This window comes from Ruegeria aquimaris, assembly GCF_025751555.1.
Taxonomy (GTDB): domain Bacteria; phylum Pseudomonadota; class Alphaproteobacteria; order Rhodobacterales; family Rhodobacteraceae; genus Ruegeria_B; species Ruegeria_B aquimaris.
Genome location: NZ_JAOWLB010000013.1, coordinates 56193 through 111557, shown reverse-complemented (window position 1 = coordinate 111557; position 55365 = coordinate 56193). Strand labels below are relative to the sequence as shown.

Annotated in this window: 57 protein-coding genes and 1 tRNA gene (1 of these 58 cut by a window edge); 27 read left to right on the top strand and 31 right to left on the bottom strand. The window is 63.1% G+C overall.

All coding sequences use genetic code 11. The annotated features are described in order from the left end of the window. Positions 1-103: 103 nt before the first annotated feature. From OE747_RS16815 to OE747_RS16800, 4 genes are all read right to left on the bottom strand, one after another. Positions 104-859, bottom strand: coding sequence for a LuxR family transcriptional regulator (locus OE747_RS16815; RefSeq protein ID WP_263829712.1), 756 nt, complete (start codon positions 857-859; stop codon positions 104-106). Beyond that, positions 856-1305, bottom strand: a complete 450-nt coding sequence (gene aroQ / locus OE747_RS16810; RefSeq protein ID WP_263829711.1) for a type II 3-dehydroquinate dehydratase — start codon at positions 1303-1305, stop codon at positions 856-858. Before aroQ ends, OE747_RS16815 begins: the two co-directional genes overlap by 4 nt. 117 nt (positions 1306-1422) lie before the next feature. Then, entirely contained in the window at positions 1423-1893 is a 471-nt protein-coding gene (locus OE747_RS16805) for a MaoC family dehydratase (protein ID WP_263829710.1), read from the bottom strand. Between the two features lie 10 nt (positions 1894-1903). Further along, the gene (locus OE747_RS16800) at positions 1904-2728 is read right to left on the bottom strand and encodes an enoyl-CoA hydratase-related protein (RefSeq protein ID WP_263829709.1); all 825 of its coding nucleotides are present in this window, start codon (positions 2726-2728) and stop codon (positions 1904-1906) included. A 56-nt stretch (positions 2729-2784) separates the two neighbouring features. Here OE747_RS16800 and OE747_RS16795 point away from each other — a divergent pair, with 56 nt between their 5' ends. Continuing rightward, positions 2785-3441 (top strand): histidine phosphatase family protein, encoded by a 657-nt coding sequence (locus OE747_RS16795; RefSeq protein ID WP_263829708.1) that lies wholly within the window; start codon positions 2785-2787, stop codon positions 3439-3441. Positions 3442-3446: 5 nt separating this feature from the next. On the opposite strand, the gene OE747_RS16790 is transcribed toward OE747_RS16795, so the two are convergent. Continuing rightward, positions 3447-4442 carry an NADPH:quinone oxidoreductase family protein gene (locus OE747_RS16790; protein ID WP_263829707.1) on the bottom strand — a complete coding sequence of 332 codons (996 nt, stop codon included), beginning with the start codon at positions 4440-4442 and terminating at the stop codon, positions 3447-3449. A gap of 138 nt (positions 4443-4580) precedes the next feature. On the opposite strand from OE747_RS16790, the gene OE747_RS16785 reads away from it, so the two are divergent. The 8 genes from OE747_RS16785 to OE747_RS16750 are packed head-to-tail and all read left to right on the top strand — an operon-like array spanning position 4581 to position 12135. Beyond that, on the top strand, positions 4581-5738 hold the full coding sequence (locus tag OE747_RS16785) for an acyl-CoA dehydrogenase family protein (protein WP_263829706.1): 1158 nt from the start codon (positions 4581-4583) through the stop codon (positions 5736-5738). 5 nt (positions 5739-5743) lie between these two features. Beyond that, the gene (locus OE747_RS16780; RefSeq protein ID WP_263829705.1) at positions 5744-6859 is read left to right on the top strand and encodes an acyl-CoA dehydrogenase family protein; all 1116 of its coding nucleotides are present in this window, start codon (positions 5744-5746) and stop codon (positions 6857-6859) included. Between the two features lie 9 nt (positions 6860-6868). Next, positions 6869-7687: an SDR family NAD(P)-dependent oxidoreductase gene (locus OE747_RS16775; RefSeq protein ID WP_263829704.1), complete on the top strand. Its 819-nt coding sequence runs from the start codon at positions 6869-6871 to the stop codon at positions 7685-7687. 10 nt (positions 7688-7697) lie between these two features. Continuing rightward, the gene (locus tag OE747_RS16770; protein WP_263829703.1) at positions 7698-8627 is read left to right on the top strand and encodes an SDR family NAD(P)-dependent oxidoreductase; all 930 of its coding nucleotides are present in this window, start codon (positions 7698-7700) and stop codon (positions 8625-8627) included. A 13-nt stretch (positions 8628-8640) separates the two neighbouring features. Beyond that, complete coding sequence (locus OE747_RS16765; protein WP_263829702.1) at positions 8641-9642, top strand: NAD(P)H-dependent flavin oxidoreductase; 1002 nt, start codon at positions 8641-8643, stop codon at positions 9640-9642. A 3-nt stretch (positions 9643-9645) separates the two neighbouring features. Beyond that, the gene (locus OE747_RS16760; protein WP_263829701.1) at positions 9646-10296 is read left to right on the top strand and encodes a histidine phosphatase family protein; all 651 of its coding nucleotides are present in this window, start codon (positions 9646-9648) and stop codon (positions 10294-10296) included. A gap of 10 nt (positions 10297-10306) precedes the next feature. Next, positions 10307-11335 carry a phosphotransferase gene (locus OE747_RS16755; RefSeq protein ID WP_263829700.1) on the top strand — a complete coding sequence of 343 codons (1029 nt, stop codon included), beginning with the start codon at positions 10307-10309 and terminating at the stop codon, positions 11333-11335. 17 nt (positions 11336-11352) lie between these two features. Further along, entirely contained in the window at positions 11353-12135 is a 783-nt protein-coding gene (locus tag OE747_RS16750; RefSeq protein WP_263829727.1) for an IclR family transcriptional regulator, read from the top strand. Here OE747_RS16750 and OE747_RS16745 read toward each other — a convergent pair. Genes OE747_RS16745 through OE747_RS16735 form a run of 3 tightly spaced genes read right to left on the bottom strand, consistent with a single transcriptional unit; the run spans position 12122 to position 14066 of the window. Beyond that, positions 12122-12736: a 2-hydroxychromene-2-carboxylate isomerase gene (locus tag OE747_RS16745; protein WP_263829699.1), complete on the bottom strand. Its 615-nt coding sequence runs from the start codon at positions 12734-12736 to the stop codon at positions 12122-12124. The genes OE747_RS16750 and OE747_RS16745 overlap by 14 nt on opposite strands. Then, on the bottom strand, positions 12730-13464 hold the full coding sequence (locus OE747_RS16740) for an SDR family NAD(P)-dependent oxidoreductase (RefSeq protein WP_263829698.1): 735 nt from the start codon (positions 13462-13464) through the stop codon (positions 12730-12732). The genes OE747_RS16745 and OE747_RS16740 overlap by 7 nt, the downstream gene beginning before the upstream one ends. Then, the gene (locus OE747_RS16735) at positions 13461-14066 is read right to left on the bottom strand and encodes a glutathione S-transferase family protein (protein ID WP_263829697.1); all 606 of its coding nucleotides are present in this window, start codon (positions 14064-14066) and stop codon (positions 13461-13463) included. The genes OE747_RS16740 and OE747_RS16735 overlap by 4 nt, the downstream gene beginning before the upstream one ends. Before the next feature lie 162 nt (positions 14067-14228). Here OE747_RS16735 and OE747_RS16730 point away from each other — a divergent pair, with 162 nt between their 5' ends. From OE747_RS16730 to OE747_RS16715, 4 genes are all read left to right on the top strand, one after another. Further along, the gene (locus OE747_RS16730; protein ID WP_263829696.1) at positions 14229-14969 is read left to right on the top strand and encodes an enoyl-CoA hydratase/isomerase family protein; all 741 of its coding nucleotides are present in this window, start codon (positions 14229-14231) and stop codon (positions 14967-14969) included. A gap of 79 nt (positions 14970-15048) precedes the next feature. Further along, on the top strand, positions 15049-16281 hold the full coding sequence (locus OE747_RS16725) for a serine hydrolase domain-containing protein (RefSeq protein WP_263829695.1): 1233 nt from the start codon (positions 15049-15051) through the stop codon (positions 16279-16281). Next, a complete protein-coding gene (locus tag OE747_RS16720) occupies positions 16281-18236 on the top strand; it encodes an acetoacetate--CoA ligase (protein WP_263829694.1) in 1956 nt (651 codons plus the stop codon). Before OE747_RS16725 ends, OE747_RS16720 begins: the two co-directional genes overlap by 1 nt. A 15-nt stretch (positions 18237-18251) precedes the next feature. Then, entirely contained in the window at positions 18252-19121 is an 870-nt protein-coding gene (locus OE747_RS16715) for an acyl-CoA thioesterase (RefSeq protein WP_263829693.1), read from the top strand. On the opposite strand, the gene OE747_RS16710 is transcribed toward OE747_RS16715, so the two are convergent. The 3 genes from OE747_RS16710 to OE747_RS16700 all read right to left on the bottom strand — a co-directional run bounded on the left by OE747_RS16710 (position 19118) and on the right by OE747_RS16700 (position 23149). Further along, positions 19118-19888, bottom strand: coding sequence for an SDR family oxidoreductase (locus OE747_RS16710; protein WP_263829692.1), 771 nt, complete (start codon positions 19886-19888; stop codon positions 19118-19120). The two genes, OE747_RS16715 and OE747_RS16710, sit on opposite strands and share 4 nt — an antisense overlap. A gap of 136 nt (positions 19889-20024) precedes the next feature. Further along, positions 20025-21776, bottom strand: coding sequence for a SulP family inorganic anion transporter (locus OE747_RS16705; RefSeq protein WP_263829691.1), 1752 nt, complete (start codon positions 21774-21776; stop codon positions 20025-20027). A gap of 146 nt (positions 21777-21922) precedes the next feature. Further along, the gene (locus OE747_RS16700; protein WP_263829690.1) at positions 21923-23149 is read right to left on the bottom strand and encodes an acyl-CoA dehydrogenase; all 1227 of its coding nucleotides are present in this window, start codon (positions 23147-23149) and stop codon (positions 21923-21925) included. Positions 23150-23246: 97 nt separating this feature from the next. Here OE747_RS16700 and OE747_RS16695 point away from each other — a divergent pair, with 97 nt between their 5' ends. Beyond that, on the top strand, positions 23247-24158 hold the full coding sequence (locus tag OE747_RS16695; RefSeq protein WP_263829689.1) for a LysR substrate-binding domain-containing protein: 912 nt from the start codon (positions 23247-23249) through the stop codon (positions 24156-24158). Positions 24159-24163: 5 nt separating this feature from the next. On the opposite strand, the gene phoB is transcribed toward OE747_RS16695, so the two are convergent. The 10 genes from phoB to OE747_RS16645 all read right to left on the bottom strand — a co-directional run bounded on the left by phoB (position 24164) and on the right by OE747_RS16645 (position 33688). After that, positions 24164-24853 (bottom strand): phosphate regulon transcriptional regulator PhoB, encoded by a 690-nt coding sequence (gene phoB / locus OE747_RS16690; RefSeq protein ID WP_263829688.1) that lies wholly within the window; start codon positions 24851-24853, stop codon positions 24164-24166. Between the two features lie 16 nt (positions 24854-24869). Then, positions 24870-25571, bottom strand: a complete 702-nt coding sequence (phoU, locus tag OE747_RS16685) for a phosphate signaling complex protein PhoU (RefSeq protein WP_263829687.1) — start codon at positions 25569-25571, stop codon at positions 24870-24872. A gap of 17 nt (positions 25572-25588) precedes the next feature. Beyond that, a complete protein-coding gene (gene pstB / locus OE747_RS16680; protein ID WP_263829686.1) occupies positions 25589-26386 on the bottom strand; it encodes a phosphate ABC transporter ATP-binding protein PstB in 798 nt (265 codons plus the stop codon). Between the two features lie 14 nt (positions 26387-26400). Then, complete coding sequence (gene pstA / locus OE747_RS16675; protein WP_263829685.1) at positions 26401-27753, bottom strand: phosphate ABC transporter permease PstA; 1353 nt, start codon at positions 27751-27753, stop codon at positions 26401-26403. Beyond that, positions 27750-29222: a phosphate ABC transporter permease subunit PstC gene (gene pstC / locus OE747_RS16670; RefSeq protein ID WP_263829684.1), complete on the bottom strand. Its 1473-nt coding sequence runs from the start codon at positions 29220-29222 to the stop codon at positions 27750-27752. Before pstC ends, pstA begins: the two co-directional genes overlap by 4 nt. A gap of 81 nt (positions 29223-29303) precedes the next feature. Then, the gene (locus tag OE747_RS16665; RefSeq protein ID WP_263829683.1) at positions 29304-30344 is read right to left on the bottom strand and encodes a substrate-binding domain-containing protein; all 1041 of its coding nucleotides are present in this window, start codon (positions 30342-30344) and stop codon (positions 29304-29306) included. A gap of 201 nt (positions 30345-30545) precedes the next feature. Beyond that, positions 30546-31592 carry a sensor histidine kinase gene (locus OE747_RS16660; protein WP_263829726.1) on the bottom strand — a complete coding sequence of 349 codons (1047 nt, stop codon included), beginning with the start codon at positions 31590-31592 and terminating at the stop codon, positions 30546-30548. A 24-nt stretch (positions 31593-31616) separates the two neighbouring features. Next, positions 31617-32141 carry a gamma carbonic anhydrase family protein gene (locus tag OE747_RS16655; RefSeq protein ID WP_263829682.1) on the bottom strand — a complete coding sequence of 175 codons (525 nt, stop codon included), beginning with the start codon at positions 32139-32141 and terminating at the stop codon, positions 31617-31619. Next, a complete protein-coding gene (gene gmk / locus OE747_RS16650) occupies positions 32138-32779 on the bottom strand; it encodes a guanylate kinase (protein WP_263829681.1) in 642 nt (213 codons plus the stop codon). The genes OE747_RS16655 and gmk overlap by 4 nt, the downstream gene beginning before the upstream one ends. Before the next feature lie 18 nt (positions 32780-32797). Continuing rightward, positions 32798-33688, bottom strand: a complete 891-nt coding sequence (locus tag OE747_RS16645; RefSeq protein ID WP_263829680.1) for a YicC/YloC family endoribonuclease — start codon at positions 33686-33688, stop codon at positions 32798-32800. 247 nt (positions 33689-33935) lie between these two features. Here OE747_RS16645 and OE747_RS16640 point away from each other — a divergent pair, with 247 nt between their 5' ends. Continuing rightward, a complete protein-coding gene (locus tag OE747_RS16640) occupies positions 33936-34604 on the top strand; it encodes a PAS domain-containing protein (RefSeq protein WP_263829679.1) in 669 nt (222 codons plus the stop codon). A 50-nt stretch (positions 34605-34654) separates the two neighbouring features. On the opposite strand, the gene OE747_RS16635 is transcribed toward OE747_RS16640, so the two are convergent. Continuing rightward, a complete protein-coding gene (locus tag OE747_RS16635) occupies positions 34655-36025 on the bottom strand; it encodes a class II 3-deoxy-7-phosphoheptulonate synthase (protein WP_263829678.1) in 1371 nt (456 codons plus the stop codon). Positions 36026-36193: 168 nt separating this feature from the next. Here OE747_RS16635 and OE747_RS16630 point away from each other — a divergent pair, with 168 nt between their 5' ends. Then, positions 36194-37198 carry a GlxA family transcriptional regulator gene (locus OE747_RS16630; protein ID WP_263829677.1) on the top strand — a complete coding sequence of 335 codons (1005 nt, stop codon included), beginning with the start codon at positions 36194-36196 and terminating at the stop codon, positions 37196-37198. 95 nt (positions 37199-37293) lie between these two features. On the opposite strand, the gene OE747_RS16625 is transcribed toward OE747_RS16630, so the two are convergent. Together OE747_RS16625 and OE747_RS16620 are read right to left on the bottom strand one after the other, a co-directional pair. Continuing rightward, positions 37294-37704 (bottom strand): hypothetical protein, encoded by a 411-nt coding sequence (locus tag OE747_RS16625; protein WP_263829676.1) that lies wholly within the window; start codon positions 37702-37704, stop codon positions 37294-37296. Positions 37705-37737: 33 nt separating this feature from the next. After that, positions 37738-38850, bottom strand: a complete 1113-nt coding sequence (locus tag OE747_RS16620) for a PQQ-dependent sugar dehydrogenase (RefSeq protein WP_263829675.1) — start codon at positions 38848-38850, stop codon at positions 37738-37740. Between the two features lie 159 nt (positions 38851-39009). Between OE747_RS16620 and OE747_RS16615 the strand changes: the two genes are divergently transcribed. The 6 genes from OE747_RS16615 (at position 39010) to OE747_RS16590 (ending at position 44965) form a co-directional block, all read left to right on the top strand. Further along, entirely contained in the window at positions 39010-40203 is a 1194-nt protein-coding gene (locus tag OE747_RS16615; protein ID WP_263829674.1) for an ABC transporter substrate-binding protein, read from the top strand. Between the two features lie 137 nt (positions 40204-40340). After that, positions 40341-41129 carry an ABC transporter ATP-binding protein gene (locus tag OE747_RS16610; RefSeq protein ID WP_263829673.1) on the top strand — a complete coding sequence of 263 codons (789 nt, stop codon included), beginning with the start codon at positions 40341-40343 and terminating at the stop codon, positions 41127-41129. Further along, complete coding sequence (locus OE747_RS16605) at positions 41126-41956, top strand: ABC transporter ATP-binding protein (RefSeq protein ID WP_263829672.1); 831 nt, start codon at positions 41126-41128, stop codon at positions 41954-41956. The genes OE747_RS16610 and OE747_RS16605 overlap by 4 nt, the downstream gene beginning before the upstream one ends. Positions 41957-41959: 3 nt before the next feature. Next, positions 41960-42970, top strand: coding sequence for a branched-chain amino acid ABC transporter permease (locus OE747_RS16600; RefSeq protein WP_263829671.1), 1011 nt, complete (start codon positions 41960-41962; stop codon positions 42968-42970). Beyond that, positions 42967-44271 carry a branched-chain amino acid ABC transporter permease gene (locus OE747_RS16595; protein ID WP_263829670.1) on the top strand — a complete coding sequence of 435 codons (1305 nt, stop codon included), beginning with the start codon at positions 42967-42969 and terminating at the stop codon, positions 44269-44271. The genes OE747_RS16600 and OE747_RS16595 overlap by 4 nt, the downstream gene beginning before the upstream one ends. Positions 44272-44470: 199 nt before the next feature. Further along, positions 44471-44965, top strand: a complete 495-nt coding sequence (locus OE747_RS16590) for a DUF2306 domain-containing protein (RefSeq protein ID WP_263829669.1) — start codon at positions 44471-44473, stop codon at positions 44963-44965. Positions 44966-44971: 6 nt separating this feature from the next. Here the strand turns inward: OE747_RS16590 and OE747_RS16585 are convergent, their stop codons facing one another. Continuing rightward, on the bottom strand, positions 44972-46522 hold the full coding sequence (locus OE747_RS16585; protein ID WP_263829668.1) for a DUF853 domain-containing protein: 1551 nt from the start codon (positions 46520-46522) through the stop codon (positions 44972-44974). A gap of 435 nt (positions 46523-46957) precedes the next feature. Here OE747_RS16585 and OE747_RS16580 point away from each other — a divergent pair, with 435 nt between their 5' ends. Beyond that, positions 46958-47572 (top strand): invasion associated locus B family protein, encoded by a 615-nt coding sequence (locus tag OE747_RS16580; protein WP_263829667.1) that lies wholly within the window; start codon positions 46958-46960, stop codon positions 47570-47572. A 69-nt stretch (positions 47573-47641) separates the two neighbouring features. On the opposite strand, the gene OE747_RS16575 is transcribed toward OE747_RS16580, so the two are convergent. Genes OE747_RS16575 through OE747_RS16560 form a run of 4 tightly spaced genes read right to left on the bottom strand, consistent with a single transcriptional unit; the run spans position 47642 to position 51887 of the window. Beyond that, positions 47642-48850 carry a beta-ketoacyl-[acyl-carrier-protein] synthase family protein gene (locus OE747_RS16575; protein ID WP_263829666.1) on the bottom strand — a complete coding sequence of 403 codons (1209 nt, stop codon included), beginning with the start codon at positions 48848-48850 and terminating at the stop codon, positions 47642-47644. Positions 48851-48858: 8 nt separating this feature from the next. Further along, positions 48859-49116 (bottom strand): acyl carrier protein, encoded by a 258-nt coding sequence (locus OE747_RS16570; RefSeq protein ID WP_263829665.1) that lies wholly within the window; start codon positions 49114-49116, stop codon positions 48859-48861. A gap of 30 nt (positions 49117-49146) precedes the next feature. Further along, positions 49147-50238 carry a UDP-3-O-(3-hydroxymyristoyl)glucosamine N-acyltransferase gene (gene lpxD, locus OE747_RS16565; protein WP_263829664.1) on the bottom strand — a complete coding sequence of 364 codons (1092 nt, stop codon included), beginning with the start codon at positions 50236-50238 and terminating at the stop codon, positions 49147-49149. Positions 50239-50273: 35 nt separating this feature from the next. Further along, positions 50274-51887, bottom strand: a complete 1614-nt coding sequence (locus OE747_RS16560) for a L,D-transpeptidase family protein (protein WP_404818331.1) — start codon at positions 51885-51887, stop codon at positions 50274-50276. 362 nt (positions 51888-52249) lie between these two features. Here OE747_RS16560 and OE747_RS16555 point away from each other — a divergent pair, with 362 nt between their 5' ends. Continuing rightward, positions 52250-52819, top strand: a complete 570-nt coding sequence (locus OE747_RS16555; RefSeq protein ID WP_263829663.1) for a YcbK family protein — start codon at positions 52250-52252, stop codon at positions 52817-52819. Positions 52820-52985: 166 nt separating this feature from the next. Here the strand turns inward: OE747_RS16555 and OE747_RS16550 are convergent. Beyond that, positions 52986-53071 (bottom strand) — tRNA-Leu (locus OE747_RS16550). Positions 53072-53211: 140 nt separating this feature from the next. Between OE747_RS16550 and OE747_RS16545 the strand changes: the two genes are divergently transcribed. Next, positions 53212-53790, top strand: coding sequence for a YqaA family protein (locus OE747_RS16545; RefSeq protein ID WP_263829662.1), 579 nt, complete (start codon positions 53212-53214; stop codon positions 53788-53790). Beyond that, a complete protein-coding gene (locus OE747_RS16540; protein ID WP_263829661.1) occupies positions 53790-54251 on the top strand; it encodes a disulfide bond formation protein B in 462 nt (153 codons plus the stop codon). The genes OE747_RS16545 and OE747_RS16540 overlap by 1 nt, the downstream gene beginning before the upstream one ends. Before the next feature lie 81 nt (positions 54252-54332). Here OE747_RS16540 and OE747_RS16535 read toward each other — a convergent pair whose 3' ends face one another. After that, positions 54333-54758, bottom strand: coding sequence for an Lrp/AsnC family transcriptional regulator (locus OE747_RS16535; RefSeq protein ID WP_263829660.1), 426 nt, complete (start codon positions 54756-54758; stop codon positions 54333-54335). Positions 54759-54869: 111 nt separating this feature from the next. Here OE747_RS16535 and rocF point away from each other — a divergent pair, with 111 nt between their 5' ends. Next, positions 54870-55365, top strand: the 5' portion of a protein-coding gene (gene rocF, locus OE747_RS16530; protein ID WP_263829659.1) for an arginase. It continues 431 nt past the right edge of the window; 496 of the gene's 927 nt are visible here — the first part of the coding sequence; the start codon lies at positions 54870-54872; the stop codon falls past the right edge of the window.

Here is a 55365-nt window from a genome sequence, read left to right as displayed (position 1 = left end):
GGTTTGGATCGGGCATGGATGCCCTGCGCGAAACCGGGAAAGGCCACGCGGCAGCAGGGTTTTTCCAAATCAGAACAACACCTTCTTGCGTTGAGCGTTAGCGTCACGCTTCCATGATGAACATCTGATTATGCAAGGTGGCCTTCAAGACAGCCTGTGCGGTGGTCTCCACCGACAAGGCCTCTCGCGCCAGTCGCAGGTGCTTTTCCACCGTCGCCATCGTCAACCCCATCAAGATCGCGATGTCCTGGGTTGTCTTGCCGTCTCCGACCCATTGCAGCGCCTCGCGTTGGCGCCGTGTCAGCGTCCGGTTCGGCGCCACATAGGGCAGGGTCATGATCTTGAGGTGAGCGACATTGTTCATCAGCAGGATATCCTGCCCGTATTCCTTCCAGATTGCGTCGACCTCGTCCTGCTTGGCGCCGATGGGGGCGCTCAGAGAAATGGCACCCTTGGTCCGGGCCGAGACCGACGTAAAGCTGACAGTATAGCCAGCGGTCACACCATGGGCCGCGTTGAACTCGTAGACACGCTGCTCCTGCGGGGTCATCGTTGCGCTGGACAGCATGTCCGAGATCATCTTCCAGCTTCCGGCGCCTTCATTCTCCAGCGCCCAATGCAGCATAGGTGCGTGAAAGTAGAGACCGGAATGCAGGAACCCGTCGATATACGCTTTCTCGTGATTGGTGAGGATGACAAAATCTTCGGGATCGCCCAGCGATGTGGCCGTCCGGTAACTGGTGTAGCCGTAAAGCAGACGGTCAAACCCATATTCGGCCATCTGTTTGGTATGAGCATCCCAAAGCTCTTCCAGGGTCTTGACGTAGCTCAGGAACTCCAGATAGCTGCGCAGCTTCATGAAGCTCCTCCCTTCGCGAGATGAGCCTTGAGCGCATCGAGCGCCAGAATGTATCCCTGTGCGCCAAAGCCGCAGATCTGTCCCAGAGCCACCGGCGCGATATAGGATTTATGGCGAAAGGCCTCGCGCGCATGGATGTTGGACAGGTGTACCTCGACCACGGGCAATTCGACCGAGGAAATGGCATCCATCAGGGCGATGGAGGTATGGGTATAGGCCCCGGCGTTCAGAATGATCCCGCGTTTGTGCCCCTTGGCCGCGTGAATCTGATCGATCAGCATACCTTCGTGGTTCGACTGAAAGCAGGATACCTCCAACCCCAGCGCCTTGCCATGCACCACACAGGCCTCTTCAACCATTGCCAGTGTGGTGGAGCCATAGACCTCGGGCTGGCGCGTACCCAACAGATTCAGGTTCGGGCCGTTCAGGACCAGAATACTCATCATGTCAATTTCATCCCCATTCAGGAATCTCTTAAACGGGAATAACCTGTTCTGTCCACATTGCTGTCACCCATACCGGTGAAAGTTCGCTTGTTCGAACAGGTTGCTTCGGTCTCGGTCTCAGTCGGCAAATATGGTGAGCCCCAACCAGTCAGCCGCCAGTGCGGGGGCTTTGCCACCCTCGATCTCTACTGTCATCGCGTGTTCGCGCAGCAGTTTGGTTGCCGAACGCTGGCGCGCGTCCTTCAGGACAAACCGCCCGCGCAGGCGTGATCCAGCGAGGACGGGAGCAAGGAACCTGACCTTATTGAAGCCATAGTTGATGCCCATGACCTGCCCGGGTTGTTCGGGCAGCACGTCATAGACAAAGCGGCTGGCCAGAGACAGCGTCAGAAACCCGTGCGCGATGGCGCCACCAAATTGGGTTTCTTGGGCGGCCCGCTCTGGGTCGACATGGATCCACTGGTCGTCATGTGTCACTTCCGCAAAACGGTCTATCATCTCCTGATCGACGGTGATCCAGTTCGACACACCGATTTCAGTGCCGATTTTCTTCTGTTCGGCCGCAAGTGCCCGAGCGAGTGCTGACATGCGTTCTTTCCTAACGTCCTGTGAATACTGGTTTGCGCTTTTCCATGAAGGCACGGGCACCCTCGGCATGGTCCGCACTTTGCAGCGTTCGGATCATCCGGTCCGCCTCCATCTCCATCGAGGTTTGCAGATCGGTCACCCGTGCGCGATTGTGATTTTCCTTCATATAGCGCAGCGCCATTGGTGCAAAACAAGCCATCTCGGCGGCGAGGCTTTCAGTTGCTTGCTGCAAATCGTCATCGGTAACAACCCGGTTCGCAAGACCAAACGCCAGCGCATCCGGGGCGCTGATCCGGCGGTTGGTGAAATAGATTTCCTTCGCGCGCGAGGGACCAACCAACTGGCTGAGCAGCCAGGTTCCGCCAAAATCCCCAGACAGACCTATGGCGCCAAAAGCCGGCAGAAGGAAGGCGCTGTCAGCCATCACCCGCAGGTCACAGGCCAGCGCCAGGGACATGCCGGCCCCTGCCGCCGCACCGGGCAGCGCCGCGATTGTCGGCTTGCCAAGGTTGTAGAGACGCAGCCCCACGGTTTCCTGGGCATGGCGCAAACGGCGGATCATGGCATCGGTATCGGGGTCCGTACCGCCCGCGAGGGCGCCGCCCATGCTGGACACATCGCCACCCGCGCAAAACGCACCTGCCGCGCCGGTCAGGATCAGGACCCAGACCTCGGGGTCGAGATCGAGTGCCAGCAATAGATGCGACAGGGCGTCGGTCATGTTCCCGGACATGGCGTTGCGCTTTTCCGGGTTGTTCAGTGTGATCGTGGCGACGTGGTTTGAGACCTCACACAGGACGAGGGTGCTGCCGGTTTCAATCTGGCGGCGGGTCATTGCAATTCCTTTCCGTCTGAGGGCACCATCGGCGCGCAACTGAACATGAGGCGCGGATGACCCAGGAATATCGTCAATCTGTCTATATGCCGCCGCAGGGCGCGGCGGATCTCTTGCTGATCCGGCATGGTGAAAGCCGCGCCGCGCGCCCGGGCGAAGCGTTTCCCACGGTCGATGGGCATGGCGACCCGGAATTGCACCCCAATGGCGAAGCGCAAGCACTCGCGGTCGGCGAGCGGCTGAAGTCCGAACCCTTGGCGGCGATCTATGTCACCACGCTGCGCCGCACCCATCAGACAGCCGCCCCGCTGGCGGGGCATCTGAACCTGCAACCGATGGTGGAGCCGGACCTTCGCGAGGTTTTCCTGGGCGACTGGGATACCGGCGAATACCGGATCCGGGCCGCGCATGGCGATCCCGTGATCCAGCGCGCCCATGACAGACAGGAGTGGGGCGAAATCCCCGGTGCCGAAACCACCGCGCAACTGCATGCGCGGGTGCGGTCGGGACTGTTGCGCATCGCCGCGCGACATCCCGACCAACGGGTCGCGGTATTCGTTCATGGCGGCGTCATCGGCGCCGCGCTTGCAATGGCCTGCGGGGCACAGGCGTTTGCCTTTAACGGCGCGCATAACGGGTCCATCAGCCGCCTTGTGATACATGGCGAACGGATGGCTGTCCGGGGGTACAACGACATTTCGCATCTGGGGTGATCCGGTCAGCCCATCGTGATGACGACCTTGCCCAGAACCTTGCGGTCCTGCATCATCTCAAGCGCCGCGCCCGCCTGATCCAGCGGGAAACGCGCGCAGATCTGCGGCTTGATCCGGCCCTCGGCATAGAGGCGGAACAGGTCGGCGACGTTTTCCGCATGGCCCTTGGGGTCGCGGAACACCGAGGCGCCCCAGAACACGCCGACGATCTGACAGCCCTTGAGCAGGGTCAGGTTCAGCGGGATGCTGGGGATGCCCGCCGGGAACCCGACGACCAGATAGCGCCCCTGCCAGGCCATCGCGCGCAGGCAGGGTTCGGCATAGGCGCCGCCCACCGCGTCATAGACCACATTGACCCCGTCACCCCCGGCGAGTTTCTTGATCTCACCCGACAGCGCCTTTTGCCCGTCGCGGTCCAGTTCGCGCGGATAGATCAGCGTCTCGTCGGCGCCGATCTGGCGGCAGAACTCGGCCTTCTCCTGCTTTGAGACGGCGGCGATCACCCGCGCGCCAGCGGCCTTGCCCAGCTCGATCGCGGCGGCGCCAACGCCCCCGGCGGCGCCCAGGATCAGCAGCGTTTCGCCTGGTTGCAGCGCGGCGCGGTCCTTGAGCGCATGATGCGAGGTGCCATAGGTAAAGATGAAACAGGCGGCATCCTCATAGGGCATCTCGTGGGGAATCCTGACCGCGACGTTGGCCTTGACCGTCAGATGGGTGGCAAAGCCGCCATGCCCGGTCAGTGCCAGAACCCGGTCACCGGGCGCATAGGTGCTGACTCCTTCGCCCACGGCCAGCACTTCTCCCGCGATCTCGCCGCCGGGGGCAAAGGGGCGGGGCGGCTTCATCTGGTAGAGGTCGCGGATCATCAGCGTATCGGGAAAGTTCACCCCCGCCGCATGGACACGCAAGAGCAGTTCTCCCTTGCCGGGCGTGGGGTCGGGCAGTTCGGTCAGCTCCAGCGTTTCGGGGCCGCCCACGGCGGTGCTCAGCATGGCTTTCATATCGGTCTTTCTCCCTGTTGCGGACGCGTGCGTACCGCGATTTGACGTCAAGTCTTTGGCCCGCCCCCTCGGTTGTCAACCGGATATCGAAATGCAATTCTGCTCTGCAAAACAGATATCGGTATATGGGGAGGAGACATGGCCGAAGAGGATAGGGCGATTGCCGCCTTCCGCGACGAGCTGCGCGCCTGGCTGGAGGCGAATTGCCCCGCAGACATGCGCGATGGCCGCAATGACGAGGCTAGCATTTGCTGGGGCGGCAAGAACTGGAACTTTACGTCAGAAGCGCAGCGTACCTGGCTGCAACGTTGCGTCAGCAAGGGGTATACGGTGCCGACCTGGCCGGTCGAGTATGGCGGCGCCGGGTTGAACCGCGATCAGGAGAAGGTGTTCCACCAGGAAATGCGCCGCCTGAACGCGCGCTATCCGCTGCAAAGCTTTGGCATCTGGATGCTGGGACCGGCGCTTTTGCATTTCGGCACGCATGAGCAGAAGCTGCATTACCTGCCGCCCATCGCGCGCGGCGAAATCCGCTGGTGTCAGGGCTATTCCGAGCCGGGCGCGGGATCGGATCTGGCAAATGTGCAAAGCCGGGCCGAGGACAAGGGCGATCACTGGCTGGTCAACGGGCAGAAGATCTGGACCTCTTACGCCGATCAGGCCGACTGGATCTTTGCGTTGCTGCGCACCGACCGCGAGGCGCCCAAGCACAAGGGCATTTCCTTCATCCTGCTCGACATGACCAGCCCGGGCGTGACCACGCGGCCGATCAAGCTGATCTCGGGCGCGTCGCCGTTTTGCGAGACCTTCTTTGACAATGTCGAGGTACCGCGCGAACAGGTGGTAGGCGAGGTCAATCGCGGCTGGGACGTGGCCAAATACCTGCTGACGCACGAACGCGAGATGATATCGGCCGCGGGTGGCACCATGGGCTCGGGCCGCGCACTTGGCGCAGTGCTGGCCGACAGCGGCAGCACCGACACGGTGCTGCGCGCCGATGCGATGCGGGCCGAGGTGGATGGGCTGGCGGTGGCGCTGACACTGGAGCGCTACAAGGATCAGGCCGAGGCCGGGCAGGGCGCGGGCGATGCCTCGGCCATGCTGAAATACATGGGAACCGAGCTGAACAAGCGCAATCTGGAACTGGTGATGGCGGCGGGCGGGTCCGACGCGCTGGTCTGGGAGGACGGGCGCGCGCCCAACTGGCTGCGGACCAAGGCCAATTCGATCGAGGGCGGCACCTCCGAGGTGATGCTGTCGATCATTTCCAAACGCGTTCTTGGGCTTCCGGGGTAGGGCAGATGGCAAAACTGGTACGTACAGAAGAAGAGGTCATGCTGGCCGATGCCGCGCGCGGTTTCCTGGATCAGGCCGCCCCGGTGGCGCATCTGCGCGGGCTGCGGGATGCGGGACAGACGCAGGACCGGGCGCTCTGGTCGGGAATGGCCGCGATGGGCTGGGCCGGGGTACTGGTCCCCGAAGAGGCCGGGGGCAGCGACATGGGCCACGCCGCCGCCTGCGCGCTGGCCGGCGAGATGGGCAAGACGCTGGTCGCCTCGCCGTTTCTGTCCACGGCGGTGATCGCTGCCACCGCGCTGCGGCAAGTGTCGGATGCCCGCGCGGTACAGGCGCTGGCTCGGATCGCCAGCGGCGAGGTCACCTATGCGCTGGCCATCGACGAGGGCGCCAAGTTCGACCCCGAGGCCACGCAGATGCAGGCGCGGGCCGAGGGCAACGGGTTCCGCCTGAACGGCGAAAAGCGGTTTGTGGTGGACGGGGCCAATGCAGACCGGCTGCTGGTGCTGGCACGAACCGATGCGGGGCTGACCCTGTTCGACCTGCCCGCTGACCGCGACGGCATCACCCGCGAGGGGCAGGCGATGATCGACAGCCGTGACGCGGCGCGGATCACCTTTGCCGATGTGATCGCTACGGGTGAGGATGTGCTGGGCCAGGTTGATGACGCGATGACCGTTCTGGCCCCCGCGCTGCGCGCCGGTCAGGCGGCGCTGGCGGCCGAGATGGCCGGGCTGGCCGCAGGCGCCTTTGGCATGACCGTCGAATATCTCAAGGAACGCAAGCAGTTCGGGGTGCCAATTGGTGCGTTTCAGGCGCTGCAACACCGCGCCGCGCATCTCTGGTGCGAATGCGAGGTGACCGCCTCGGCGATCCTGAACGCGGGCCGGATGCTGGACGAAGACCCCGAGAATGCCGCGCTGGCCGTGTCGCTGGCCAAGGCACGCGCCACCGACACCGCACAGCGCGCAGTGCAGGAGGGGGTGCAGATGCATGGTGGCATCGGCATGACCGACGCATTCGATATGGGCTTCTACATGAAACGCGCGCGCGTCGGGGCCGAATGGCTGGGCGATTACGGATATCACGCAAACATCGTTGCGCAAGCGCGCGGATTTTAAGGATTTATCATGACACCTGAGACATTGTTTTCCCTGCATGACAAGACCGCGCTGGTCACCGGCGGCGCCACCGGCATCGGGCGCATGGCAGCCGAGGCGCTGGTGCGGGCAGGCGCGCGCGTGCTGATCGCCTCGCGCAAGGGCGATGCCTGTGAAGCGGTCGCTGCCGAGCTGAACGCGCTGGGTGCCCCGGGCACGGCCGAGGGGTTCGCGGGCGACGTGGGCAGCAAGGAGGGTATCGACGCGCTGGTTGCGGAGGTAAAGAGTCGCACCGAAACCCTTGATATCCTGATGAACAACTCTGGTGTCACCTGGGGTGCGCCTATGGGTCAGTTTCCGCATGAGGCTTGGGAAAAGGTGATGTCCGTCAATGTGGCCGGCGTCTTTGATCTGACCCAGAAGCTGTTGCCGATGCTGATGCAAAGCGGCTCGGTCGATGATCCGGCGCGGGTCGTCAATGTGGGCTCGGTCATGGGCGAGGTGCCGATGGGCGATGGCGCCTACAGCTATGCGGCGTCGAAGGCGGCGGTGATCCATCTGACCAAGATCATGGCCAAGGAATTGTCGCCCTATGCCGTCACCGTCAACGCCTTGGCGCCGGGGCCCTTCGTGTCGCGGATGACGGCCTTTGCCACCGCTGACGAGGAGAAACGCGCCAAGGTCGGCAGCGACGTGCCGCTGCGCCGGGTGGGTCGGGACGAGGATATCGCCGGGTGCATGCTGTTCCTTTGCGGGCGCGGCGGCGCCTATGTCACCGGGGCGGTGATCCCGGTCTCGGGCGGAATCAACGTGATGTCCGGCCGCAACATCTTTGAAAAGGCGCTGTAAGGGGGCGGGGATGGACATTCGTTTCGACGGACGGGTGGCGATTGTCACCGGATCGGGCGCGGGTCTAGGACGCGCCCATGCGCTGGGACTGGCCGCGCGCGGCGCCAGGGTGGTGATCAACGATCTGGGGGCCGCGACCGATGGCACCGGTGCCTCGTCCGACGCCGCGCAGGCGGTGGTCGAGGAGATTCGCGCCATGGGCGGCGACGCCATCGCGCACGGGGCCGATGTGGCGGACGAGGCGCAGGTGGCTGACATGGTTGCCCAGACCATGTCCCAATGGGGCCGCGTCGATATCGTGGTCAACAACGCCGGCATCCTGCGCGACAAGAGCTTTGCCAAGATGAGCATGGGCGATTTCCGCAAGGTGATCGACGTGCATCTGATCGGCAGCGCCAATGTGGCCCATGCCTGTTGGCCGATCATGCGCGAACAGGGCTATGGCCGGGTGGTCTTCACCTCCTCCGCCTCGGGGCTTTACGGCAATTTCGGGCAGGCCAACTATGGTGCGGCCAAGGCCGCCATGATGGGCCTGATGAACGTGCTGCATCTCGAAGGCGCGCGCGACAATATCCGCGTCAACTGTCTGGCGCCGACCGCCGCGACCCGGATGACCGAGGCGCTGATCCCCGAACAGGCGCTGGCGCTGCTGGCGCCCGAAACGATCACGCCGGGCCTTCTGTATCTGGTGAGCGAGGACGCGCCCTCGCGCGTGATCCTTTGCGCCGGGGCGGGCTGTTACGCGCAGACCCGCATTTTCGAGACCGAAGGCATCCTGTTGGAAGGCAGCGCCAACACGCCCGAGGAGATCGCCGCCCGCTTTGCATCGGTGCAGGATGAGGAGGGCAAGCGCGAATTTACCGACGCGTTCAGCCAGACCCGCAAATACGCCCGCAAGGCCGCCGAGGCGCGTGGCATCGACCTGCCCTGGGGAGCATGAGAGAGTGAAAGACATGACCTGGACCCGTGACGAAAGCCATCTGCCGCCTGCTCTGCGCGGCCTGCGCATTCCGCTGATCGGCTCGCCGCTTTTCATCATCTCGGTGCCCGATCTGGTGATCGCGCAATGCAAGGCAGGGATCGTGGGGGCGTTCCCGGCACTCAACGCGCGCGAGGGCGAGGGCGAGCCACCGCTGCTCGAGGCCTGGCTGAAACGCATCACCGAGGAACTGGACCGCCACAACCAGGACAACCCCGACCACCCGGCGGCGCCTTTTGCGGTAAACCAGATCGTGCACCGCTCGAACGGGCGGCTGGAGCGGGATCTGGAGATCTGTAGCCGTTGGAACGTGCCGATCTGGATCACCTCGCTGGGTGCCCGGGTCGAGGTGAACGAGGCCGCGCATAGCTGTGGCGGCGTGGTGCTGCATGACGTGATCAACAACACCTTCGCCAAGAAAGCCATCGAAAAGGGCGCCGACGGGCTGATCGCCGTGGCCGCAGGCGCCGGGGGGCACGCCGGGCAGCAATCGCCACTGGCACTGATCCGTGAAATCCGGTCGTGGTTCGACGGGCCGCTGGCCCTGTCGGGCGCCATCGCCTGTGGCGAAAGCCTGCTGGCCGCCCGCGCCATGGGGGCCGATTTCGGCTATATGGGTTCGCCCTTCATCGCCACGAATGAGGCCAATGCGCAGCCCGAATACAAGCAGATGATCGTCGACAGCACCGCCGAGGATATCGTCTATTCCTCGCTCTTTACCGGGGTACACGGCAACTACCTTAAGAAATCGGTGGAACGCGCCGGGATGGATCCCGACAACCTGCCTTCGGCCGATGCCAGTTCAATGAATTTCAGCCAGGGCTCCTCCAAGCCCAAGGCTTGGAAAGAGATCTGGGGCTCGGGGCAGGGCGTGGGCGATGTGCACCAGATCGTGCCGGTGGGTGATCTGGTGGACCGGATCGACCGCGAGTATCGCGCGGCGGGCGCGCGGCTGGCCGCCGAATTCACCGGTTGAGCCATGGCGGAACTGATCGTCATCCGCCATGCGCAGGCCTCGTTCGGGTCGGACAACTATGACCGGCTGAGCGAGTTGGGTCATCGGCAGTCGGAACTGGTGGGTGCTGCGTTGCGCGAGATGGGCTGGGTGCCCGACCGGCTGGTCACTGGCACACTGGCGCGGCAGAAGGAGACCCTGCGCAGCATGGGGTTCACGGACGCGCCCGAGGAACACGCGGGCTGGAACGAGTACGATTTCCACGACCTGTTGCGGGTGAAGTTCGGCGGCACCATTCCCGATCCGGTGCAGCATGACCGCAAGACGCATTTCCGCACCCTGCGGGATGTTTTGCGCGAATGGCAGGGTGGCGGGGTTGCGGGCGCGCGCGAAAGCTGGACCCAGTTCACCGCCCGGATCGAGGCCGCGCGCCAGCAGGCCACCCGCGAGGGGGCCGAACGGGTGCTGGTGATCAGCTCGGGCGGGGCCATCGGGCAACTGACCGCCGCCGCGCTGAGCGCGCCGCCCGAGCAGATGATCGCGCTGAACCTGCAAGTTAAGAACACCGCCATATCGCGGTTCATCTTTACCCCGCGCGCCTTCTTTTTGCATGAATTCAACGCAACCCCGCATTTTGCCCAACCGGCCCATGCGGATATGCTGAGCTATAGTTGAGGGACAGGATATGAGCGACACGACCCAAAGCCTCGACCTGAGCGCGGTTGATGCCTATCTGCGCGACCATCTGCCGGGCTATGCCGGGCCGCTGGAGGCGCGGAAATTCGATGTTGGCCAATCGAACCCGACCTTTCTGCTGAAAACACCCGCGCAGAATTATGTGCTGCGGCGCAAGCCACCCGGAGTCTTGCTCAAATCCGCCCATGCGGTGGATCGTGAATTCCGGGTGCAAAGCGCGCTGGCGGGCACGGATGTGCCGGTGCCGCGCATGTACCTGCTGTGCGAGGATGACACGGTGATCGGCTCGGCCTTTTACGTGATGGAGCATCTGGACGGGCGCAATTTCTACGAACCGACGATGGAGGGCGAGACCAACGCCACCCGCACCGCCGTCATCGACGAGATGAACCGGGTGCTGGCGGCGCTGCATTCGGTCGATATCGACGCGGTGGGCCTGTCCGATTACGGCCCGCCGGGCAATTACTTCGAACGCCAGCTCTCACGCTGGACCAAGCAATACCGGGCCTCGGAAACCGACACTATTGCCGATATGGACGCGCTGATCGAGGCTCTGGGGCAGGAGATGCCCGAGGATGACGGCCAGCGCACGCTGGTGCATGGCGATTACCGGATCGACAACATGATGTTCGAAAAGGGCGGTACCCGCTGTCTGGGCGTGCTGGATTGGGAGCTGTCTACGATCGGCCACCCCTATGCCGATCTGGCTGCCGTGATCATGCAATGGCAGATGCCGCCGGGCAAGGAGGGGCGCGGGCTGGCCGGTGTCGACCGTGCCGCGCTGGGCCTACCCACCGATGCCGAGTTCATCGCCGCTTACTGCGCGCGGCGCGGGATCGGCGGGATCGACCGGTTCGGCTTCTACCTTGCCTTCAACTTCTTCCGGATGGCGGCGATCATCCAGGGCGTCTATAAACGCGCGCTCGATGGCAATGCGTCAAATCCCGAACGCGCCCGTCGGCTGGGTCAGTATGTGGGCGTATTCGCGCAAAACGGGCTGAGGGCGCTGCGCGGGTGAGCGGGCAGGGCGGCGATATGGACGGGCTGGCCGAGGGCAAGGATCGCAACTTTGTCACCGCGCTGGCGCGGGGGCTGGATGTGTTGCGCAGCTTTCGCCCCGGCGAGGTGCTACTGACCAATACCGACCTGTCCGAGCGGACCGGCCTGCCCAAACCCACCGTCTCGCGCCTGACCCATACTCTGTGCCAGCTGGGCTATCTGGTGCAGGACCGCCAAAGCGGCGCCTATCGGTTGGGCGTGGGCGTGTTGCAACTGGGCATGGGCGTGCTGGCGGGCATGGATATCTGCGACCGCGCCGCCGAAGTGTTGCGCAGCCTGCGCGCAGGTGCCAACCCCTATATTACCGCCGCATTGGGAGAGGCGCACAGAGCCGAAGCGGTCTATGTCGCGGTCTCGCGCTCGCGCGAGAATGTCTCGCTCAGCATGCATGTCGGCTCCCGCCTGCCGCTGTTCCGCTCCGCAATGGGGCGCGCCATTCTGGCGGGTATGACCGAGGAAGATCGGAGCGCGGCAATTCAGGCGGGTGCACGGGATACGGGTCAACAGATCGCAGCGCTGGAGGCTGAAGCCCGCAACGCGGTCGAACAGTACCGTGCGCGTGGCTATTGCTCCGGCTATGGCGACTGGCGCGCCGATGTGAATGCCATCGCTGTGCCGGTGGTCTCGCTGGGCGGTAGCCGGGTGCACGGCCTCAACGTGGGCGGCCCCAGCTTTCATATCACGGTCGAGGAACTGGAAAACACCTATGCACCGCTGCTGATCGCGGCAGGAAAGGCTCTGAGCCTTACCCCTGGCTAGCCTTTTCCAACTCGAACTCCAGATCCGGCAGCGAGTCCTTGCCAAAAAACAGCTCGTCCTTCAGCAGCATGGAGGGCGCACCGAACACGCCGCGTTCCACTGCCCTTGCCGTTGCATCGACCAGTGCCTGCTTGACCTCGGGCGTCTCGACCGCCTCCAGCGTGCGCCGCACAGGCAGGCCGCTCTCTCGCAGCACCTCTTCGAAGACATGTCGTTCGGAAAGGTTCTGGCCATGCACCCACATCGCATTAAACATGGCATCCATATAGCTGTTTTCCCAATCTTTTCCGCGCGCAAAAATCGCTCCACGCATGGGCAGGAGCGTATTGACCGGGAAATGCGGGTTCATGTGGAACACAAGGCCGTGGCGCCGCACGAAGCGTTGCAGCTCCAGTGCCTGATAAGTCAGCTTGTGACGGACGCGCGAAAACGCCTCCATCGGGGATTGGTTATTCGTCGCCTTGAAAACTCCGCCCAACAACACCGGAGACGGGCGCACAACAGCCCCATTGCGTGCAGCCAGCGCGGGCAAGACCCGATGCACGAGATAGGCATTTGGGCTGCCGAAATCATAAACGAACTCAATCTCTTGCATTACCATCTTTCTCCAAAGGGCCGCAGGTCCAACTCAAAACTCCAGGCATCCCGTGTCTGCTGGTGCAGCATCCAATAAGCCTCGGCCACCGAATCCGGCGACATCAGCGTGTCTGGTGGCAGTGTATCAGGATCGCGGCCCGCCTGCTGCATCCGTTCCCGGACAAAGGCGGTATCGACGCCCGCGTCGATGACCAGATGCGCGACATGGATGTTCTGAGGCCCAAGCTCCTTGGCCATGCTCTGCGCCAGCGCGCGCAGCCCGGCCTTGCCAGCAGCAAAGGCCGCAAACCCCGGATTGCCGCGCATCGAGGCACTGGCGCCGGTGAAAAAGATGCTGCCACGACCGCGCGGAGCCATATGACGCGCCGCTTCTCTTCCGGTCAGGAACCCGGCAAAACAGGCCATTTCCCAGACTTTGCGGAAAACCCGCGCGGTGGTGTCCCGGATGGGAAAGCGGACATTGCCACCGACATTGAAGATCACGACCTCGATCGGCCCGACTTCGCTCTCGACCCGGGCGAAGAGATCAACAACACTGTCCTCGTCCCGCGCGTCCATGGCATAGCCATGCGCCAGGCCGCCTTCGGACTGGATATCCTCGACCAGCGGGAGCAGCTTGTCACCGTTTCGACGCCCGAGGCAGACCGTGAAACCGCCCCGCGCAAACCGGCGCGCGATGGCGGCACCGATATAGTCACCAGCACCGACGATCAGCGCGACCGGCGCGCTCACAGCGCGTTCGCTTTTTGCAGCGCAGGCCGGGCCAGCAGCCGGTCGGCATAGGGTTGCAGGTTGGGTTTATCGGCGAAATCGCCCCCCAACCGGGCAGAGGTGATCACCGCATGCCCGGTCATGATATCGGCACCCGAAAACGCGCCCGCCAGATACTCTCTTTCCTCCATGTGCCTATCTACCGCGGCGAGCATCTGATTGAGAAGTTTCACGGCCCGCTTCACATTCACCTCGTTGCGCCGATCCGGTGGCAACAGAACCGTTTCCACCACGATCGTGTTGATCGGAGGCATCAGCATGCCTTCGCAAAAATGCAGCCATTGCAGGTAGTTGGGGAATTCGGCTGAACCAGTTTCGGGGCACAGACGACCCTGGCCGTGTCGGGCCAGCACATATTCGACAATCGCCCCGGATTCGTGAAGGGTCACATCGCCATCGACAAGCACCGGCACGCGACCCAATGGATGTACCTGACGATACTCGGGGCTGCGCATGGTCGGATCGCCCAGCATGAACCTTTCCAGGTCATAGGTGATCCCCAACTCCTCGAGCAGCCAGGCAATGCGTACCGCGCGCGTGTCCGGAGCGAAATAGAGCTTCATGTTTGACCCTCATCAGTGACCCTGGATCAGGCTAGGGACCGCCCAAGCAAAGTGTCAACATCTCCGGTTGTGACGTTACGCATCTTGTGTTGCGGAAGCCGGGTTTGCTACTCGACGTCCGGGGCTCAGCCCGACTAGGCTGCGCAAGCGATGGAGGACAATGTGAGCGAAGTTCTTGTGACGATGCATCAGGGTGGGCTGGCGGAACTGGTGCTGAACCGGGCGCCGGTGAACGCGCTGAGCGCGCCGTTCCTGACCGAGTTTGCCGCGACCATCGCAAAACTGGAACAGAACCAGACGGTGCGGGCCATCGTCCTGACCAGCCCGTTCAAGGTTCTGTCCGCGGGCCTCGACCTCAAGGAGGCGCAGCATTTCGACATTCCGCAGCAGCACGCCATCGTGAGGGGGCTGAACGAAGGGTTCCTGGCGCTCTTTGCCTGTCCAAAACCCACGGTCTGCGCCGTCAACGGCGCCGCCATCGCGGGTGGGCTGTTCTTTGTGCTGGGCAGCGATCTGCGCGTTGTATCGCCCAAGGCGCGGCTTGGACTGGCCGAGGTGCGGGTGGGCGCCGATTTCCCGGTTGGCCCCATGGAGATTGCCCGCGCGACCCTGTCGCCCGACATGCTTCGTCGGCTGATGCTGACGGGGCAGCCCATCGACGCGCAAACCGCGCATGCGGCCGGTATCGCCGACGTGCTGGACGATGACGTCCATACGCGCGCCCTGGCCGAGGCACGGGCACTGGCTCAGATCCCGCCAGTTACCTATGCCAAGGTCAAACAACAGGTCCGAGGCGCGACCATCGCGCTGATCGGGAATGAGATCGCGGCGGGCGGCAACGCGCCAGACGGTGGTTGGTTCAACTCGGAAACGCGGGCTGCGATGCGGGCGATGATCGGGTGATGCGTATTCCTACGTACTTTTCTCGGGCGCGGGCGCGGGGGACACTCCGGCCGAGGCGCAGCCAGAGGAGACCATTCAGATGACCGGCCCGATTTCACGCAAACTCGACACAACGCGGCTTGGGCGCATCGGCGAATGGATGCAGCGCTATGTCGATCAACGCAAGTATGCCGGCAGTTCCGTTCTGATCAGCCAGTCGGGCGAAGAGGTGTATTTTCACGCCGCAGGTCTGCGCAGCGTCGAGAACAGCCTGCCGTTCCAGCGTGACACGATTGCGCGGATCTATTCAATGACCAAGCCAGTCACGTCGCTTGCGGTAATGATGCTGGCGGAACGGGGGTTGTTTCACCTCGACGCACCCGTGTCCCAGTTCATCCCGTCCTTCTCTGACATGCGGGCGTTGGTGCCCGGCGCCGAGCGGATCGACCAGACAGAACCAGCGGCAACACCAACGTTGCACCAGCTGCTGACCCATACGTCGGGGCTCAGCTATCCGTTCAACCCCGGCGTGCTGGCCCGCGCGATGGAGGAACAGGACCTCCTCTTCAAACCCGATCAGGGGTCGCTGGCGGATATGTGCGACCAGGTCGCGGCGCTGCCCTTGGCCTTTCAGCCCGGAACCCGCTGGGAATACTCGGTGGCCATCGACATTCTGGGTCGCGTGGTCGAAGTAGTCTCGGGCCGGTCACTGGCGGAGTTCTTTGCACAGGAGATATTTGCCCCCCTTGGGATGACGGAAACCGGATTTTCGGTACCGATCGGAGCAGGGGACCGGTTCGCATCGCTCTACACACCGCTTGCCGGTGATGCCATGGCGCTGAATGCGGCCAAGGCAGGGGGCGAGACCCTGCGGCTGGTCGATCAGGCCGGGCAATCGCCCTTTGAGGCAGCAACGATGTATTCCGGGGGCGGCGGATTGGTGAGCACCATCGACGACTACCGTCGGTTTGCAGAGATATTGCGCCGCGGGGGCGAGGTGGATGGCCAGCGCCTTGTCGGGCCTGCGACGCTGGACTTCATGATGCGCAACCATCTGCCGGGCGATATCGCCGCGATGGGACCGCAGAGCTTCGCCGAACAGCCGATGGAAGGCATGGGTTTTGGCCTGGGCGGCGCCGTTGTGCTGGATCCGGGCCGCGCACGAACCCCCGGATCCGTCGGCGATTTCAGCTGGGGCGGCATGGCATCGACCTTCTTCTGGCTCGACCGGGTGCATGATATCACGGTTATCTTCTTCACACAGCTTTCACCATCGAGTTCCTATCCCTCACGATCCGAGCTCAAGGCGTTGATCCATGGAGCACTGATCTGATGTCCGACCCCAGGCCCATCCTCTGGACACCCACGAAAGACCGCGCCGAGCAAAGTCGTATGGCCGCGTTTCAGAAATGGCTGAAGTCGGAAAAGAGCCTGGAATTCAAGGATTACAATGCGCTCTGGATTTGGAGCATAAGCGATCTCGATGGGTTCTGGACCGCGATCCGGGACTATTTCGATCTGCCGTTTTCCGGTGGAACCGGCGTGGTTCTGGCGGACCGAAGGATGCCAGGCGCCGAGTGGTTTCCCGGGGTGCGGACCAATTTCGCCCGCCAGATGCTGCGCAGCGCCGAAACCCGGCCGGACGAGGTGGCGCTGATTGTTCAATCAGAAACCTTTGGGCGCTGCGAATTGACCTGGGCCGAGCTGGCGCATCGCGTCGCCAGCGTGGCAACCCATCTGCGCGCCATGGGCGTGGGGCAGGGCGACCGGGTGGTCGCCGTCCTGCCCAACACCGAAACCGCTACCATCGCCTTTCTCGCCTGTGCCAGCATCGGTGCGATCTGGTCCCTTTGCGCCCCGGACATGGGACATGTGGCCATCCTGGACCGGTTCCGCCAGATCGAACCCAAGGTGCTGATCGCGCAGGATGGATACGTGCATGCGGGCAAGCTGGTCGACCGGCGTGCCGCGTTGGACACCATCCGCGCGGGCCTCGACACGCTGGAACACACGGTGCTGATCCCGGTGGCGGGTGGACTGGACGGCGATGTGACGGCCTGGTCCAACTTGACGGATACAGAGGCTGAGCTGAGCTTTGCCGATCTGCCCTTCGATCATCCGCTGTGGATCGTCTATTCCTCGGGCACGACCGGCAACCCCAAGTCCATCGTCCACGGGCATGGCGGCATCCTTCTGGAAGGTGCCAAGCAGTCGCTGCATCAGGATCTGAAGGCGGGCGACCGGTTCTCCTGGCTGACATCGTCAGGCTGGATCATGTGGAACGTGCAATTCGTGGCGTTGGGGCAGGGTGCGACCGTGTTGCTGTTCGATGGCGCCGCCAATCATCCTGACATGCTCGAAGTCTGGCGTTGTGTTGCACGGGAACGGCTCACAAACTTCGGCTTTGGCGCGGCCTTTGTGACCCTCTGCGTCAAGGCTGGCATTAGCCCGCGCGACGAGTTGGACCTGAGCGCGCTCAAGGCGCTTGGCACTACCGGGTCGCCGCTGACGGCCGATGGGTACGAATGGGTCTATGACGCCATCGACCCGGACATCTGGCTGGCGCCGATCTCGGGCGGGACCGACCTCTGCGGCGCTTTCGTGGGGGGCAACCCGATGTTGCCGGTGCGCGCGGGCGAGATGCAATGCCGTTATCTGGGCAATGCTGTTCGCAGCTTTGACCCGGAAGGCAATGAAATCATTGGTGAAGTCGGAGAGTTGGTCTGTACCGAACCGCTTCCCTCGATGCCACTCTATTTCTGGGGCGATACTGACGGCAGTCGGTTGTTTGAGAGTTATTTCGACACTTATCCCGGTATCTGGCGGCATGGCGACTGGATCGAGATCACTCCCGAAGGCGGATCGGTGATCTACGGCCGGTCCGACGCCACCATCAACCGCAAGGGGCTGCGGCTGGGCTCTTCCGAGATCTACCGCGCGGTCGAAGCTCTGCCTGAGATATTTGACAGTCTCGTGGTAGATCTGGAATTCCTTGGCCGCGACAGTTTCATGCCGCTCTTTGTCGTTCCGGTGCCGGGCGTAGAATTGGACGACGACCTGAAAGCTAAGATCAACACCGCCATCCGCGAGGCGGTCTCGCCCCGTTTCATCCCGAATGAGATCATAGAAATCAAGGAAGTGCCGCGCACCCTGTCGGGAAAGAAACTGGAAGTCCCTGTCAAAAAACTGCTATTGGGCGGTGATGCCGCCAAGGTGGTCAACCGGGACTCGATGGCAAACCCGGAAAGCTTCGAGTTTTTCATCACTTATGCGGCACAGCGAACGTAAAGATACGAGATCCCCATGACAGACGCCGAACGCCAGTTGCTGGACTTGCTCGATATCGAGCGTCTGGAAACCGATTTGTTTCGGGGGACAGGGTCGGGGGGTGAAACACCCACGCGCATCTACGGCGGACAGGTGATCGCCCAGGCGCTGGCCGCAGCCTACAGGACGGTGGAGGACAGGCTGTGCCACTCACTACACGCTTACTTCATCCGCCCCGGAGATCCAAGTATTCCCGTTATCTATCAAGTGGATAGAGCGCGGGATGGAGGGTCGTTCACCACCCGGCGCGTGGTGGCGATTCAGCATGGGCGGCAAATCCTGAACCTGTCCGCCTCGTTTCATGCCGGTGACGACGGCTGGGATCACCAGCACCCTATGCCCGGGATTGACGGCCCGGCTGCGCATCCCACACGCCAGACCCTGCAAGAGCGCTTCATCGACCGCATCCCCGAGAAGCACAGGGCCGAGTTCACCCGGCCAAGGCCCATCGAAATCCGCGAGGTCGAGCCGCGCGACATGTTCGAGCCGATCCCGACAGACGACCGCCATTACTTGTGGTTCCGGATGGGCGCCGCCGCCGGAGCCGATCCGGCAACCCAGCATCTGCTCCTGGCCTATGCCTCGGACATGGGGCTGTTGGGCTCCGGCCTGCGCCCGCACGGGCTCAGCTGGTACACCCGCCAGGTCAATGGCGCGAGCCTGGATCATGCGATGTGGTTTCACGCGCCGATCCGGTTCGAGAACTGGCATCTCTACGCGATGGACAGCCCCTGGACCGGCGCGGGCCGCAGCTTCAACCGAGGCAAAATCTATGCCGAGGATGGCACCCTGGTGGCAAGCGTCGCCCAGGAGGGCCTGATGCGACGCTTGCGACCCCGGGATTAGAGCTTGCCGCCGAACTGCCGGTTCAGCTTGCGCATTCCACCCAGCCACCGGTCGTAATCAGCTGTTTTCATTCGGATATAGTCCAAAACCTGTGGATGCGGCAGCACCAGGAATCGCTGGTCGCGGATGGCCTCCACACAGGCCTGCGCCACATCCGAAGGCTCCAGCATGCCATCCAGCGCGGCTACTGACTCCTCATGCCCGCGTGTCATTTCGGATCGCACGGCCTGCGGGCACAGGACCGAGACGCCGATGCCCTGATCGCCATAGGTCATCGCCAGCCATTCTGCCAATCCGATCGAGGCATGTTTGGTCACGCCATAGGGCGCGGCGCCGACCTGGTTAAGCAGACCCGCAGCCGAGGCCGTGTTGAGCAGGTAACCACCACCGCGCGCAATCATGCGCGGCACCACATGGCGCGCGGCCCAGACCTGTGACATGACGTTGATGTCCCAGATCCGCTGCCATTCCTCGTTGGGCGTCTCGATGCCGCCGATCGTCAGGATACCCGCATTGGAGCAGAAGAGGTCGATCGGTCCGACCTCGCGTTCAACCATGTCGACCAGCCGGGAAATATCATCTTCCTTGCTGACATCGCAGGCAAAGGCGACCCCGCCGATCTCATCGGCAACTTGCTGCGCGCCAGCCAGATTTCTGTCGGCACAGACGACAGATTTTGCGCCTTCGGCGGCGAAACGCACTGCAAGACCACGTCCGATGCCACTGGCGGCACCTGTCACGACGACAATCCGGTCTTTCAACTCCATATCAGATCCTTACGATGCCAGATGTTCACTGCAATCGTATGAATTCCTTGGGGAACAAGCCAATCCTTTGTCACCATGTGACGCCCCGGCAAGCGCAAGTATTCAACATAATACCGATTATGAGAATCATAGGTATTCAAGCAATCCTGGCGTCCCTGGATCGCAAATGATCAAAAGCCTCATATTGGGACAGGAAAACCTGCCCTGTCATCTCTTGCAGGAAATGGCTGCGTTTCAGCCGGTCCATCACCGGACCTTTGACTTCGGACAGATGCAGCGTGAGCCCCAGATCGCGCAGCCGCTGGTTGATGGCTTCCAGCGATTCCAGCGCGCTGAAATCCACCTCGTTCACCGCCGAGAACATCAGGATGACATGACGGATCGTGTTCCGGTCGCGCAGGACACGTTCGACAACCATATCCTCCATCCGGCGGGCGTTGGCGAAATACAGGCTTTCGTCGATCCGCAGCGTCAGAACATGCGGGTCGGTCACCACATGATGACGCAGGATGTTTCGGAAATGCTGGCTTCCGGGCACCTGCCCCACTTCGGCGACATGCGGGCGCGAGGTTTTCCAGACAAAGAGCAAGAGCGAGACGACAACACCGCTGGCGACACCGGTTTCGACACCGGCGGTCAGGGTCAGCGCAATCGTGGTGAACACCGCCGCGAAATCCGCCCGCGAATAGCTCCAGGCGCGGGTCAGGATCGACAGATCCACCAGTGACAGCACCGCCACGATGATCGTGGCGGCCAGCGTCGCCTTGGGCAGGAAATACAGAAGCGGCGTCAGGAACAGCGCGGCGACCAGCAGGCCCACCGCGGTAAAGGCGCCCGCCGCGGGTGTTTCGGCGCCGGCATCGAAATTCACCACCGAGCGGGCAAATCCGCCGGTCACCGGATAGCCGCCGGACAAGGCCGAGGACATGTTGGCGGCGCCAAGCGCGATCAACTCCTGGTTCGGGTCGATCCGCTGTTTCTTCTTGGCGGCCAGGGTTTGCGCCACGGATACGGATTCCACATATCCTATGACAGACAGCAACAGCGCCGGACCGGCCAGCGCCGGGATCAGAGACCATGCCTCCCACGGAACGCCGACGGGCGGCAATCCGGTCGGCACGGTCCCCACCACCGCCACGCCCCAGGATTGCAGATCCAGCGCCCAGGTCACCAGAGTGGTTCCGATCACCGCAAAGATCGGCCCGATCCGCGCCAAGGTGGCAGCCAGATGCCGCGACAGTCCGAAATGGCGTTGCAAGGCCGCCGCCATGCCCTTGCGCACCCAGAACAGAAAAGCCAGCGCGGCCAGACCGATGATCAGGGTGGCGGGATTTGTCTCGTCCAGATGCGCAAAAAGATCAGACAGAAGTCCGGGCAGGTTATGACCCTGTACCGATACGCCCAGGATATGCTTGAGCTGACTCGCGGCGATCAGCAGGCCCGATGCCGTGATGAACCCGGCAATCACCGGATGGCTGAGAAAATTCGCAACAACCCCCATCCGGAAAAACCCCATACCCAGCAGCATTGCCCCGGACAGCAAGGCCAGCATGCCCGCCGCGGTCACGTATTCCGTGACGCTTTGCAGACCAAGCGGCGCCAGCGCCGAGGCGGTCATCAGCGAGATCACCGCCACCGGCCCCACCGCCAGCGCCCGGCTGGTGCCGAACAGCGCATAGGCCACCAGCGGCAGGATCGAGGCATAAAGCCCAACCTCGGCTGGAAGCCCCGCCAGCAAGGCATAGGCCAGCGATTGCGGGATCAGCATGACGGTCACGATCACCGCCGCAATCAGGTCGCTGCTCAGCTCCACACGGCCATAGCGCCGACCCCAGTCCAGAATGGGCAGGTATCGGACCGATCCCGCGATTACGCTCTTCAAGCTCATTGAGGTCCCCTGCCTCCGGATCTCCGGCGAGTCACATCATATTCACTTAATCTTATATGAATAATTTCGTTCAGATGTGAAGGGCTGTGCACAGAAAAAGAGCGCGGACCGTGGCCCGCGCTCTCGAATACCAGATTGGAGAAGGATCAGAAGAAGGCCTGCAACCCGGTCTGCGCCCGGCCCAGGATCAGGGCGTGCACGTCATGGGTGCCTTCATAGGTGTTCACCGTCTCCAGGTTCACCATGTGACGGATCACCTGGAATTCCAGGCTGATACCGTTGCCGCCATGCATATCGCGGGCGTGGCGCGCGATTTCCAGCGCCTTGCCGCAGTTGTTGCGCTTGATGATCGAGATCATCTCGGGCGCGGCCTTGGCCTCGTCCATAAGGCGGCCGACACGCAGGCTGGCTTGCAGGCCAAGCGCGATTTCCGTCTGCATATTGGCCAGTTTCAACTGGAACAGCTGGGTCTGGGCCAGCGGGCGGTTGAACTGCTTGCGGTCCAGACCGTATTGGCGCGCGGCGTGCCAGCAGCATTCCGCAGCGCCCATCGCGCCCCAGCTGATGCCGTACCGTGCCCGGTTCAGACAGCCGAACGGGCCTTTCAGGCCGGACACATGCGGCAACAGAGCCTCTTCGCCCACCTCGACACCGTCCATGACGATCTCGCCGGTGATCGAGGCGCGCAGCGACATCTTGTTCTCGATCTTCGGCGCGCTCAGCCCCTTCATGCCTTTTTCCAGCACAAAGCCGCGGATCTTGCCGTCATGCGCGTCGGATTTCGCCCAAACCACAAAAACATCGGCGATCGGTGCATTCGAGATCCACATCTTGGTGCCGGTCAGCTTGTACCCGCCCTCGGTCTTGACCGCGCGGGTCTTCATGCTGGCCGGGTCCGACCCGGCATCGGGCTCGGTCAGGCCGAAACAGCCGATCCATTCGCCACTGGCGAGCTTGGGCAGATATTTCATCCGCTGCTCTTCGCTGCCATAGGCATAGATCGGGTACATCACCAGCGAGCTTTGCACCGACATCATCGAGCGATAGCCGCTGTCCACACGCTCGACCTCGCGCGCGACCAGACCATAGGCCACGTAACCTGCACCGATGCCGCCATAAGCTTCGGGAATTGTGGTGCCCAGCAGGCCCATTTCGCCCATCTCACGGAAGATTTCGGGATCTGTCACTTCGTTCTGGAACGCGGCAGTGACACGCGGTTGCAGCTTTTCCTGCGCATAGGCGCGGGCCGCGTCGGCGATCATGCGCTCATCCTCAGACAGCTGGTCGGCCAGGCGGAACGGATCCTCCCAGTCGAACCCACCCAGATCGGGCTTGTCCTTGTCACGCAGGCTGGGCTTGGCAACGGTATCCATCGGGAAACTCCTGATTTGCGGTTTGAGCGCAACATACCTTTCCGGAATAGCAAAAAACAGCGAGACTTTCGCAGGTATTCATGAGTAAAACGCATACATGCTCGCGCCCAGACGTTTTCTCCCCTCCATCTCATCGCTTCGCGCGCTCGAAGCGCTGGATCGGCTCGGCTCGGCCTCGGCCGTGGCCGAGGAATTGTCGCTGACCCAAAGCGCGGTCAGCCGCCAGCTCCAGACGCTGGAAACCCAGATGGGAGTCGAGCTGATCCAGCGCGACCGCAAGCGGCTGTCGCTGACACCGGCGGCGCAAAACTATGTCGCCGAGATCCGAGAGGCACTGAACCGCATCGCACAGGCCTCGCTGCGGTTGCAGGTCACGCCGGTTGGCGGCACCGTCAACCTGGCCATCCTGCCAACCTTCGGGATGCGCTGGCTGATGCCGCGCCTGCCCGAATTCGCGCGCCTGCATCCTGATATCACCATCAACATGTCCACCCGGCTGCGCCCGTTCAGCTTTGCCTCTGAACCCTTTGACGCGGCGATACATTTCGGCGAACCGGATTGGCCCGGCACGGACCGGTTGCTGCTCAAGGCGGAACGGGTGCTGCCGGTCTGCGCGCCCCAGCTATTGCCGCATGGCGCGCCAAAGTCGCCCGCCGACCTGCTGCGTCTGCCACTCTTGCATATCCAGACCCGCCCGCGCGCCTGGCAGGACTGGTTTACCCAGATGGGCGTCACCTATCCCGATCCCCTGCCCGGCACCTTGCATGACCAGTTTGCAACGATCAGCCAAGCGGCCCTGCACGGGTTGGGTGTGGCGCTGTTGCCGCAATATGTGGTGGAGCAGGATCTGGCCACCGGGCGGCTGGTTGCCGCCTATCCCGATGCTGTCGAAACTGTTGGGGCCTATTACCTGGTCTGGCCCCGCGCCAAAGGCGCCGATCCCTCGCTGAGGACTTTTCGCCACTGGCTTGCGGGACAGGCAGAGCCCGAAGAGACCCTTCCGCGCTGAGCGGCTCAGCCCAAGGCGTAACCGGCACCGCGCACGGTGCGCAGCGGATCGCCGCCGCCATATTGGGTCAGCGCCTTGCGCAACCGTCCGATATGGACGTCGACGGTGCGGGTATCGACATAGATGTCGCGGCCCCAGACCCGGTCCAAGAGCTGTTCGCGGCTCCAGACCCGGCCGGGTTTCTCCATAAAGGTCGACAGCAGCCGGAATTCGGTCGGGCCCAGCTTCAGCGGCTTGTTCGCCCGGCTCACCCGGTGGGTTTCCGAATCCAGAATAATATCCTCGTATTCCAGCCGCAGACCCACGGCCGAGGGCCGTACCCGCCGCAGCTGTCCGCGCACCCGGGCCATCAGCTCGACCACCGAGTAGGGTTTGACCACATAGTCGTCGGCGCCGGTTTCCAGACCGCGTACCTTGTCCACTTCCTCGCTGCGCGCCGACAGCATGATCACCGGGATCGAACGGGTTTCAGGCCGCGTCTTCAGACGGCGGCACACCTCGATCCCGCTCAGGTTCGGCATCATCCAGTCCAGCACGATGATATCCGGCGCATCTTCGTCCACCAACAGCATCGCCTCTTCGCCGTCTTCCGCCCGAAGCACCCGGAACCCTTCGGCCTCCAGGTTGTAGGCCAGCACCTCGCGCTGCGCCATCTCGTCCTCGACCACAAGAACGGTTGGTTGATCAGCCGACATTGCAGGACCCTCCCGTTCAGACCGTTGTCGAGGTGGTGTCGCCCTTGGGGCGCGCATCGTCCGGGCGGTGGCCGGTGACAAGATAGACCACCTGTTCGGCAATCGCGGTCACGTGGTCGCCCATGCGTTCGATGTTCTTGGCGATGAAATGCAGGTGCATGCACGAGGTGATGCTGCGCGGATCCTCGGCCATGAAGGTCAGGAACTGACGGAACAGGGCATTGTACATCTGGTCGACTTCATGATCGCGGGTGATGACATCCGATGCCAGCTCCGCATCGCGCTGGATATAGCTGTCGAGTGCGTCCTTCAGCATCAGCTCGACCTCGCGCGCCATGCGCCGGAGCGCCGCGGCGCTGTCGGCGACCGGCGGCACCTCGACCAGAACGGTGGTCCGCTTTGCGATGTTCTTGGCATAGTCGCCGATGCGCTCCAGGTTGGCCGAGACCTTCAGCACCGACAGCACCAGCCGCAGATCGCTGGCGGTGGGCGCGCGCAGCGCAATCAGGCGGGCGGTTTCCTGATTGATGATCTCTTCCAGCGCGTCGATGGCCTTGTCGCCGGCGCGCACCTCGTTGGCCAGTTCCGCGTCCCGTGTCTCCAGCGACCGGGCCGAAGACATGATCGCGGCCTCGACCAGCCCGCCCATCTTCATGATATGGGCCTGGATCGCCTCCAGATCGCGGTCATAGACCGATGTGATATGCTGTTGCACCATGATGTTCGTTCCTGTCCTCAGCCGATCCGGCCGGTGATGTAGCTTTCCGTGCGTGGATCGACCGGGTTGGTGAATATCTGTCCCGTCTCGCCGAACTCCACCAGATTGCCCAGGTGGAAAAAGGCGGTCTTCTGGCTGACCCGCGCGGCCTGCTGCATCGAATGGGTGACGATCACAACCGAGTAGTTCTGCCGCAGTTCGTCGATCAGTTCTTCGACCTGCGCGGTGGCGATCGGGTCGAGCGCCGAACAGGGCTCGTCCATCAGCAGCACCTCGGGCTCGGTGGCAATGGCGCGGGCGATGCACAGACGCTGCTGCTGGCCGCCCGACAGGCCGGTACCCGGCGCATCCAGCCGGTCCTTGACCTCGTTCCACAGCGCACCGCGGCGCAGGGCCTTTTCCACGATCTCGTCCATCTCGGCCTTGTTGCGGGCCAGACCGTGGATGCGCGGGCCATAGGCCACGTTGTCATAGATCGACTTGGGGAACGGGTTGGGTTTCTGAAACACCATCCCCACCTTGGCGCGCAATTGCACCGGATCGACGCGGCGGTCATAGATATCCTCGCCATCCAGCCTGAACGATCCCTCGACCCGGGCGGTCGCGATGGTGTCGTTCATCCGGTTGAGACAGCGCAGAAAGGTCGACTTGCCACAGCCCGACGGGCCGATAAAGGCGGTGACGGTCTTTTCCTCGATATCGACGTTCACGTCCTTGATCGCGTGCGTCTCGCCGTAATAGACCTGACAGTCGCGGCACTCCATCTTGATGTTCTTGGTTTCCACCACTCTCTCCAGTCGAGACATATCGTTCATTTCCAGGTGCCTCCTTACCAGCGGCGTTCGAACCTGCGGCGCAGGATCACCGCCAGCGTGTTCATCGTCACCAGGAACACCAGCAGGATGATGATGCCGCCCCAGGCGCGTTCATAAAAGGCCGGATCGGCCCGTTTGGCCCATTCATAGATCTGCGCTGGCATGGCCGAGTTCGGCGACAACAGGCCGGCGGCAATACTGTCGGGCGGGTTCGAGGCGATAAACCCCACCATCCCGATCAGCAACAGCGGCGCGGTCTCCCCCAGCGCCTGCGCCAGTCCGATGATGGTCCCGGTCAGGATACCGGGCGCGGCCAGCGGCAGCACATGATGGAACACCGCCTGCATCTTGGACGCCCCAACCCCCAGCGCCGCGTCGCGGATCGATGGCGGCACGGCCTTCAGCGAAGCACGGGTCGAGATGATAATCGTCGGCAGGGTCATCAGCGTCAGCACCAGACCACCCACCAGCGGTGCCGACATCGGCAGGTGCATGTAGTTGATGAACACCGCCAAGCCCAGGATACCAAACACGATCGAGGGCACCGCAGCGAGGTTCGAGATATTGACCTCGATGACATCGGTAAACCAGTTCTTGGGCGCGAATTCCTCAAGATAGATCGAGGCAGCCACCCCGATCGGCAGCGACAGCGCCAGCACGACCAGCATCATGAAGAGCGAGCCCACCATGGACACGCCGATCCCTGCGGATTCGGGCCGTTGGTCGGACGCGTCCGATCCCAGGATGAAATCCGGGTTAAAGGTCTTTTTCAGGATACCGGCGGCAGCCAGTTGATCGACGAAATCCAGCTGTTCGGCACTGATCGACTTGTCATTGGCGATGCTGTCCCGGGTCACGCGCCCCTTCAGATAGCCATCGACGCGGCTGTTGGCCAGAAAGCGAAAGCTGACGGTTTCACCGATCTTGTCCGGGTTGGCGATGACATAGTCGCGCAGCTGCGCGGGCGCGCTCTTTGACAGGATACCAGCCTGATCCTTGGCCTTGAGCTTGGTCTCAAGCCCGCCCTCCTTGACCGCGGCGGCAAAGGCACTGTTGATCAGCGGCGCATAGCCAAAGGTCGAGACCTTCTTGATCTCCTCGATATCGCGGTTGCCCTTCTTGTCGAGCTTGCTTTCCTGCAACTCGACCTCAAGCGTCACAAAGGTCTGGCTATACGCGCCAACCCCCTTCGAGACGATGTTGAACACCAGCACCAGCAACATGGCGAGACCTACCGCGATGGCGGCGATGCCATAGCCGCGAAATCGGGCCTCGGCGCGGTTGCGGCGGCGGGTGCGCGCATTCTGCTCCAGCAGCGAGGCGCCATGCCGCTTCGCGGGGGCCGCGTTTGCACTGAGATCGGTCATTCATACTGCTCCCGGTACTTGCGCACGATATACAGCGCCAGAACGTTCAGCCCAAGGGTCAGCACGAACAGGGTCAGACCCAGGGCAAAGGCTACCAGCGTTTCGGGGCTGGCAAAATCGGTATCACCCGTCAACTGGCTGACGATCCTTGTGGTGATCGTCGTCATCGTGTCCAGCGGGTTGAGCGAGAACTTGGCAATCGCGCCCGCACCCATCACCACGATCATGGTTTCCCCGATGGCGCGCGATGCGGCCAGCAGGATGGCGCCCACGATCCCCGGCAGCGCGGCGGGCAGAACCACTTGCCGCACCGTCTCGGACCGGGTCGCGCCCAGGCCCAGCGACCCGTCGCGCATGGATTGCGGCACCGCGTTGATAATATCATCGCTCAGCGAACTGACAAAGGGGATCAGCATGATGCCCATGACAACCCCCGCCGTCAGGACCGAGGTCGCCCCCGCCATCCATTCGACGCCCAACAGGCCGCCCTTGCCGAACACCTTGGCCAGAGTCGGTCCCACGGTCAGCAGCGCAAAGAGGCCGTAGACGATGGTGGGAATGCCCGCCAGGATCTCCAGCAGCGGTTTTGCGAGGGCGCGCGTCGCCTTGCCCGCGTATTCGGACAGATAGATCGCGGCGAAAAGACCGATGGGCACCGACACCAGCAGCGCGATGAACGAGATGTAGAGGGTACCCCACAACAGCGGCAGGATCGACAGCTCGCTGTCGCCCCGGAAATTCGGCGCCCAGGTGGACCCGAAGAAGAAATCCTTCCAGTCATGCAGCCGGAAAAAGTTGCTGGTCTCGAACAGCATCGACAACACGATGCCGACCGTGGTCAGGATCGCCAGAGATGCGGCGACGATCAGCAGCACCAGCACCCCGCGTTCGACCACGTTGCGGGCGCGGAAATCCTTGTTGGTGCGAACATAGGCCCAGCCGAGACCGGCCAGCGCCAGCCCCGTGACCAGACCCGTCATCAACAGCCCACCTGTATGGTTCAACATGCGCGAGCGCTGCGCCGCCGCCAGCACCTCGGGTCGCACATCGGCCCCAAGCGCCACACCGACTTCACCCAACAGCGCCCGTACATCGCGCTCTTCGGCCCGGAGCCCGCTGGCCTCGGGCACAGTCAGCAGCCCGGCATCGACCACCAGATCAAGCCCGGCAGCGACACGACGTACATCCGACATCACCAGCCCGATGGTCGACCCCTCGGGCACCGTTTCGGCGGGGATCAGTTTCGACACCCGGCTTTCGACGATGATCGGCTGCGCCAGCAGCCAGATGGCCAGCACCGCCAGCGCCGGCACCAGCGATGTCAGCGCAACATTAAGCCCATAGTAATTCGGCAGGGAATGAAGCGTTCGCGCATCTCCGCCAGCGGAGGAAAGCGCGCGCGCGCGTCCCATCACGAAACCGGCGGCGGCAAGAACAAGAAGAAGGCAGACCAGCCAAAGCGTCGGCATGTGAACGCGCGCCCATATTAGCAGAGAAGGCAAACCGGGGCAGTCACCCTGCCCCGGCGATTGTCAGCGTCCCAACCGGGATCAGGAGTTGCCGCCGAGAACCTTTTCCTCGGCAACGGCTTCCTGGGTCTTGGCCAGTTCCGGGTCAGCAACCAGACCGTACTCGGCCAGCGGGCCATCGGGGCCTGCGATCTCGTCGGCGATGAAGAACTCGGCATATTCCTTCAGGCCCGGGATCACGCCGATATGCGCTTTCTTGACGTAGAAGTAGAGCGGGCGCGACACCGGGTATTCACCGGTTGCAATGCTCTCAGTCGAGGGAACGACACCCGACATGGTCGCCACTTGCAGCTTGTCGGTGTTGTTCTCGTAGAAGGCCAGGCCAAACACGCCGATGCCGTTCTTGTTGCTTTCGATACGGGCCAGCGTCTCTGTGTAGTCGCCGTCGATATCGACCGACACGCCATCGGTGCGCAGCGCGATACAGGCTTTCTCGGCGGCTTTCTTGTCGTCGCCATTGGCGGCCTTGAAGGCCTCGAACGCGCCGGTTTCCTCACAGCCTGCCAGGATCACCTTTTCCTCGAACACTTCGCGGGTGCCGTGCTTGGTGCCCGGGATAAAGGCCTGGATGTCGGTCGCCGGGAAGTTGGCGTTCACATCGGCCCAGGTCTTGTTCGGGTTGTCCACCAGCGCACCGTCGACCACGATCTTGTCGGAGAGCGCCAGGAACCAGTCTGCGGGAGTGAATTCATAGGTGTTTCCGGCGATGTCGCTGGCGAACACGATACCGTCATACCCGATGCGAACCTCGATGATGTCGGTCACGCCGTTTTCGGCACAGACAGCGATTTCCTTGTCCTTGATCTTGCGCGAGGCGTTGGCCACGTCGATGGTGTTTTCGCCGACGCCTTCGCAGAACCGCTTCAGACCGGCCGAGGAGCCGCCCGATTCCACCACCGGCGTCGGGAAGTCGAAGTTTTCACCAAAAGCTTCGGCCACGATCGAGGCATAGGGCAGAACGGTCGAGGAACCGGCCACCTGGACCTGGTCGCGGGCGGCGGCGGCGGAGGCCGAAACAGCAGCAATTGCCAGGGCCGAAGCCGAGAGTTTCACAAAGGACATTGCAGTCTCCATGACAGCGAAAGTGTAGTGATCATCCCCATGATGATCTCGCCGCGACTCCTAGGGGCCGTGCATGAGCCTTTTGTGACGGTTATGTAACAGGCATATGACAAAGCCCGACCAAATGTCGAATTAAGGAATGTAACAGCCATTTAACCGGCCTGTGACAGACGCCGGGCGCCGCCCGGGCCGAAAGACCGGTCACCGAGGCAGAATCACCGTGAATGTGGTGCCCGCGCCCAGGGCGCTTTCCACCCGCAGGCGGCCGCGATGGCGGTTGATGATATGCTTGACGATGGCCAGACCCAGACCGGTGCCGCCCTTTTGCCGCGACCGGTGGCTGTCGACCCGGTAGAACCGCTCGGTCAGACGCGGCAGGTGGATGGGGTCGATCCCTGCCCCCTTGTCCATCACAAGCAGCCGCACCGCTGGCCCCCGAACGGCCGGATCACGCTCGACCTCGGACAGGCTGACCCGGACCTCGCCGCCACTGCTGCCATACTTGATCGCGTTCTCGATCAGGTTGGTCAGCACCTGCCGGATCTGATCGGTATCGCCGGTCACGTTGACCGGATGCCCGGGCCCATCCGAGATCAGCTCGACCCCCGCCTCGTCGGCCAGCGGCCGGAGCGAGTTCAGGGTCGATGCGATCTGCGCCGTCAGGTCGACCTGATCGCGCGGGCGCACCCGCTCGTCGGTTTCCACCCGGTTCAACGACAAGAGATCCCCCACCAGCCGGTTCATCCGGCTGGCCTCTTGCTCCATGATCTCCAGGAACCGGGCCCGCGCAGCGGCATCGTCGCGGGCGGGGCCGCGCAGGGTTTCGATGAATCCCATGATCGCCGTCAGCGGCGTGCGCAATTCATGGCTGACATTGGCGACAAAATCGCGCCGCATCTGGCTGGCCTGTTCCACCGGCGTCACGTCGATGAAACTGACCAGCACCGCGCCGCCCTCCACCGCGCCCACGCCGTGAACATAGCGGCAGGTGACGTCAAACGAGGTGTCCTGCGCGCCGTCATTGCCCAGGTACCGGCTGCGTGCGCCCGCCTTGTCACGCAGCGATTTCTCGATCGCCTCGATCACCTGCGGCTGCCGCAGGATGGTGGCGAAATGGCGACCGGTGATCTGGCTGCCAAACAGCGTGCGCGCCTCGGTATTGGCTGCCAGAATACGCTCGGACTGATCGACCAGCAGCGCCGGCAGCGGTACCGCCGCAACAAGGTCGTGGATCACGGTTTCCGACACCATTCCCGCCTTTCGCCCCCGGTCTTATTCGACGGGAACCAGTGTGTCCCGGAACCGGCGCATGTTGTCCTGATAGTGCTTGGCGCTCCAGGCGATGCGCGCCACGGCGGCCTCGTCCAGTTGCCGCACCACCCGTCCCGGCGCGCCCATCACCAGCGAATTGTCGGGGATTTCCTTGTTCTCGGTGATCAGCGCCCCCGCCCCGATCAGGCAATTGCGACCGATCCTGGCCCCGTTCAGCACCGTCGCACCCATGCCGACCAGCGTATTGTCGCCAATGGTGCAGCCATGCAGCATGACCTTGTGCCCGATGGTGCAGTTCTTGCCGATGCGCAGCGGATAGCCCGCGTCGATATGCATGACGCAGTTTTCCTGCACATTCGATCCCGCGCCCACCCTGATCTCTTCATGATCGGCGCGGATGGTGCAGCCGAACCAGACCGAGGCGCCCTCTTCCAGCACCACCTTGCCAATGAGGTTGGCATCGGGAGCGACCCAGGTGTCGGGATGGATCTCGGGGCGGTGTTCACCCAGGGCATAGATGGTCATGACAGGTCCTCGAATTCACTTTGCAGCTTGCGCACATGTTCTTGCAGCGCCGGTTGCTGGATGCGGCGCATGCGCTCGGCGCTGACGATGGTTTTCAGTTTTTCCTCGGTGCTGTCCAGATCGTCGTTGATCAGGACATAATCGTAATAGCCCCAGTGGCTGATCTCGTCCCAGCTCTTCAGCATCCGGCGCGAGATCACCTCGGCGCTGTCCTGACCCCGGCTCTCCAGCCTGCGGCGCAATTCCCTGATCGACGGCGGCAGGATGAAGATCGACAGCGCATGCTTGCCCAGATCCGAGTTGCGGATCTGAATCTCGCCCTGCCAGTCGACGTCGAACAGCACATCCTGACCCGCGTCGATGGTGTCGCGCACGGGGCCTGCGGGCGAGCCATAGAAATTGCCGAACACATGCGCATGTTCCAGCATCTCGCCGCGCCGCACCTGCCCCTTGAATTGCTCTTCGGTCAGAAAGAAATACTCGCGCCCGTGTTCCTCGCCCGGACGGGGTGCGCGGGTGGTGGCCGAGACCGAGAATTTCAGGCCGGGATCCCAGGCCATCAGCCTGCGCGCCAGCGTCGACTTGCCCGCGCCCGAAGGCGAGGACAGAATGATCAATAGCCCGCGACGGTCTGTCATCTGCTGGGTTCCTTTCCGTTATTCAACATTCTGCACCTGTTCGCGCATCTGGTCGATCACGGCCTTCAGCTCCAGCCCCACGGCCGTCAGGTCCGCGTTTTGTGCCTTTGAACACAGCGTGTTGGCCTCGCGGTTGAACTCCTGCATCAGGAAGTCCAGCTTGCGGCCCACCGGGCCGCCCTGCGCCAAAAGCGTGCGCGCGGCGCGGATATGGGCGCCCAGCCGGTCCAGTTCTTCGGTGACATCGGCCTTGACCGCCAACAGAGCCAGTTCCTGCGCCACCCGGTCGGGGTCGGCGCCATCGGTATTGTCGAGCACACGTGCCAGGTTAGCGCGCAGGGTTTCGGCCACCGCCCCCTTGCGCGCCTCGGCCAGTTCCGATGCCTGGGCCGACAACTCTTCGACGCGAGTCAGCTGGTTTTGCAGGATTTCGGCCAGCGCCACGCCTTCGGCCTCGCGCATCTGCACAAATGCCTGCACCAGCGGTCCGAACTCCGCTTTCAGCTCGGCAATGACCGGGGTCAGGTCCTCTTCACCGCTGCCCGCGTCCAAAACGCCCCGCAGCGCCAGCAGGTCGGCCGCGCAAGACGGCGCCAGCGTCAGCCCACGCGCCATGGCCTGTTCCTCGGTCTCGGCCAGCGCATCCAGCACCGCCGCCAGCGCGACTTGGTTCAGCGCCAGGCTGGGTACCTCTTCGCCCCGCCCCAGCCGCAGCGTCAGGTTCACACTGCCCCGGGTCAGCGCCTTGGTCAGGTCGGCCCTCAGCGCCGCCTCGAGCCCGTCCAGCCAGTCGGGCACGCGCAGTCGCAGATCGAGACCCTTGGCGTTCACGCTGCGCAGATCCCAGCTCCAGGAGAACGGAGCCTTTTCGCCGCGCGCCGAGGCGAATGCCGTCATGGATCTGATCATCTTGTTCAACTCCCGTCCCGAACTGCGATCGTGCTTGTCCCGCCGCACCTAATGCGAACCCCTGCCCCAGGGCAAGACCCGGCCGAATTATCCGCGAGTTTAGAACAATTAACCATTCATTAAGGAAATGCTCCAAAATAGGAGCTTCCCGTGGCACGTTAACCCTTGGGTAACCTGTTCTGAATCGGTCGCATGCTGACGCAGGGATCGAAACGGGCGGTTGGGCTTCGGGTCAACAGGTGGCGTCATGACGATTTTTTTGGGTGGCCGTTCCAGGGCCGATACGGGGAACGTAATCTCGATGGACCGGTTCCGCAGTGGCCGCAGTGTATCTCCGATCCGGCAGGCCGAGGCCTATTGGTCGGCGCTGCGGCGGCACGGCGATGTACCGAACCGCTCCGATATCGACCCGCGCGGTCTGGAAAACATACTTGAATACACGTTCATCCTCGAACGTATCGCCCCCGGCGTGGCCCGGTTCCGTCTGGCCGGAAACCACCTCTCCCGCATCGTGGGCATGGAGGTGCGCGGCATGCCGATGACCGCCCTGTTCTCGGCCATGGCCCGGGCCGAGGCCGCAGCGACGCTCGAACATATCTTTCTGGCGCCGGCCATTGCCGAACTGTCCCTGATCAGCGGGACGAACAGCCGCGCCGTTTCTCAGGTCGAGGCACGGGCCATTCTGCTGCCGTTGAAAAACGACTTGGGCGAGATCAGCCGGGCGCTTGGGGTTCTTGTAGCCGACGGGCCGTTGGGGGCCGGAGGGCTGCGGTTCGACATCGCAGGCTCGAACCTGCGCAAACTCGATATCCGGCCCGATCGCAGCCCGGCCGAACCGGTTCCCGGCCTTGCCGAGGATCAGGCCCCGATCCGCCGGAACGCGCCGGGATTGCGGGTGGTTTCACGGGAAGACTGAAACCAGAATTTGGGCGATGACCCGGTCCTGCCGGGCCATCGCCGCAGAGATCAGACCGCCGCGCGGCGGCGCTGCGTGTTGCGCAGCTTGGACAGTTCCTCGGCCACCAGGAAGGCCAGTTCCAGCGACTGGCTGGCGTTCAGGCGCGGGTCGCAGGCGGTGTGGTAGCGGTCGCTCAGATCCTCGTCGGTCACCGCACGCACACCGCCGGTGCATTCGGTCACGTCCTGACCGGTCATCTCGAAATGCACGCCGCCTGGAATGGTACCCTCGGCCTGATGCACGGCGAAAAAGTCGCGCACCTCGCGCAGTACCAGATCGAACGGTCGGGTCTTGTACCCCGAGGCCGACTTGATCGTGTTGCCATGCATCGGGTCACAGACCCAGGTCACCTTGGCGCCTTCCTCGCGCACCGCCTGGATCAGGCGCGGCAGATGCTCACCTGCCTTGCCCGCCCCAAAGCGCGCGATCAGGGTCAGCTTGCCCTCTTCGTTGTCGGGGTTCAGCTTGGCCATCAGAACCTTGAGGTCCTCGGCGGTGGTGGTCGGGCCACATTTCAACCCGATCGGGTTCAGCACGCCGCGGCAGTATTCCACATGCGCGCCGTCCGGCTGCCGCGTGCGGTCACCGATCCAGATCATGTGACCCGAGCCTGCCAGCCAGTTGCCCGAGGTCGAATCGAGCCGCGTCAGCGCCTCTTCATACTCCAGGAGCAGCCCTTCGTGGCTGGTATAGAATTCCACGGTCGAGAATTCATGCGTGGTATCTGCGGTAATGCCCGCCGCGCCCATGAAATCGATCGTGTCCTGAATGCGGTCGGCAATCTCGGAATATTTCTGCACGTCCTGATCGTTGGTGAACCCGAGCGTCCAGGAATGCACCCGGCTCATGTCGGCGAAACCACCGGTCGAAAAGGCGCGCAGCAGGTTCAGCGTCGCCGCCGCCTGGGTATAGGCCTGCAACATCTTGCGCGGATCGGGAATGCGCGCCTCAGGTGTGAAAGCCAGTTCGTTGATGATGTCGCCGCGATAGCTCGGCAATTCCACGCCGTTCACCACCTCGGTCGGCGCGCTGCGCGGCTTGGCGAACTGGCCGGCCATCCGGCCCACCTTGATCACCGGCACCTTGGCGCCATAGGTCAGCACCATCGCCATCTGCAACATCACCTTGAAGGTGTCGCGGATACCATCGGCGCTGAATTGCTCGAAGCTCTCGGCGCAATCGCCGCCCTGAAGCAGGAAGGCCTCGCCGCGGCCCGCAGCGCCCAGATGGCGTTTCAGGCGCCGCGCCTCGCCGGCGAAAACCAGCGGCGGATACTTGGAAAGCTGCGCCTCGACCTGGGACAGGGCGTCCGGATCGGTATAGTCGGGCATCTGAACCCGCGGTTTGGCGCGCCAGTTCGATTTTTGCCACTCGCTCATAGCTTTTCTCCGCAACGATAACGACAGGTGGCCTCTATACAAAAACGATGTGACAGTGACCATATCCGATTTGCGCCCCTTGACGTCGCAAACAAGCTCTGGCCAATGTGAAATGACACAGCTTTTGCGTCCAACCGGTCGCAGGATGTCAGCCAAGGACAGAAATCAATGAAAGAACAACGTCAAGTTGTCAAAGTCGATACCTCTGGCAAGAAGCCGCAGAGGTTTGTTTTTGTTCTGCTCGATCAATTCACGATGCTGTGTTTCGCCTGTGCGGTGGAATCGCTGCGCATCGCCAACCGGATGGCGGGCCAGACGCTTTATGAATGGTTGGTCGTTGGCGAAGGTGGCGTTTCGGCCACCTGTTCCAACGGTACCGTCTTCAAGCTTGACGGCGATCTTGGCGAATTGCGGCGCGAGGACATGGTGCTGGTCTGTGGCGGCATCGACGTGCAAAAGGCCACCACCCGCAAGATGGTCAGCTGGCTGCGCCGCGAGGCGCGGCGCGGTCCTGTCATCGGCGGGCTCTGCACCGCCGGATACACCCTGGCCAAGGCCGGGCTGTTGGATGGCAAGCGCGCCACCATCCACTGGGAGAACCAGGACAGTTTTGTCGAGGAGTTCGAAGAGGTCACGCTGACCAAATCGGTCTTTGTGGTCGACGGGAACCGGATCACAACCGCTGGTGGCACCGCCTCGATCGACCTGATGCTCAAGCTGATCGCGAACCAGCATGGCGAGGAACTGGCCAACGCGGTAGCCGACCAGCTGATCTATTCCTCGATCCGCACCGATCAGGACACCCAGCGCCTGTCGACGCCGACCCGCATCGGGGTACGCCACCCCAAGCTGAGCCAGGTCATCCAGATGATGGAGCGCAATATCGAAGAGCCGATCTCGCCCGCCGCGCTGGCCAAGGATGTAGGCATGTCGACGCGGCAGCTGGAACGGCTGTTCCGCCGCTATCTGACCCGCAGCCCGAAACGTTATTACATGGAACTCAGGCTGCAAAAGGCCCGCAACCTGCTCATGCAGACCGATATGAGCGTGATCAACGTGGCGCTGGCCTGCGGCTTTGCCTCGCCCAGCCATTTCTCGAAATGCTACCGGGCCCATTACAACACCACACCTTACCGCGAACGCGGCGCGCAAAGCACCCGGCTGTCGGTCTGAACCGCGACGGCAGAGGGCGCGCGGCCCCCGCCGCCCTTTGAGGGCGACCCCCCGGAGTATTTCAGGCAAAGTGAAGATGCGGGAGGGGTCCCCGATCAGAACTTGTCAAAGATCTTGTCGGCGTTGGTATTGAGGTTGAACCTCAGGGCGACCAGCCCCTCTTCCCGGCGATGCAGGAAGGCATAGAAATACACATAGGATTTCTGCCGGTTCCAATAGACCCGCATCTCCTGGCTGAAGTCTGGCGCCAGTTCCACCCGTTTCAGCACGGCGCTGCCGGTAAAGTCGTAGGGCATCGCGTTCAGCAGCTGCGCATTGGTCGCCTTCAGCTCGGCTTCGGTATATTCGTCTTCTCCGCCCAGGCTGTTGATCAGCGACACGAAATCCCGCGACATGATCTTGGCATCCACGAACCGGGCATATTCGGCATAGGTGCCAAACACCCGATCCTCGGCATTGGCCAGGGCCGGGATCAGAGACATCAGAACAAGGATCAATCGCCACATGGTACCCTCCCGCTTTGTCGCGTCAGGACCAGCCTAGGAAGCGGGGCGCATCCTGTAAACCGTGCCGCGCCCTTCGGAGATGAACCAGATCGTGCCATCGGGCGCCTCGACGATGTCGCGCACGCGCTTGGTCTCAGGGCCCGTGATCTGCTCTGCCGCGCGCAGCGGCGCCCCGGACAGGCGGGCGATATGATCGAATTTCAGCGACCCGACAAGGATATGGCCGCGCCATCGGGGCCACAGCTTGCCGGAATAGATCAGCAGGCCCGAGGGCGCGATCGACGGATCCCAATGGAAACGCGGCTGCTCCATCCCGGCCTTGTGCGTGCCCTCGCCGATCTTTGCCCCCGAATACTCGACCCCATAGGAAATCACCGGCCAGCCGTAATTCGCGCCCTTGCGGATCAGGTTGATCTCGTCGCCGCCCTTGGCCCCGTGCTCCGAGGTCCAGAGCCGCCCCTGCCCGTCCAGCGCCGCGCCTTGCGGATTGCGATGCCCCCAGGACCAGATCTCGGGACGCGCGCCTGACTGACCGACAAAGGGATTGTCGCCCGGCACGCGGCCATCGGGCCGAATGCGGATCACGCTGCCGTTGTGATTTGACCGGTCCTGCGCCGTGGCGCCCTCGCCCCGGTCGCCCAGCGTGACGAAGAGCGTGCCATCGGCGGCCTCGACCACGCGGCTGCCGAAATGCCGTCCGCCCTTGCTGCCCGGCGCGGCCTCGAAGATCGTGCGCAGCTGCTCCAGCCGCAGGCCATCCGGACTCAGCCGGGCCACCGCCACGGCGGTTCCCGCGCCGCCGCCCGGTTGCGGCCGGGAATAGGTCAGATAGAGCCTGCGACTTTGCGCAAAATCCCGCGCCAGCGTGATGTCCAGCAATCCACCCTGCCCCGAGGCCCGCACGCGCGGCACGCCCGATACCGGATCCAGCCGCCCATCCCGGGCAAGAACCAGCCGTCCGCCGCGTTCGGTCACCAGCGCGCCCCCCTCCGGCAGCGGTGCAACCGCCCAGGGCGTATCCAGCCCCTCAGCCATGATCTCCAGCCGCACCTGCCCGGCGGATGTCGTCAGAACCGGTTGCGCCACACCGGGAAACGCACCCCAGCAGAGGGCCAGAATCACTGCGGCAAGAGAACGGGAGAACATGCCGGAACCTCGTGTGACGGCGGCACGATTGCCACCGGTTTCCCAATAAAACCTAGGCGATTCCCCTAGCAAAACCACTTTTTCGTTAGGACTTTCCTTTTTCCCGCAGCTTGCCTAACTTCGATGCAGAACGATTGCGTTCCAACAAGGGAGTAACTCATGAAAAAACTGCTTACGGCCACTGCGGCCTCTGCACTGATGGCCAGCGCCGCCTTTGCCGGCGGTCACGCCAAGGAAGTCAAGATCGGCGTGATCCTGGGCTTTACCGGCCCGATCGAATCGCTGACCCCGTCGATGGCCGACGGTGCCGAACTGGCGATGAAGGAAGTGTCCGATTCGGGCCTGCTGCTGGACGGCGCCACAGTGACCTCGGTCCGCGCCGACTCGACCTGCGTCGACGCCGCAGCCGCCACCGCCGCCGCCGAACGTCTGGTAACCTCTGACAAGGTCGATGGCATCATGGGTGCCGACTGCTCGGGCGTGACCGGTGCGATACTGTCGAACGTCGCCGTTCCGAACGGCGTCGTGATGATCTCGCCCTCGGCCACCTCGCCCGCGCTGTCGACCGCCGAGGACAACGGCCTGTTCTTCCGCACCGCGCCGTCGGATGCCCGCCAGGGCGTCGTGATGACCGAGATCCTGATGGAAGAAGGCATCAAGGAAGTCGCGCTGACCTATACCAACAACGACTATGGCAAGGGTCTGGCCGACAGCTTCCAGGGCGCGTTCGAAGCCGCGGGCGGCAAGGTCACCATCTCGGCCGCGCATGAAGACGGCAAGGCCGACTATTCGGCCGAAGTCGGCGCGCTGGCCGCTGCCGGTGGCGAGCGTCTGGTGGTTGCCGGTTACGTCGACCAGGGCGGTTCGGGCATCGTGCGTTCGGCCATCGACTCGGGCGCGTTTGACACCTTCCACTTCCCCGACGGCATGATCGGCGCCAAGCTGGAAGAGAACTTCGGCGACGAGATCGACGGTTCGACCGGCCAGCACCCCGGCACCGACAGCCCGGGCGTGGCCAAGTACGAGGAAATCGTGGCTGGTGCCTTCGACGCCACCTCGCCCTTCACCCCCGAAGCCTATGATGCGGCGGCCCTGATCCTGCTTGCCATGCAGGCCGCGAACTCCAAGGATTCGGCCGACTACAAAGAGCACATCATGCATGTCGCCAACGCACCGGGTGAAAAGATCTATCCCGGCGAGCTGGCCAAGGCATTGCAGATCATCAAGGACGGCGGCGATGTCGACTATGTCGGCGCAACTGCGGTCGAACTGATCGGACCGGGCGAAAGCGCCGGCAACTACCGCCAGATCAAGGTCGAAGGCGGCAAGATCACCACGGCCAAGTTCCGTTGATCGCCCCGCGATGATGTACTGACGAGCAGCCCGGGCCTTGTGTCCGGGCTGTTTCAATGACAAAAGGCCGCACCTCGCAAAGGGGATGAGGCAACAAACAACAGGGCTGCGCAATGTATGCGGCCTCGGGGGAAAACATGATCGTCGTCGAAGACGTGCACAAGCACTTCGGCGGGTTCCATGCTGTCGATGGTGCGACGCTGGAAATCGCCAAGGGCTCCATCACCGGCCTGATCGGGCCGAACGGAGCCGGTAAGACCACCCTGTTCAACGTGATCGCCGGCGTGCTGCCGCCCACCAGCGGCAAGGTCACCATGGATGGCGAGGATATCACCGGCCTGCCGCCGCACGAGCTGTTCCACAAGGGGCTGCTCCGGACCTTTCAGATCGCGCATGAATTCAGTTCGATGAGCTGCCGCGAGAACCTGATGATGGTGCCGGGCGGCCAGTCGGGCGAGACGCTGTGGAACACCTGGTTCGGACGCAAGCGGATCGCGGACGAGGAACGCGCGCTGCGCGCCAAGGCCGACGAGGTACTTGAATTCCTGACCATCAGCCATCTGGCCGATCACAAGGCGGGCCAGGTCTCGGGCGGGCAGAAGAAGCTGCTGGAACTGGGCCGCACCATGATGGTGGACGCCAAGATCGTGTTCCTGGACGAGGTCGGCGCCGGTGTGAACCGCACCCTGCTGATGACCATTGCCGACACCATCCTGCGGCTCAACAAGGAACGCGGTTATACCTTTGTCGTGATCGAGCATGACATGGATTTCATCGGCAAGATCTGCGATCCGGTCATCTGCATGGCCGAGGGCCGGGTTCTGGCCCAGGGCACGCTGGACGAGATCAAGGCCAACGAGCATGTGATCGAGGCCTATCTGGGCACCGGCCTGAAGAACAAGGAAAAGCTGGAGGCAGGCGCATGAGCGGCAATCCCTATCAGGACGGTCGCGGCAACAAGGACGCCTCGATCACCAATACCAAGGGCATCGGCACCATGACGCCCGCCCATCGCAAGAGCGGCCCGACGACCAAGGTCGATGGCGGCCCGTTTCTGATCGGCGACACCATGACCGGCGGTTACGGCAAGGGTCCCGACATCCTGCATGAATGCACCATCGCGGTGAACCCGGGCGAAATCGCCGTCATCGTCGGACCCAATGGCGCGGGCAAGTCGACCGCGATGAAGGCGGTGTTCGGCATGCTCGACGTCCGTTCCGGATCGGTCCGGCTGGATGGCGAGGACATCACCAGGCTCACGCCCCAGGACCGGGTGGTCAAGGGCATGGGTTTCGTGCCGCAGACCTCGAACATCTTCACCTCGATGACGGTCGAAGAGAACCTGGAAATGGGCGCCTTCATCCGCCGCGACGACATCCGCGACACGATGGAGCAGGTCTATGACCTGTTCCCGATCCTGCGCGAGAAACGCTATCAGGCCGCCGGAGAGCTGTCGGGCGGCCAGCGCCAGCAGGTCGCCGTGGGCCGTGCGCTGATGACCAAGCCCAAGGTGCTGATGCTGGACGAACCCACCGCGGGCGTCAGCCCCATCGTGATGGACGAGCTGTTTGACCGCATCATCGAGGTCAGCCGCACCGGCCTGCCGATCCTGATGGTCGAGCAGAACGCAAAGCAGGCGCTCGCCATCGCCGACAAGGGATATGTGCTGGTTCAGGGCCGCAACGCCTTTACCGGCACCGGCAAGGAACTGCTCGAAGATCCCGAAGTGCGCAAATCTTTCCTGGGAGGCTGAGACATGGACCTTCTCAACGCCTTCGTGGCGCTTTCGAACTTCGTGCTGATCCCCGCCATCGCCTATGGCAGCCAGTTGGCGCTGGGCGCGCTGGGGGTGACGCTGATCTATGGCATCCTGCGGTTCTCGAACTTTGCCCATGGCGATACCATGGCCTTTGGCGCCATGATCACGGTGCTGGTCACTTGGTGGCTGCAATCCATGGGCATCGGCCTTGGCCCGCTGCCCACCGCGCTTTTGGCCCTGCCTTTCGGCATCCTGGGTTGCATGGTCCTGGTGCTGGTCACCGATCGCATGGTCTATCGCTTCTACCGCGAACAAAAGGCCAAGCCGGTGATCCTGGTCATCGTGTCGATGGGCGTGATGTTCATCATGAACGGCCTTGTGCGCTTCATCATCGGCCCCAACGATCAGAACTTCGCAGATGGCGAACGCTTCCTGATCTCGGCCCGCGACTTCAAGAAGATGACCGGGCTGGAAGAGGGGCTGGCGATCAAGTCGACCCAGGCGCTGACCGTCGTCGTGGCGGTGATCTGCGTCGCGCTGCTGTTCTGGTTCCTCAACAAGACCCGCACCGGCAAGTCGATGCGCGCCTATTCCGACAACGAGGATCTGGCGCTCCTGTCGGGCATCAACCCCGAACGGGTGGTGATGTACACCTGGCTTATCGTGGCGGCGCTGGCCACCACGGCGGGCGTGCTCTATGGCCTCGACAAGAGCTTCAAGCCCTTCGTGTATTTCCAGCTGCTGCTGCCGATCTTCGCCTCGGCCATCGTCGGCGGTCTGGGCAGCCCGCTGGGCGCCATCGCGGGCGGCTTTGTCATCGCCTTTTCCGAGGTCACCGTGACCTATGCCTGGAAAAAGGTGCTGGGCTACTTCGCCCCCGCCGGGATGGAGCCTGACGGCCTCGTCCAGCTCCTGAGCACCGATTACAAATTCGCGGTCAGCTTTGTCATCCTGCTGATCGTGCTGCTGTTCAAGCCTACGGGCCTCTTCAAGGGGAAAGCGGTATGACCGAGACAGTGAAGAATACCGCCCTGTTCCTGGGTGTGGCCGCCCTGGTCGTGATCACCGGCTTCATGCAAAGCTGGAACTCGGCCATCCTGATCGTCAACATGGGGCTGATCTCGGCCATCATGGCCATCGGCGTGAACCTGCAATGGGGCTTTGCCGGCCTCTTCAACGTCGGCATCATGGGCTTTGTGGCGCTGGGCGGCCTTGCCGTGGTGCTGGTCTCCGAACCGATCTCGCCCGAGGCCTGGTCGGCGGGCGGCTGGGGCATCGTGCTGGCGCTGCTGCTGGGGGCTGCCACCGTGTTCGCCGCCGTGATGGCGACGAAACGGATGCCCAAGGGGCGCAGCAGAACCCTGACCATTCTGGTGGTGCTGATCGCCGGTTTCGTGATCTACCGCGCCGTGTTCGACCCAAATGTCATGGCGGTCGAGGCGATCAACCCGGCCGCCGCCGGCAATATCGGCGGCCTGGGCCTGCCGGTGCTGCTCGCCTGGCCCGCCGGTGGCCTGCTGGCCGCGGGCGCGGCCTGGCTGATCGGCAAGACGGCGCTGGGCCTGCGTTCCGACTATCTCGCCATTGCCACGCTCGGCATCGCCGAGATCATCATCGCGGTGATGAAGAACGAGGACTGGCTGGCGCGCGGCGTCAAGAACGTGATCGGCCTGCCCCGCCCCGTCCCCTACGAGATCGACCTGCAAAACGATCCCGGCTTTGTCGAAAGTGCTGCGTCGTTGGGCCTCGACCCGGTCACCGCCTCGACCCTCTATGTCAAGCTCGGCTACTCGGTCCTCTTCACCGTGGTGCTGCTCGCCCTCCTGTGGATGGCGCAGATGGCCCTGAAAAGCCCCTGGGGCCGGATGATGCGCGCCATCCGCGACAACGAGGTCGCCGCCGAGGCGATGGGCAAGGATGTCACCCGCCGCCACCTGCAAGTCTTTGTGCTGGGCTCTGCCGTCTGCGGCATCGCCGGTGCGATGATGACCACGCTCGACGGCCAGCTGACACCGGGCACCTACCAGCCGCTGCGCTTTACCTTCCTGATCTGGGTGATGGTCATCGTCGGCGGCTCGGGCAACAACTTTGGCGCCGTGCTGGGGGCGATGCTGATCTGGTTCCTCTGGGTCCAGGTCGAGCCGCTGGGCCTGTGGCTGATGAACGTGATCACCTTCGGCCTGCCCGAGGGCAGCGCGCTGAAATCGCACCTGATCGACAGCGCCGCCCATATGCGCCTCTTGACCATGGGGATCATCCTGCTCCTTGTTCTCAGGTTCAGCCCGCGCGGGCTGATCCCCGAGAAATGAGCCTTCTGATGGGGTAGCCCCGCCAACTTGGCGCGAAAAATCCAGGCCGGCGGTCTACGCCGCCGGCCTTCTGCTCCTGATTCTGGCAATCCTGCCTTTTGCAATCTACGCAGCTCAGTTCGGCCTGACGGGGCTGACCCAAGATCTGTCCGGCGAGACCTATCTGTTCCAGTCCGGCGCCTGGCTGACCAACATATCCGTGTTTGTTCATATGCTGGCCGGGTCGCTCCTGTCTTTCCTTGCGCCGCTGCAATTGTTCCCCTGGCTCCGCCGAAACTGGCCCGCTCTGCACCGGGTCACCGGCAGAATGCTGATCCTGTGCGCCATTCTCACGGCCCTGGCCGGGCTGATCTACATCGCCCTGCGCGGAACGATCGGCGGCACAGCCATGGATGCGGGGTTTGCCTTGTACGGCGGCCTGACCGGCCTGGCGGCCGTACAAGCGTTTCGCTTTGCCATCGCTCGCAACATCGAACACCACAGGCGCTGGGCCCTGCGCTTGTTCGTTCTTGCCATCGGATCATGGCTCTATCGGATGCAATACACGATCTGGTACATTGCCACCGACGGGCTGGCGTCGACGCCGGACTTCTCCGGCGCCTTCGATTTGTTCATGAACTACGGCTTCTACCTGCCCTGGCTGGCCCTGCTCGAACTCATCCTGTTCAAACAACAGCGCCGAGAGCGCCACTAGCCCCCATCACCGCCCCTTGAACAGGCTACCCAGAATGCCGCGCACGATGCGGCGGCCGGTGGTGCCCTTCAGCTCCTTGATCACCGCCTCGCCCATGGCGCTGGTCAGCGTATCCTCTTTCTTGCTGCGCTTCGGCGCCCGCGAGGACGACCGGCTCACCCGGCTGCCGGAGTAGCGACGGGCCGAGTTGTATTCACGCTCCCAGGGGCTGGCCTCCTCGGCTTTCACTTCAGCTTCCTCGGCCTCCCGTGCCGCCATCTCGGCCCGTTTGGCGAGGATCTCGAACGCCGATTTCCGATCCAGCGGCGTGTCATACTTGCCCGCCATGTCGGAACTGTTCAGGATCGCCCGGCGTTCCGCCGGGTCGATCGGTCCCAGTTGCGACGCGGGCGGCCGGATCAACGTGCGCTCGACGATCCCGGGCACGCCCTTCTTCTGCAACAGCGAGGTCACCGCCTCGCCCACGCCCACGTCCCGGATCGCATCCTCGGTATCGAAGGCGGGGTTCTCACGATAGGTTTCCGCCGCCAGCCGCAGGTTCTTGCGGTCCTTGGCGGTAAAGGCGCGCAGCGCGTGCTGGATGCGGTTGCCCAGCTGGCCCAGGATATCCTCGGGCACATCGGCCGGGTTCTGGGTGATGAAATAGACCCCCACCCCCTTGGACCGGATCAGCCGCGCCACCTGTTCCACCTTGTCGATCAGCGCCTTCGGCGCGTCATCGAACAAGAGATGCGCCTCGTCGAAAAAGAACACCAGTTTCGGCTTGTCCGGATCGCCCACCTCGGGCAGTTCCTCGAACAGCTCGCTCAACAGCCACAACAGGAAAGTGGCATAAAGCTTGGGCGAGGCCATCAGCTTGTCCGAGGCTAGGATATTGACCATGCCGCGCCCCTCGGCATCAAGGCGCATCAGGTCACCAAGATCCAGCGCCGGTTCGCCAAACAGCTGCGTGCCGCCCTGATTCTCGATCACCAGAAGACGCCGCTGGATCGCCCCCACCGAGGCGGTCGAGATATTGCCATAGCGCAGCGACAGCGACTTGGCGTTCTCGCCGATCCAGACCAGCAGCGCTTGCAAGTCCTTGAGGTCCAGCAGCGGCAGCCCCTCCTCGTCCGACAGCCGGAAGGCGATGTTCAGGATGCCCTCCTGCGCCTCGCTCAGCTCCAGCAGTTGCGACAGCAACAGCGGCCCCATCTCGGCCACCGTGGTGCGCACCGGATGCCCCTGCTCACCGAAGAGATCCCAGAAGGTCACCGGACAGGCGCGATAGTCATACCCCTCGAACCCGATCTTTTCCGCCCGCTCGGTGAACGGCCCATGCAGCTTGTGGGCCGCCGATCCCGACTTCGCCATACCCGACAGGTCGCCCTTCACGTCGGCCATGAACACCGGCACGCCCGCATCCGAAAACCCCTCGGCCAGGATTTGCAGCGTCACCGTCTTGCCGGTGCCGGTGGCCCCCGCGATCAGGCCATGCCGGTTTGCGTATTTCAGATCCAGCCACTGGCCGACCCCGTAATCGGATCCGCCGCCGCCAAGAAAAATCTTTCCGTCCATCGGGTTCTTGCCTCAAATTCTATCGTTTCACCCAGACCATACAAACTTAACCTTTGGCTGCGATAGTCCCAATTGCCCCTTAGGCCATCGTGCCGGATCGGGGCTTCCTCCCTGTCAGACTGGCCGTGCCTTCGGGCACGGCTTTTTTCGACTGAATGGTCAAAAACAGTGCAGCAACAGGTATTTGGCCCGATTTCAGCAAAATCCGCGTCTTAGCTGTTGACCCACTGGCACGGCTTTCGTAACGTCTCGCCATAATACTAAGTCGGCCAGTCCGACGGGGAGCAAAATAGCAAAGGGAACCTGACAACGGGTTCCCTTTCTTTCTTTTCACGGGCCTGAGCAATTCCCTGCTAGGACGCGTGTTTGCGCCTGACAGTCCTGATCGCGCATGATAGAGGGACTTTGAGCAGCCATTCTCTTGATGAGGCATTCATGACCAAGACCCTGTTTACGCTTTCCGCCGCCCTGCTGGCGCTGGCCACCTCGGTTGCCGCGCAAACCACCGAGCAATCGGGCGAAGCGGCCCCGGCGGCTCAGGAAAAGACCGCCGATCAGCTTCTCGACCTCGGCCAACCCGTGGGCACCGACCCGCAGCTGGGACAGCGCTACTCCAAGGAAAAGACCGGTGACTGGGACCTCGCCTGCATCAAGACCGAGGAAGAAACCGACCCCTGTTCGCTGTTGCAGATCCTGACCGATGACAAGGGCAACCCGATGGCCGAATTCTCGATGTTCCGCCTGGCCGAAGGCGGCGTCGCCGTGGCCGGCGCCACCGTCATCGTGCCGCTGGAAACCCTGTTGCCGGCGCAGTTGACCATCTCGATCAACGGCGCCCCGGGCAAGCGCTACAACTATTCCTTCTGCAACCCGATCGGCTGCGTGGCGCAGATCGGCCTGACCCAGGGCGATATCGAAGCCATGCAGAAGGGCGCCGAGGCCATCGTCTCGCTGGTCCCGGCTCCGGCCCCGGACCAGGTGGTGCGCCTGAAGATGTCACTCAAGGGCTTCACCGCCGGTTATGAAAAGGTCGACGTGGTGTCGAACTGACATCGCATGACACATGAAAAAGGCCGCCGAGGTTATCCCCCGGCGGCCTTTTTTCATGCGTGCCGATGGTCAGACCCGGCGCAGCGCCAGCACCGCGTTGAGCCCGCCAAAGGCAAAGGCGTTGCTCAGTGCCACCTCGACCTTGGCCTCGCGCGCCACGTTCGGCACCACGTCCAGCGCGCATTCCGGGTCCGGCTCCTCGTAACCGATGGTGGGCGCGATCACCCCGTCGCGCAGCGCCATGATACAGGCCAGCAACTCCACCGCGCCGGTACCGCCGATCAGATGGCCATGCATCGACTTGGTGGAGGAAATCATCAGACTGTCTGCATGCCGCCCGAACACATCCGCCACCGCGGCGCATTCGGTCTTGTCATTGGCTGCGGTGCCGGTGCCATGGGCGTTGATATAGCCCACCTTGCCCGGGTCGATCCCGGCATCGGCCAGGGCCCCGGCCATCGCACGTGCCGCGCCCTGTTTCGATGGCATCACGATATCGGATGCGTCCGAGGACATCGCGAATCCGGACACCTCGCACAGGATCTCGGCCCCGCGTTTCTTGGCATGCTCGTATTCCTCGAAAACGAAAATGCCCGCGCCCTCGCCCTGCACCATGCCGTTGCGATTGGCGCTGAACGGGCGGCAGGCGTCCTTGGACATCACCCGCAACCCTTCCCAGGCCTTGACCCCGCCGAAACACAGCATCGATTCCGAGCCGCCGGTGACCATCACCGGCGCCATGCCGCTGCGCACCATGGCAAAGGCTTGCGCCATTGCGTGATTGGACGAGGCACAGGCCGTCGACACCGTGAACGACGGCCCCTTCAGATTGTGCTCCATCGACACATGGCTGGCGGCGGCGTTGTTCATCAGCTTGGGCACGACAAACGGATGGACCCGGTTCTTGCCCTCTTCATAGACAGACCGGTAATTCTCGTCCCAGGTGCTGACACCGCCCCCGGCGGTACCCAGCACCACACCTGATTTCGCCGACAGCTCGCCGTGAAACTCCAGCCCGGATTGCGCAATCGCCTCCTTGGCAGCGGTCAGGGTGAACTGGGTGAACCGGTCATAGAGCGACATCTGCTGGCGATTGAACCGGCCCTCGGCCTCGAACCCGCGGACCTGGCCACCAATGCGGATGGCCAGCCGCTCCACATCGCGAAACTCAAGCTCACCGATCCCACAAACGCCCTCGCGCATGGCCTCCAATGTGGCGGGCACCGAATGCCCCAGCGCGTTGATCGTGCCGGCCCCGGTGATGACAACCCGTTTCATGGGTGCTATCAGGCCTTTTCCGACACGAGCTTTTCGATGCCCGCGATGATCGCGGCCACGTTCGAAATGTCGAAATCGCTCTGCGTCGGTTCATTGGCGTTGAACGGGATCGAGATATCGAACTCTTCCTCGATGGCAAAGATGCTCTCGACCAGACCCAGACTGTCGATGCCCAGGTCCTCCAATGTGCTGTCCGGGCTCACGTCCGATGGTTCCAGCACGGCCTGATCTGCGATGATGGCGATGACGCGGTCACTGATGCTCATTTCAGTCCCCTGTGGTGATCTGGGGTTGATTTAGTCGCTGGAACCCGGTTTGAAAACCGCCTTTTTCAGCGCATCCAGATCCCGCATCAAACGGGGCAGTCGCCGCTGCGCCTTGTAGATTTCGGTATGTGTTTCCATCTTCACACCGGGATAGCCCATGATCACCCGGCCTGCGGGCACATTGGACAGGATCTTGGTACCACCGCCCGAAATCACCCCGTCGCCGATAAAGATATTGTCGACCACCCCGGTCTGGCCGCCCAGCACAACGTTGTTGCCGATCTCGACCGAGCCTGACACCCCGGTCTGGCCGCACAGCAGACAATCGCGGCCCACGCGGGTGTTGTGGCCGACATGAACGAGATTGTCGAGCTTGCTGCCATCCCCGATCCGGGTATTGCGAATGGTGCCGTTATCGACGGTGCAATTGGCGCCTACCTCGACATCGTCCCCGATCTCGACCGAGCCCAGCGAGTGGATGCGGGTCCAGGCCTGCGCCTTGGCCTCACCCTGATCGCCCAGCGTCTTGCGGGCGTTTTCCGCCCCCGACACCTCAGGCGTCACAAAGGAGAAACCGTCACCACCGATCCGCGCGCCCGGTTGAGCAATGAACCGGTCACCAATGGTGACGCGCGCGCCGATGCTGACCATCTCGCGCAGCCAGGCGCCCCGGCCCAGCACCGCATCCATGCCGATCACGCAATGCGGCCCGATCACCGCGCCGTCACCGATCCGCGCCCGCGCGCCCACGACGCTCAGCGGCCCGATGCGGACATCGGCACCGATCACCGCGCTGGGGTCGATCACCGCCGTGGGATGTATCCCCGGTTCCACCCCCTGCCCCGGATCCAGCATCGCCGTCAGACCCGCCATCGCCAGGCGCGGCCTTGGCACCAGGATCGCGGCCTTCAGCCCCATTTCCTGCCAATCGGCCCCCGGCCATAACAGCGCCGCACGGGCCTTGCCCTGCCCCAGCGCCTCGGCATATTTCGGTGACATCGCCAGCGCCAGGTCGTCGGGCCCCGCATCCGCCGGTTCGGTGGCACGCAGAATCGTCAGGTCAAGATCGCCCTCCGCCTCCATTCCGATGGCAGCGGCGATCTGTGAAATGGTAAAGCGCATGAAACGGGCCCGTCAGCTGTTGGTGCCCCGCAGACTTACCCCTGAACCGCCGACAGGACCACCCCCGCGCGGCTCATCGCATCCCAAATCTTCGCATCCCGCCCATAGACGTCGCGGCGATAGCCGGGAGCGCCCCGGTCGTCCACATAAGCGGTGCGATAGATGATATGCACGGGCACGTGCCGGGTCAGTTCCACCTTGGTTTCCCGGCCGGTGTTCAGCACCCCGTGGAAAAAGCTTTCGGGATCGGCCTCTTGTGCCGCCAGCAGCGCATAGGCAAACTCAAAAGGCTGCGCCAGCCGGATACAGCCATGCGAAAACGCCCGCACCTCGCGCGCGAACAGGTGTTTCTGCGGCGTGTCGTGCAGGTAGATATTGTACTTGTTGGGAAACATGAACTTCACCAGACCCAGCGCATTGCCCTTGCCCGGCGGCTGACGCATGGCAAAGGGAAAGCTGCGGGTCGAAAACTGGCTGAAATCCAACGCGTCGCGATTGACCTGACGGCCCCGGCTGTCGGTAATCTCCAGGTGCCGCACCGCATTCGGGTTTGCCCGCAGCTTGGGCAGATACTCCTTGGTGATGATCGAGCGCGGCACATACCAGCTCGGATTGATCACCATATGCTCCATCTCGTCCGAGAATTCGGGGCTGCGGCGGTCCGATGTGTTCATCCCGATAACGGAACGAGTCTCAAATGTTACACGCCCGTGATCGACGATCTTGGCGGTAAAATCTGTCTGGTTGACCAGGATATGCCGTTCGCCCCGGTCGCGTGGCAGCCAGCGCTCGCGCTCCAGCGCCACGATCACCGATTTCAGCCGGTCCGCAACGGACCTGTTGATCTCTTCCAGCGTGGCATCGCCCGCCACCCCGTCCGGCTCCAGCCCATGCGCCACCTGGAACGCCTGCACCGCCTTTTGCAGCGTCCCGTCATAACTCGCCGCGGCGCTGCGGTCCATGTATCCCATCGCGATCAGCCGGTTGCGCAGTTGCACCACCCGCGTCCCCGTATCGCCCGGCGACAGCTTGCCGCCCGGCACCGTCGGCCCCCAGCCGCCGCGGGCCAGATCCTGCTCCAGACCAAGCTTGAGCTTCAGCAGCGCGCGGTACTGGCTGGTTGCGGGCGCCAGCCCGCGCAGATAGCGGCCGGGGTCCCCGGCCTGCATCTCGCTCAGATACTCCTGCGCGCCGCGCCGCTCGACCACCCGCACCATGCCCTCGTCGATCTTCGAGGGGGTCAGGAACCCGCTCTGGATATCGCCCGCGAACCGGGCAAAGACACGGCTCATCTCGACCTCGAGCAGGCCCATGTCCCGCACCGTGCGGGCCGCCGTCATTTTCGCCCTCAACCCGTCGACATCATAGCGTGCCGCGGGCAGCCCGTGGATTTCGGCCAGCGACAGCGCCTCGATCAGGGCGGCGCGGCGGGCGCGGAACAGCTCGCCCTCACCGGTCCACACCGGCTGATACCTGTTCTGCCGGTAAAACGCGCCAATCGCCTCGTCACCATAACTCGCTTCGGCCAAAGCCTGCTTATAGGCGGTTACCTGCGCCATCGCACCCGACACCGGCCAGAACACCAGCGCGCTGGCCAGAACCGTGGCGGCCATCAAGGGGCGAAAGCGAAGTCGGAATGTCGAAGCCATGTGGTGTTTCCCTGAAACCAAGTCGTTGTTTTCAATAGCCGGAGGAGGTCCCAAAAGTCTCCTAGGAAGAAGACAGTAAAGTCCATTCACAATCTTATCATGTCGCAAAATCATGTCCCGGATGATGCGTGGATGCATCGCCGCGCCCCCGCTGACCGCGCGCCATGGCTCAGAATAGAGGAGACTGCATCACCTGTTTGGGCGAAAATCTGCCGAAAATTCCCCTTCAACCTCAAGTTTCTGAAAGAATTCTTGGAGAACGAATCCCTCTATGCCATAAACCCCGGCATCTGGGGGATGGAAATTAACAATGTGCACGTAACATCGTGCGCAGGCAGGACACGCACGGGACAGAAAGTCAGATGACGGAAACCAGTTCTTCGGGCCTTTCAAGGCGCGCACTCTTACGGGCTTTTGCCGCCACAGCTGTTACAGCCGCTCCAACCTATTCGATGGCCGCAGGGTTCCTGCGGGGCGGCGGCGATATCCGCCGCATTCGCATGTATTCGGGCCGCACCGGCGAGCGGCTTGACATGGTCTACTGGATCGACGGCGATTACATCAAGGACGCGGTCAAAGAGATCAACTTCTTCATGCGCGACTGGCGCGTCGATCAGGTCAAAACCATGGATCTGCGCACGATCGACATCATGGCCGCATCGCACAACCTGCTCGACGTGAACGAACCCTACATGCTGCTCTCGGGCTACCGCAGCCCGCAGACCAACGCGATGCTGCGCAGCAAGTCGCGCGGCGTGGCGCGCAATTCCCTGCATATGCAGGGTCAGGCCGCCGACCTGCGGCTGGCGTCGCGCTCGGTCAGCCAGATTGCCAATGCCGCGGCCTCGTGCCGGGCGGGTGGCGTCGGCAAATACTATCGGTCGAACTTCGTGCATATGGATTGCGGAGATATCCGCACCTGGGGCGGCTGACACCGCATTCAGGTCAATCAGGCTTGTGCCCCCCGTACACCCGTGCGGGGGTTTTGCGTTGCTGCATGCCCGCATCCGGGGGGCTGGACGCGACGGCGACATGAACCGCAGGCCGACACCGGCCGACTGCCCCATCGAACGAAACCAACGCGTCTGAACTGAATAGTGGTGCCCAAGGAGAGACTCGAACTCTCACGCCCGTGAAGGCGGGGGATTTTGAATCCCCTGCGTCTACCATTCCGCCACTTGGGCCACCTGCCCCTGAATTATCCGCAGCCGCGACGAAGGTCCAGAGCGAAAAAGCGGCGACCATCCGCTTTCGTATGGCAAGGCGGTTGACCCCGGTTTCCGGTCGTGATTTGCAGCCGGGCAGGCTTGGACACGCGCGCAAGATGCTCAAATCACTCTACGACAGAACCATGGCCCTGGCCGATCATCCCCAGGCGATGTGGGTGCTGGCACTGGTCGCCTTTCTGGAAAGCTCGGTCTTCCCGATCCCGCCCGATCTCCTGATGATTCCGATGATTCTGGCCCGCCCCTCGCGCGCCTGGGCCATCGCGCTGGTGGCGCTGGTCGCCTCGGTGCTGGGCGGGCTTCTGGGCTATGCCATCGGCGCCTTCTTTTACGAGAGCATCGGCGCGCCCATCCTTCAGGCCATGGGCAAGGCCGAGGCGATGGAGGCGTTCAACACCCGATTCAACGATTTCGGCTTCTGGGCGGTGTTGACGGCGGGGGTGACCCCCTTCCCCTACAAGGTGATCACCATCATGTCGGGCTGGACCGGCATGCCGCTCACGACCTTTGTGGCCACCTCGATCCTGGCCCGCGCGCTGCGCTTCTTCCTGGTCGCCGCGCTCCTTTGGAAATTCGGCGCACCGGTCCGCGATTTCATCGAAAAACGCCTGGGTCTTGTGCTGACCGTCTTCATGGCGCTGCTCATCGGCGGCTTTCTTCTGGTGAGGTATCTGTGATGTCCCGCAAAACCCTGATCATGTTGGCCGCCGGCGGTTCCGCCGCACTTCTCCTGGGCGCCTGGGGCTTCCAGTACATCGGCGGTCTGGCGCCCTGCAAGATGTGCATCTGGCAGCGGTATCCGCATGGCGCGGCGGTGCTGATCGGCGCACTGGCGCTGGCCACCTGCTGGCGGTTCCTGCCCTGGGCCGGGGCGCTTGCGGCGCTGACCACCTCTGCCATCGGTTTCTTTCACGCCGGGGTCGAACAGGGTTGGTGGGAAGGCCCCACAACCTGCACCTCCGGCCCGATCGGCGGGCTCAGCGCCGAACAGCTGATGGAGCAGATCATGAATGCGCCGCTGGTGCGCTGCGACGAGATCCCCTGGCAGATGCTGGGCATCTCCATGGCCGGGTGGAACGGCCTGATCTCGCTGGCGCTGGCGCTCATCTGGATCGTGGCCGCAACCCGCCGCGCCTGACGCCGCCCTCACAAGCTCTTCATTTCGCTTAAAAATACTCCGGGGGAGTCGCGCGTCCGCGCGACGGGGGCAGCGCCCCCTTCACGTCGATTTCTTGGTTGACAGCAACAGGCTCGTCTCGCTCGCCTGCACCCCTTCGAACATCCGGATCTTGGCCAGCGCCGTGTCCAGATCCTCCAGCGTCTCGGTGCCCAGTTCCACAATCAGATCCCAGCGGCCATTGGTCGAGTGGATCGCCCGCACCTCCTTCAGCCCCTGCAACTGCCGCGTCACCCGCGCCGCGCCGCGCCCCTCGATCTCGATCATCATCAGCCCGCGCACCGGATCGTTCAGCACATCCTCTTTCAGGACCACCGAGAACCCCAGGATATCTCCCCGCTGCACCAGCCGCTCGATCCGCGCCCGCACCGTGGTGCGCGACAGGTCCAGCTGCAATGCCAGATCCGACAGCGACGCGCGCGCGTCATGCCTCAGCGCGGCAATCAGGCGTTCATCCGTTTTGTCCATCCTGATGCCCAATTTGATCAATCCAACGACGATATGACCAAATTTCCCACTTGGTTTCAACGCAAATCGACCAGAAATTGGCGCAACCCTGCAAAAACCCAAAGCGAACAGATGACTCCCAAACGTTGTATCCTGATCGGTGCCCCCGTGGACAGCGGCAAGCGCCGCACCGGTTGCCTGATGGGCCCCGACGCCTACCGCACCGCCGGTCTTGCCGAGGCGCTCTCCGATCTCGGCCATATCGTCGAGGATCTCGGCAATCTCTCACCCGCCGAACACGCGCCCGAGCCGAACGACACCCATCTGCATCAGCCCAACCGCACCATCGGCTGGACCAACCGCCTGATCCGCGCCGCCGAACAGGCGATGCCGCGCGGCCTGCCGATCTTTCTGGGTGGCGATCACGCGCTGGCGCTCGGCAGCGTGGCGGGCGTGACCAACCACGCCGCCCGCGTCGGGCGCCCGCAATTCGTGCTCTGGCTCGATGCCCACAGCGACTATCACACACCGGAAACATCCGCCTCGGGCAACCTGCACGGCACGCCGCTGGGCTATGTCACCGGGCGCGGCGGCTTTGCCGGTTTCCCGGTGATCACCAACCCGGTGA

Excerpts from the sequence above, each read along its gene's own strand:
- OE747_RS16815 (WP_263829712.1), bottom strand. The coding sequence starts at position 859 with ATGAAGCTGCGCAGCTATCTGGAGTTCCTGAGCTACGTCAAGACCCTG.
- aroQ (WP_263829711.1), bottom strand. The coding sequence starts at position 1,305 with ATGATGAGTATTCTGGTCCTGAACGGCCCGAACCTGAATCTGTTGGGT.
- OE747_RS16805 (WP_263829710.1), bottom strand. The coding sequence starts at position 1,893 with ATGTCAGCACTCGCTCGGGCACTTGCGGCCGAACAGAAGAAAATCGGC.
- OE747_RS16800 (WP_263829709.1), bottom strand. The coding sequence starts at position 2,728 with ATGACCCGCCGCCAGATTGAAACCGGCAGCACCCTCGTCCTGTGTGAG.
- OE747_RS16795 (WP_263829708.1), top strand. The coding sequence starts at position 2,785 with ATGACCCAGGAATATCGTCAATCTGTCTATATGCCGCCGCAGGGCGCG.
- OE747_RS16790 (WP_263829707.1), bottom strand. The coding sequence starts at position 4,442 with ATGAAAGCCATGCTGAGCACCGCCGTGGGCGGCCCCGAAACGCTGGAG.
- OE747_RS16785 (WP_263829706.1), top strand. The coding sequence starts at position 4,581 with ATGGCCGAAGAGGATAGGGCGATTGCCGCCTTCCGCGACGAGCTGCGC.
- OE747_RS16780 (WP_263829705.1), top strand. The coding sequence starts at position 5,744 with ATGGCAAAACTGGTACGTACAGAAGAAGAGGTCATGCTGGCCGATGCC.
- OE747_RS16775 (WP_263829704.1), top strand. The coding sequence starts at position 6,869 with ATGACACCTGAGACATTGTTTTCCCTGCATGACAAGACCGCGCTGGTC.
- OE747_RS16770 (WP_263829703.1), top strand. The coding sequence starts at position 7,698 with ATGGACATTCGTTTCGACGGACGGGTGGCGATTGTCACCGGATCGGGC.
- OE747_RS16765 (WP_263829702.1), top strand. The coding sequence starts at position 8,641 with ATGACCTGGACCCGTGACGAAAGCCATCTGCCGCCTGCTCTGCGCGGC.
- OE747_RS16760 (WP_263829701.1), top strand. The coding sequence starts at position 9,646 with ATGGCGGAACTGATCGTCATCCGCCATGCGCAGGCCTCGTTCGGGTCG.
- OE747_RS16755 (WP_263829700.1), top strand. The coding sequence starts at position 10,307 with ATGAGCGACACGACCCAAAGCCTCGACCTGAGCGCGGTTGATGCCTAT.
- OE747_RS16750 (WP_263829727.1), top strand. The coding sequence starts at position 11,353 with ATGGACGGGCTGGCCGAGGGCAAGGATCGCAACTTTGTCACCGCGCTG.
- OE747_RS16745 (WP_263829699.1), bottom strand. The coding sequence starts at position 12,736 with ATGGTAATGCAAGAGATTGAGTTCGTTTATGATTTCGGCAGCCCAAAT.
- OE747_RS16735 (WP_263829697.1), bottom strand. The coding sequence starts at position 14,066 with ATGAAGCTCTATTTCGCTCCGGACACGCGCGCGGTACGCATTGCCTGG.
- OE747_RS16725 (WP_263829695.1), top strand. The coding sequence starts at position 15,049 with ATGACCGGCCCGATTTCACGCAAACTCGACACAACGCGGCTTGGGCGC.
- OE747_RS16720 (WP_263829694.1), top strand. The coding sequence starts at position 16,281 with ATGTCCGACCCCAGGCCCATCCTCTGGACACCCACGAAAGACCGCGCC.
- OE747_RS16715 (WP_263829693.1), top strand. The coding sequence starts at position 18,252 with ATGACAGACGCCGAACGCCAGTTGCTGGACTTGCTCGATATCGAGCGT.
- OE747_RS16710 (WP_263829692.1), bottom strand. The coding sequence starts at position 19,888 with ATGGAGTTGAAAGACCGGATTGTCGTCGTGACAGGTGCCGCCAGTGGC.
- OE747_RS16705 (WP_263829691.1), bottom strand. The coding sequence starts at position 21,776 with ATGAGCTTGAAGAGCGTAATCGCGGGATCGGTCCGATACCTGCCCATT.
- OE747_RS16700 (WP_263829690.1), bottom strand. The coding sequence starts at position 23,149 with ATGGATACCGTTGCCAAGCCCAGCCTGCGTGACAAGGACAAGCCCGAT.
- OE747_RS16695 (WP_263829689.1), top strand. The coding sequence starts at position 23,247 with ATGCTCGCGCCCAGACGTTTTCTCCCCTCCATCTCATCGCTTCGCGCG.
- phoB (WP_263829688.1), bottom strand. The coding sequence starts at position 24,853 with ATGTCGGCTGATCAACCAACCGTTCTTGTGGTCGAGGACGAGATGGCG.
- phoU (WP_263829687.1), bottom strand. The coding sequence starts at position 25,571 with ATGGTGCAACAGCATATCACATCGGTCTATGACCGCGATCTGGAGGCG.
- pstB (WP_263829686.1), bottom strand. The coding sequence starts at position 26,386 with ATGAACGATATGTCTCGACTGGAGAGAGTGGTGGAAACCAAGAACATC.
- pstA (WP_263829685.1), bottom strand. The coding sequence starts at position 27,753 with ATGACCGATCTCAGTGCAAACGCGGCCCCCGCGAAGCGGCATGGCGCC.
- pstC (WP_263829684.1), bottom strand. The coding sequence starts at position 29,222 with ATGCCGACGCTTTGGCTGGTCTGCCTTCTTCTTGTTCTTGCCGCCGCC.
- OE747_RS16665 (WP_263829683.1), bottom strand. The coding sequence starts at position 30,344 with ATGTCCTTTGTGAAACTCTCGGCTTCGGCCCTGGCAATTGCTGCTGTT.
- OE747_RS16655 (WP_263829682.1), bottom strand. The coding sequence starts at position 32,141 with ATGACCATCTATGCCCTGGGTGAACACCGCCCCGAGATCCATCCCGAC.
- gmk (WP_263829681.1), bottom strand. The coding sequence starts at position 32,779 with ATGACAGACCGTCGCGGGCTATTGATCATTCTGTCCTCGCCTTCGGGC.
- OE747_RS16645 (WP_263829680.1), bottom strand. The coding sequence starts at position 33,688 with ATGATCAGATCCATGACGGCATTCGCCTCGGCGCGCGGCGAAAAGGCT.
- OE747_RS16640 (WP_263829679.1), top strand. The coding sequence starts at position 33,936 with ATGACGATTTTTTTGGGTGGCCGTTCCAGGGCCGATACGGGGAACGTA.
- OE747_RS16635 (WP_263829678.1), bottom strand. The coding sequence starts at position 36,025 with ATGAGCGAGTGGCAAAAATCGAACTGGCGCGCCAAACCGCGGGTTCAG.
- OE747_RS16630 (WP_263829677.1), top strand. The coding sequence starts at position 36,194 with ATGAAAGAACAACGTCAAGTTGTCAAAGTCGATACCTCTGGCAAGAAG.
- OE747_RS16625 (WP_263829676.1), bottom strand. The coding sequence starts at position 37,704 with ATGTGGCGATTGATCCTTGTTCTGATGTCTCTGATCCCGGCCCTGGCC.
- OE747_RS16620 (WP_263829675.1), bottom strand. The coding sequence starts at position 38,850 with ATGTTCTCCCGTTCTCTTGCCGCAGTGATTCTGGCCCTCTGCTGGGGT.
- OE747_RS16615 (WP_263829674.1), top strand. The coding sequence starts at position 39,010 with ATGAAAAAACTGCTTACGGCCACTGCGGCCTCTGCACTGATGGCCAGC.
- OE747_RS16610 (WP_263829673.1), top strand. The coding sequence starts at position 40,341 with ATGATCGTCGTCGAAGACGTGCACAAGCACTTCGGCGGGTTCCATGCT.
- OE747_RS16605 (WP_263829672.1), top strand. The coding sequence starts at position 41,126 with ATGAGCGGCAATCCCTATCAGGACGGTCGCGGCAACAAGGACGCCTCG.
- OE747_RS16600 (WP_263829671.1), top strand. The coding sequence starts at position 41,960 with ATGGACCTTCTCAACGCCTTCGTGGCGCTTTCGAACTTCGTGCTGATC.
- OE747_RS16595 (WP_263829670.1), top strand. The coding sequence starts at position 42,967 with ATGACCGAGACAGTGAAGAATACCGCCCTGTTCCTGGGTGTGGCCGCC.
- OE747_RS16585 (WP_263829668.1), bottom strand. The coding sequence starts at position 46,522 with ATGGACGGAAAGATTTTTCTTGGCGGCGGCGGATCCGATTACGGGGTC.
- OE747_RS16580 (WP_263829667.1), top strand. The coding sequence starts at position 46,958 with ATGACCAAGACCCTGTTTACGCTTTCCGCCGCCCTGCTGGCGCTGGCC.
- OE747_RS16575 (WP_263829666.1), bottom strand. The coding sequence starts at position 48,850 with ATGAAACGGGTTGTCATCACCGGGGCCGGCACGATCAACGCGCTGGGG.
- OE747_RS16570 (WP_263829665.1), bottom strand. The coding sequence starts at position 49,116 with ATGAGCATCAGTGACCGCGTCATCGCCATCATCGCAGATCAGGCCGTG.
- lpxD (WP_263829664.1), bottom strand. The coding sequence starts at position 50,238 with ATGCGCTTTACCATTTCACAGATCGCCGCTGCCATCGGAATGGAGGCG.
- OE747_RS16560 (WP_404818331.1), bottom strand. The coding sequence starts at position 51,887 with ATGGCTTCGACATTCCGACTTCGCTTTCGCCCCTTGATGGCCGCCACG.
- OE747_RS16555 (WP_263829663.1), top strand. The coding sequence starts at position 52,250 with ATGACGGAAACCAGTTCTTCGGGCCTTTCAAGGCGCGCACTCTTACGG.
- OE747_RS16545 (WP_263829662.1), top strand. The coding sequence starts at position 53,212 with ATGCTCAAATCACTCTACGACAGAACCATGGCCCTGGCCGATCATCCC.
- OE747_RS16540 (WP_263829661.1), top strand. The coding sequence starts at position 53,790 with ATGTCCCGCAAAACCCTGATCATGTTGGCCGCCGGCGGTTCCGCCGCA.
- OE747_RS16535 (WP_263829660.1), bottom strand. The coding sequence starts at position 54,758 with ATGGACAAAACGGATGAACGCCTGATTGCCGCGCTGAGGCATGACGCG.